This window comes from Streptomyces sp. NPDC036984, from assembly GCF_055607665.1.
Genome location: NZ_JBVJRL010000013.1, coordinates 1 through 42001, shown reverse-complemented (window position 1 = coordinate 42001; position 42001 = coordinate 1). Strand labels below are relative to the sequence as shown.

27 protein-coding genes and 3 pseudogenes are annotated in these 42001 nt (G+C 72.7%); 16 read left to right on the top strand and 14 right to left on the bottom strand.

The features are described from left to right. The 3 genes from ACZ7DL_RS23210 to ACZ7DL_RS23200 all read left to right on the top strand — a co-directional run. On the top strand, positions 1-353 hold a 353-nt coding region (locus ACZ7DL_RS23210; protein WP_470776586.1), incomplete at its 5' end, for an amidohydrolase family protein. Next, positions 350-1591, top strand: coding sequence for a cytochrome P450 family protein (locus ACZ7DL_RS23205; RefSeq protein WP_470776584.1), 1242 nt, complete (start codon positions 350-352; stop codon positions 1589-1591). The genes ACZ7DL_RS23210 and ACZ7DL_RS23205, both read left to right, overlap by 4 nt. A 146-nt stretch (positions 1592-1737) precedes the next feature. Next, on the top strand, positions 1738-2718 hold the full coding sequence (locus ACZ7DL_RS23200; RefSeq protein WP_470776582.1) for a polyprenyl synthetase family protein: 981 nt from the start codon (positions 1738-1740) through the stop codon (positions 2716-2718). A 31-nt stretch (positions 2719-2749) separates the two neighbouring features. Here ACZ7DL_RS23200 and ACZ7DL_RS23195 read toward each other — a convergent pair whose 3' ends face one another. Then, a complete protein-coding gene (locus ACZ7DL_RS23195) occupies positions 2750-3541 on the bottom strand; it encodes an SDR family NAD(P)-dependent oxidoreductase (protein WP_470776580.1) in 792 nt (263 codons plus the stop codon). 98 nt (positions 3542-3639) lie between these two features. Between ACZ7DL_RS23195 and ACZ7DL_RS23190 the strand changes: the two genes are divergently transcribed. Both ACZ7DL_RS23190 and ACZ7DL_RS23185 read left to right on the top strand, forming a co-directional pair. Continuing rightward, positions 3640-4239 (top strand): TetR/AcrR family transcriptional regulator, encoded by a 600-nt coding sequence (locus ACZ7DL_RS23190; protein WP_470776578.1) that lies wholly within the window; start codon positions 3640-3642, stop codon positions 4237-4239. Positions 4240-4329: 90 nt separating this feature from the next. Then, a complete protein-coding gene (locus ACZ7DL_RS23185) occupies positions 4330-6702 on the top strand; it encodes a SpoIIE family protein phosphatase (RefSeq protein WP_470776577.1) in 2373 nt (790 codons plus the stop codon). A gap of 199 nt (positions 6703-6901) precedes the next feature. Here ACZ7DL_RS23185 and ACZ7DL_RS23180 read toward each other — a convergent pair whose 3' ends face one another. Continuing rightward, on the bottom strand, positions 6902-8968 hold the full coding sequence (locus tag ACZ7DL_RS23180; RefSeq protein WP_470776576.1) for a SpoIIE family protein phosphatase: 2067 nt from the start codon (positions 8966-8968) through the stop codon (positions 6902-6904). A 213-nt stretch (positions 8969-9181) separates the two neighbouring features. Between ACZ7DL_RS23180 and ACZ7DL_RS23175 the strand changes: the two are divergent. Beyond that, a pseudogene (locus ACZ7DL_RS23175) lies at positions 9182-10942 on the top strand (hypothetical protein); the annotation flags it as partial. A gap of 300 nt (positions 10943-11242) precedes the next feature. Here ACZ7DL_RS23175 and ACZ7DL_RS23170 read toward each other — a convergent pair. Continuing rightward, the gene (locus tag ACZ7DL_RS23170) at positions 11243-11848 is read right to left on the bottom strand and encodes a TetR/AcrR family transcriptional regulator (RefSeq protein ID WP_470776908.1); all 606 of its coding nucleotides are present in this window, start codon (positions 11846-11848) and stop codon (positions 11243-11245) included. A gap of 53 nt (positions 11849-11901) precedes the next feature. Here ACZ7DL_RS23170 and ACZ7DL_RS23165 point away from each other — a divergent pair, with 53 nt between their 5' ends. Together ACZ7DL_RS23165 and ACZ7DL_RS23160 are read left to right on the top strand one after the other, a co-directional pair. Further along, positions 11902-12828, top strand: coding sequence for a DUF2867 domain-containing protein (locus tag ACZ7DL_RS23165; RefSeq protein ID WP_470776574.1), 927 nt, complete (start codon positions 11902-11904; stop codon positions 12826-12828). Positions 12829-13019: 191 nt separating this feature from the next. Continuing rightward, the gene (locus ACZ7DL_RS23160; RefSeq protein ID WP_470776573.1) at positions 13020-13913 is read left to right on the top strand and encodes a S1 family peptidase; all 894 of its coding nucleotides are present in this window, start codon (positions 13020-13022) and stop codon (positions 13911-13913) included. A gap of 105 nt (positions 13914-14018) precedes the next feature. Here ACZ7DL_RS23160 and ACZ7DL_RS23155 read toward each other — a convergent pair whose 3' ends face one another. Both ACZ7DL_RS23155 and ACZ7DL_RS23150 read right to left on the bottom strand, forming a co-directional pair. Then, complete coding sequence (locus ACZ7DL_RS23155; RefSeq protein WP_470776571.1) at positions 14019-14516, bottom strand: CBS domain-containing protein; 498 nt, start codon at positions 14514-14516, stop codon at positions 14019-14021. A gap of 15 nt (positions 14517-14531) precedes the next feature. Further along, positions 14532-14822: an SHOCT domain-containing protein gene (locus tag ACZ7DL_RS23150; protein ID WP_470776569.1), complete on the bottom strand. Its 291-nt coding sequence runs from the start codon at positions 14820-14822 to the stop codon at positions 14532-14534. Between the two features lie 424 nt (positions 14823-15246). On the opposite strand from ACZ7DL_RS23150, the gene ACZ7DL_RS23145 reads away from it, so the two are divergent. Next, positions 15247-15705, top strand: a complete 459-nt coding sequence (locus ACZ7DL_RS23145; protein WP_470776568.1) for a pyridoxamine 5'-phosphate oxidase family protein — start codon at positions 15247-15249, stop codon at positions 15703-15705. Between the two features lie 19 nt (positions 15706-15724). Here the strand turns inward: ACZ7DL_RS23145 and ACZ7DL_RS23140 are convergent, their stop codons facing one another. From ACZ7DL_RS23140 to ACZ7DL_RS23120, 5 genes and pseudogenes are all read right to left on the bottom strand, one after another. Continuing rightward, positions 15725-16594 (bottom strand): NAD(P)H-binding protein, encoded by an 870-nt coding sequence (locus ACZ7DL_RS23140; protein ID WP_470776566.1) that lies wholly within the window; start codon positions 16592-16594, stop codon positions 15725-15727. A 149-nt stretch (positions 16595-16743) separates the two neighbouring features. Further along, entirely contained in the window at positions 16744-17652 is a 909-nt protein-coding gene (locus ACZ7DL_RS23135; protein ID WP_470776564.1) for a universal stress protein, read from the bottom strand. Between the two features lie 25 nt (positions 17653-17677). Continuing rightward, positions 17678-17818, bottom strand: a pseudogene (locus ACZ7DL_RS23130) (universal stress protein); the annotation flags it as partial. Positions 17819-18053: 235 nt separating this feature from the next. Further along, positions 18054-20435 (bottom strand): phosphoketolase family protein, encoded by a 2382-nt coding sequence (locus ACZ7DL_RS23125; RefSeq protein WP_470776562.1) that lies wholly within the window; start codon positions 20433-20435, stop codon positions 18054-18056. A gap of 301 nt (positions 20436-20736) precedes the next feature. Beyond that, on the bottom strand, positions 20737-21180 hold the full coding sequence (locus tag ACZ7DL_RS23120; RefSeq protein ID WP_470776560.1) for a universal stress protein: 444 nt from the start codon (positions 21178-21180) through the stop codon (positions 20737-20739). A 512-nt stretch (positions 21181-21692) separates the two neighbouring features. Here ACZ7DL_RS23120 and ACZ7DL_RS23115 point away from each other — a divergent pair. After that, complete coding sequence (locus ACZ7DL_RS23115; RefSeq protein WP_470776558.1) at positions 21693-21905, top strand: hypothetical protein; 213 nt, start codon at positions 21693-21695, stop codon at positions 21903-21905. Positions 21906-22142: 237 nt separating this feature from the next. Here ACZ7DL_RS23115 and ACZ7DL_RS23110 read toward each other — a convergent pair whose 3' ends face one another. After that, positions 22143-23597: a bifunctional aminoglycoside phosphotransferase/ATP-binding protein gene (locus ACZ7DL_RS23110; RefSeq protein WP_470776907.1), complete on the bottom strand. Its 1455-nt coding sequence runs from the start codon at positions 23595-23597 to the stop codon at positions 22143-22145. A 134-nt stretch (positions 23598-23731) separates the two neighbouring features. After that, positions 23732-24004 (bottom strand): annotated as a pseudogene (locus tag ACZ7DL_RS23105) (hypothetical protein); the annotation flags it as partial. A 157-nt stretch (positions 24005-24161) separates the two neighbouring features. Between ACZ7DL_RS23105 and ACZ7DL_RS23100 the strand changes: the two are divergent. From ACZ7DL_RS23100 to ACZ7DL_RS23075, 6 genes are all read left to right on the top strand, one after another. Next, a complete protein-coding gene (locus ACZ7DL_RS23100) occupies positions 24162-25082 on the top strand; it encodes a pyridoxamine 5'-phosphate oxidase family protein (protein WP_470776556.1) in 921 nt (306 codons plus the stop codon). A gap of 280 nt (positions 25083-25362) precedes the next feature. Continuing rightward, complete coding sequence (locus ACZ7DL_RS23095; protein WP_470776554.1) at positions 25363-26328, top strand: cyclase family protein; 966 nt, start codon at positions 25363-25365, stop codon at positions 26326-26328. A 114-nt stretch (positions 26329-26442) separates the two neighbouring features. After that, positions 26443-29256, top strand: a complete 2814-nt coding sequence (locus ACZ7DL_RS23090) for a SpoIIE family protein phosphatase (RefSeq protein WP_470776552.1) — start codon at positions 26443-26445, stop codon at positions 29254-29256. Between the two features lie 121 nt (positions 29257-29377). Next, the gene (locus tag ACZ7DL_RS23085; protein ID WP_470776550.1) at positions 29378-30907 is read left to right on the top strand and encodes a sugar ABC transporter ATP-binding protein; all 1530 of its coding nucleotides are present in this window, start codon (positions 29378-29380) and stop codon (positions 30905-30907) included. Beyond that, entirely contained in the window at positions 30904-32004 is a 1101-nt protein-coding gene (locus ACZ7DL_RS23080; protein ID WP_470776548.1) for an ABC transporter permease, read from the top strand. Before ACZ7DL_RS23085 ends, ACZ7DL_RS23080 begins: the two co-directional genes overlap by 4 nt. Positions 32005-32060: 56 nt before the next feature. Next, complete coding sequence (locus ACZ7DL_RS23075) at positions 32061-33224, top strand: substrate-binding domain-containing protein (RefSeq protein WP_470776546.1); 1164 nt, start codon at positions 32061-32063, stop codon at positions 33222-33224. 114 nt (positions 33225-33338) lie between these two features. On the opposite strand, the gene ACZ7DL_RS23070 is transcribed toward ACZ7DL_RS23075, so the two are convergent. Then, positions 33339-34952 (bottom strand): amino acid adenylation domain-containing protein, encoded by a 1614-nt coding sequence (locus ACZ7DL_RS23070; protein ID WP_470776544.1) that lies wholly within the window; start codon positions 34950-34952, stop codon positions 33339-33341. Continuing rightward, on the bottom strand, positions 34952-41992 hold the full coding sequence (locus ACZ7DL_RS23065; RefSeq protein ID WP_470776542.1) for a beta-ketoacyl synthase N-terminal-like domain-containing protein: 7041 nt from the start codon (positions 41990-41992) through the stop codon (positions 34952-34954). Before ACZ7DL_RS23065 ends, ACZ7DL_RS23070 begins: the two co-directional genes overlap by 1 nt. Positions 41993-42001 lie beyond the last annotated feature (9 nt).

The window sequence follows — 42001 nt, the reverse complement described above, 5'->3', positions numbered from 1 at the left end:
CCCCCGGCGGTGGTTGCGGGGCCCCACCCCCCTCCGGCCGGCCCGGGCCGGCCACCCCGGCCGGGCGGCCGGACGCCAAGCCGCCGGCGGCCCTGGAGCCGGCGGCCGACCCGGCCGCGGCGCTCCGGCGCATGTACGTCGACACGAGCCCGTTCAGTCCGGCGCACCTGAGCCTGAACGCGGAGGTGCTGGGGCCCGAACGGATGCTGTTCGGCACCGACTCACCGCCGATGGCCGCGCCGCTGGAGGACTTCGTCCACATGATCGAGAAGCTGCCGGTCGACAAGGCGGCCCAGCAGCGCATCCTCGGCGGCAACGCCGAGGCTCTCTTCGACCTCAGGAGTCGTCCGTGACCACCACGCAAGAGGCCGTCACCGCAGCCGAGCGGTGCACCCCTGAGTTCCGGCGCGATCCGCACGCGGTCTACGCCCGGCTCCGCGCAGAGGCGCCGGTCTGCCCCATGAGACCGCCGCACGGCAACGAGACCTACCTGATCACCCGCTACGAGGACGCGCGGGCCGCGCTGTCGGATCCGCGGCTGAGCAAGGACATGTACGGGGCCATGGACGCGTACCGGAGGATCTTCGGTGACTCGTCCATCGCGCTGGACGACAACATGCTCAACTCCGACGCACCCAAGCACACCCGGCTGCGCCGGCTGGTCAACTCCGCGTTCACCCCCAAGCGCGTGCAGGCGCTGCGGCCGCGGATCGAGGAGATCGTCGAGAACCTGCTCGACGACTGCCCGGCACGGGAGCGTTTCGACCTGCTGCCCGCGTTCGCGTTCCCGCTGCCGATCATCGTGATCTGCGATCTGCTCGGTGTGCCGCCCGAGGACCGGTCGCGGATGCAGCACCTGTCGACCACGGTGGCGCAGACCGGTTTCGGCGAAGAGGCCAAGCGGGCCCAGCAGAAGGCGGAGGAGGATCTGCACGCGTTCTTCACCGACCTCATCGCCGCCAAGCGCACCCGTCCGGGTGACGATCTGCTCAGCGCGCTCATCACGGCCCGGGACAACGACGGCGGGCTCACCGAGAACGAGCTGGTCTCCACGGCGTTCCTGCTGATGTTCGCCGGGCACAAGACGACCGCCTACCTCATCGGCAACGCCGTCCACCACCTGCTGTCCCATCCCGCGCAGCTGCGCGCCGTGCGGGAGGACCCGGAGCTGATCCGTGCGGCGGTCGAGGAACTGGTGCGTTACGACGGCTCCGTGGAGAGCGCGACGTTCCGCTACGCGACCGAGGACGTGGAGTACAGCGGAACGCTGATCCCCAAGGGCGCCCTGGTCCAGATCGCGCTCAGTTCCGCCAACCGCGATCCGCAGAAGTTCGACGCGCCGGACCAGCTGGACGTGTCGCGGCCGGGGAACGCGCAGGACGCCCACCTGGGGTTCGGGCACGGCAGCCACTACTGCCTGGGCGCCCCGCTGGCCCGCCTGGAGACGCAGCTCGCGCTCACCCGCCTGTTCGACCGGTTCCCCCGGATGACACTGGCCGACCCCGCCGGCGGCCCACACTGGCTGGAGATCCCCTTCCCGGCCTTCCGCGGCCTGGCGGAACTGCCCGTCGTCCTCGATCCCACCGGGTGACAACGGCTCTCAGGCCGGCGCGGAGCTCGATCGGGCCGAACGCACCGCCGAGCGTATCGGCCATGGCGGGAATTCGATCTGGCTCCTCACCGGAGGGGGTGTTCGAATCACTACGTGATCGCACTCGGTGATGGTAGGGGGCTTGCGTGAGGGCGGTGACGTACGAGGAACTGCACCGGCGGATGGCCGGCGAGATCGAGGCGGAGCGGGGCGCCACGCTCGACCTGCTCGGTCCGTCGGCGCCCGCGGTCCGCGCGGTCGTCGCCGAACTCCTGGACAACCGTACCTTCGCATACCCGCTGTCGGTCCTGCCGCTGATCGTCCACGCCGTCGAGACGGGAGCCCTGGCACCCGCGCTCCCCCTGGCCGTCGTCCATGACCTGTGGTGGACGTCGGCCTGCGCCCTGGACGACCTGGCCGACGCCCAGGGCGCCCACCAGACCGGAGTACCCGACGAGAACGCGGCGCTGCTCGCCACCGTCATCACGGGAACTCCCCTTCCGCTCCTCGTCGTTCAGTCCGAGCGCGTTCCCCAAGCGCTCCGCGGCACGCTGTCGGCCGAGATCGTGAGGTGCTGGGTCCAGGCCACCGAGGGACAGCTGAGGGACCTTCAGCGCGAGGTGACCGCCGCCACCCCCGCGGCGGTGGCCGCGGTCTACCGGGGCAAGTCCGGCGCCCCGTTCGGCATGATCACCGCCATGGCCGCCGAACTGGCGGGCGCGCGCCGTCCGCGCGTGGAGCTGTGGCGCGAGTTCGGCGACGTCTTCGGGGTGCTGTGGCAGCTCTTCAACGACCAGGAGGACATCCTCTCCAGCCGCGAAGAGGACCTGCGCAACGGCACCGTGACCTACCTGCTCGCCTGCGCCCTGGAGGCGGCTCCCGACTCGGCGGAACGGGTCCTGGCCCTGCACGCTGCCGCGAGGAACTCCGCGCGCGCCCGTGCGGACCTCACCGGGACACTGCTCGCGCCCAGGGTGCTGTGCCGCTACGAGAAGGACATCGACGGGTTCCGCCACCGGGCCCACCGCGTCCTCGACGAACTCGGCGGCCACGAGACGTACCTGCCCGTTCTGCGGGACCTGGTCAACCGCTCGTCCCGCATGCTTCTTCGAGAGCCCCGCGTCTGACGCCCCTGAGCACGCGCGCCCGATCGGGGGGTCAGCGGCTCGCCCGCTGCGCCGCCACGATCGCGCTCATGGTCTTCTCGGCGCCCGCGCGCCGCTGCACCCGTTCGGCGAACCCCGGGAACTGTGCCGCGATCCTGGTCAGGAACCGCAGTTCGAGCGGGGCGACGTTGATCTCGGCGGCGTTGCGTTCGATCGCCCGCGTCACGCCTCTGACGACCTGCCGCGGTGCGACCGTACGGACGCCGGCGGGTGTGGGTGTACCGGTGTCGGCGAACATCCCCACGTCCCGTACGAATCCGGGCTGGACGATGGAGACGCCGACGCCGGTGCCGTGCAGATCCTGACGGAAGGCCAGGGAGAAGCCGCGGAGCCCGAACTTCGTCGCGTTGTACAGCGACGACGACTTGGTGGCGGCCATGCCCGACAGGGAGCCGACGAAGCAGATGTGGCCGCCTCCGCGGGCCACCATCCCGGGGGCGAGCAGCCGCGCGAGCATCGCGGGCGCGCGCAGGTTCACCGCGAGCGCCCGGTCGATCTGGGCCGGCGTGTAGTCGAGCAGGTCGCCGCTGGACGGCAGGGCCGCGTTGGCGACGAGGATGTCCGTACCGGCGGCTTCGGCGGCGAGCCGCCGGACGTCCTCGTCGTCGGCGAGATCGGCGAGGACCGTCCGCGCGCCGTAGCGGTCGGCGAGCGGTGCCAGCGCCTCCCTGCGCCGGCCGGTGAGGATCAGGTGCGCGCCGCGTGCCGCCATCTCCTCGGCGATCGCACCGCCGATGCCGCCCGTGACTCCGGTGAGCAGAACAGTTGCCCCTGTGATGTGCACGGCCGCCCTCCCTATTGTTCGTTCGAACGAACAATAGGGAGGGCGGCACCTCCTGTCCACCGGCGGAGGCGGAGACCACGGATGGAACAATGCATGGCATGCCGAACGCCGCCCCCTCCGCCTCGACGCGCCAGCGCATCATCGCCGCCGTCCTCCGGATCATCGGCGAGGACGGGGTCGCTGCCGTCACCAACCGGCGGATCGCCCGGGAGGCGGGGGTGTCTCTCGGCTCGGTGACGTACCACTTCGAGACCCAGCACGACCTGTTGCGCGAGAGTCTGCTGCACTTCGTGCGCGAGGAGGCCCGGCACTTCACCGAGCTGGCCGACCAGTGCCAGACCGAGGGCATCGACGTGGAGGACGCCGCGTCGCTGGCCGGTCAGGTCGCGTGCGGCACGGCCCTGGACAGTGCCCATCTCGCCCCCTTCGAGCTGTACCTCCACGCCGGGCGCGACGAGCGGCTGCGGGAGGCGGCGGCGGAGGCGTTCCGGGCCTACGACCGGCTCGCCGCCCGGATCCTCACCGCCCTCGGCGTCCCGGACGCGGAGCGCCTGGCGGCCACCACGGTCGCCGTGGTGATGGGTCTCCAGCTGCGGCGGCTGGCCACCGGAAGCCCCGCGGACGACCTGGTCGACGCCCTCCTGCTGCTCGCCCGCGGGGCTGCCTCCCAGCCGGCCGAGCAGGACCTGCCGGCCTGAGGCGGAACGTCGGACACCCGTGATCTCGCGTGCGGTTGTCGTCCGTCGTACGGCACGGGATGCTGAGGGGGCACGAAGGGAAGCGGTGTCATGGATCGTTTTCCGAAGGCGGCCAACGTCGATTTCCACAGTCCCTTGGACCTCTCCAAGGCCGCCGCCGCGGTGCTCGACGACGAAGGCCGCGTTTCCGGGTGGGGATTCTCGGCCCAGCGCCTCCTCGGGCATGCACCCGAGGATGTGCTCGGCCGGCCGGCCGAGCGGCTCCTCGCGGCGACCCCGGGGCAGCGGCCGGCCGCCCTGTGCAGGGCCCAGACGCCGCGCAGCACCGTCCTGGACCTGCGCTGTCGAGACGGACGTACCCTGCGCGCGGCCGTGACGTTCAGCCCGCTGGCGCACCGGGGCGCCGCCGCGACCGTCGTGGTCGCGGCCGACCTGGAGGAGCTACGGGGCTGGGAGGCGCAGCTGGCGATGCTGGACGGACTGGCGACCGAGTCTCCCGTGGGGCTGACGATCTTCGATACCGACGGGCGCGTCGTCTGGGGGAACGTCTCCACCGATCGGGAGCTCGCGGGGATCGCCCCGTACATCGGCCGGCCGGCCGCGGATCTCTTTCCCGAGGGCGAATTCATCTCCCGCCACCATCCCCCGGACGAAGAGCAGGTGATGGAGCACGTACTGACGACGGGGGAACCGATCATCGGCATGCACTATCGCGGGCGCGCCCCCGCCGACCCGGTGCGTGAGCACGTCTGGTCCTGCTCGTACCACCGGCTGCTGGACGCCCGAGGCGAACCGCTGGGGCTGTTCGAGGAGTCCTTGGACATCACCGACCGCTACCGCGCGCAGGAACGCCTGTCGCTGCTGGTGCGGGCGGGAAAGCGCATCGGCGCCTCGCTGGACGTGCGTCGTACGGCCGCGGAGCTCGCCGACGTGGCGGTGCCGCAGCTGGCCGACGAGGTGCTGGTGGACCTGCCGCCGGCGGTCATCGACGGCCGGCAGCCGCCGACGGGCTCGGCGCCGGGGCACAGTCTGCTGCGGATGCACGGCCGCACCCCGGAGGAGTTCCGGACCAGTCCCGTCTCCTATCCGCCGTCGTCGCCGCAGGCGCTGAGCCTGGCCACCAGCCGCCCCGTCGTCGACGCCTCCCCGCCCGGGGCGGCGGGCGAGGCGGAATCGGCCGTCTCGCACTCCTGCCTCTTCGTCCCGCTGCTCACCCGCGACGCGGTCCTGGGCCTCGCCACCTTCCGGCGCAGCAGCAACCCCGATCCCTTCGGCGCCGAGGAGCAGACGCTCGCCGTGGAACTGGCCGAGCGGGCCGCCGTCGGCATCGACAACGCCCGCCGCTACACCAGTCAGCATGCGGCGGCCCTGGTCCTCCAGCGCAGCCTGCTGCCCCAGCACCTGCCCGAGCAGAGCGCGGTCGACGTGGCGTACCGCTACCTGCCTGCCGACAGTCGTGTGGGCGTGGGCGGCGACTGGTTCGACGTGATCCCGCTGTCCGGTGCCAGAGTGGGCCTGACCGTCGGTGACGTGGTGGGCCACGGCGTGCACGCGGCCGCGACCATGGGCCGGTTGCGCGCCACCGTACGGACGCTGGCCCTGCTGGACCTGGATCCGGCCGAGCTGCTCACCCGGCTGGACGACCTGGTCGCGCAGGACTCGGAGTCCCGGACGGACGGCGGGCTGAGCGACGAGGTGCTCGGGGTGACCTGCCTGTACGCGATCTACGACCCGGTCAGCGGCCGGTGCGTGTGGGCGAGCGCGGGGCATCCCCCGCCGCTCGTGGCCGACGCGAACGGCTCGGTGGCCCTGTCCGCGCTGGCGCCGGGGCCGCCCCTGGGGCTCGGTGGCCTGCCCTACGAGAATGTCGAGCTGAGCCTGTCCAACGGCAGCGTGGTGGCGTTCTTCACCGACGGTGTGGTGGAGGACCGGCGTACCGACATCGACAGCGGTATCGACCGGCTGGCCCACGTGCTCACCTGGCAGCGATGCCCGGTGGAGGAGCTGTGCGACCGGGCGCTGTCGACCCTGCCACCCGGTCCGCAGGCGGACGATGCCACGCTGCTGCTGGTCCGCACCCGGCGGCTCGACGCCGACCACGTGGCGGACCTGGAGCTGTCGCCCGACCCGGCGATGGTGGCTCGCGCCCGCACGCTCACCGAGCGCCAGCTGGCGGCCTGGGACCTGTCCGAACTGGCGTTCACCGCCGCACTCGTGGTGAGCGAGCTGGTCACCAACGGCATCCGGTACGCCACCGGGCCCGTCATGCTGAGGCTGATCCGGGACCGCTCCCTGCTGTGCGAGGTCTCCGACAACGCGCACACCGCACCTCACCTGCGGCGAGCGCGCCGGGACGACGAGGGAGGCCGCGGCCTGTTCCTCGTCGCCCAGGTGTCCCAGCGCTGGGGCACGCGGTACACCGCGTCCGGAAAGACCATCTGGGCCGAACTGGCCATCCCGTAGGCGCTGTTTCGGACGTCACCCGCCCTTGCGACGGCGGCCCGGTCCCAGCCCCTTGTGGTCCAGGAGTCGGCCTTCCGGGTCGACGCCGGCGGCTTCCCACCGGTCGTGGGCCGGTGCGTGAAGACCAGCAGCCGGCAGCGGCCGATAGGACGAGTGCCACAGCGGCGAGGCGTCGGTGGTTCGCGTTGGACTCCTTTGTTCAGGGCTGGGCTCGGGCGATGAGCAGTGCGACGTCGTCATCGCCGCCCGGGGACCGCAGAGTGGCCAGGACGCGGTCGCAGGTGTCCTCCAGTTCGTGGCCTCGTGTCGCGGTGAGGGCGTCGAGGAGGCTGTTCAGGCGGGCGTCGATGGGTTCGCTTCGGGTTTCGACCAAGCCGTCGGTGTAGAGGGCCAGTTCGTCGCCGGGGCGGAAGGCGATGGTGGTGGCCTCGAACGGCACCCCGCCGACGCCCAGCGGTGCGCCGGGAGGAAGGTCGAGCAGTTGGGCCGCGTGTCCGGCCCGCATCAGGGCCGGGGGCAGGTGACCGGCGAGACAGATCTCGCACTGGCCCCGGTGAGGGTCGTAGACGCAGTAGATGCAGGTGGTGATGGTCTGCTCGACACCTTCTGTCAGGTGATCGAGGTGGTGCAGGGCCTCGGCGGGGGCGAGGTCGAGTTCGGCGAAGGCGCGGGCGGCGCTGCGGAGTTGTCCCATGGTGGCGGCGGCGTTGAGGCCGCTGCCCATGACGTCCCCGACGACCAAGGCGGTTTTGTCCCCCTGGAGCGGTATGGCGTCGTACCAGTCGCCGCCGATCTCGCTCGTGGCACCGGCGGGCTGGTAGCGGCACGCGACCTTCAGACCCGGCAGGTGTGAGGGGAGTTCGGGAAGCAGGCTGCGCTGGAGGGTGAGGGCCGCACGGCGCTGTGCCTGGTACCCGCGGGCGTTGTCGATGCAGACCGCGGCGCGGGCGGCCAGCTCGGCGGCGAGGAACACGTCGTCGTCATCGAAGGGCGTGGGGTTCCGGGTGCGGGTGAGGTCGAGGGCGCCCAGGACTTCGCCGCGGGCCATGAGCGGCACGGCGAGGTAGGAGTGCACGCCCGCGAGTTCGAGGAGGGATGCGGCCGTGCCATGGCGGGCGATGCGCTCCAGATCCCGGCGAGTGGTGTGGGGTACCACGACCGGTCGGCGGGTGCGCACACACTGGGTGATCAGGCGGTCGGAGTCGTAGGTGGCGAGTTCCCCCGGCGGGTCGGCCGCGCGGGCCGCCTCGGTGGAGTGGGCCGCGGTGACGGCGAGGGCGCGGAAGCGGGCCGGGCCCTCGTCCGGCGCGGTCCGACCGTCGAGGGCGCTGTCGAGTACGTCCACGGCGGCCACGTCGGCCAGGACCGGTACGACGACGTCGGCCAGCTCGCGCGCCGTCGTCTCCAGGTCGAGGGTGGTGCCCACACAGGCGGAGGCCTCGGCGATGAGCGCCAGCCGTTGCCGGGCCCGGGTCGCCTCCGCGGCTGCTCGATGACGCTCGGTGACGTCGATGACGGAGTAGGCGAGGCCCAGCACCCTGCCGGCGGAATCCTCCAGCCGGTAGTACGAGACGGACCAGGCATGCTCGTGGTCCGGGTCGTTGGGGGGACGACAGATGATGTCCCGGTCCACGACCGACTCCCCCGTCTCCAGGACACGGCGCAGACGTGCCTCGGGGTCCGTGTCCAGGTAGGTGAGAATCTCGCCGACCGGGCGGCCGAGACGCTCGGCGGCGGACTGACCGGTGATGCGTTCCAGAGCGGGATTGACGGCCAGGTAGCGCAGGTCCGGGTCCAGAATGGCCAGCCCGACCGGGGACTGGGACACCAGACGCATGGCCAGGGCGGCATCGCGCTCGACCCGCTCCACAGTGGCCTGGTCCGCGGCGAGGCCCAGGGCGTAGACGTCACCTAGGTCGTCCAGCAGCCGCATGTTGCGGAACTCCACCAGGCGGGTGCTGCCGTCCTTGTGCCGGATCGGGAAGGCCCCGGCCCAGTCGGTGCCGGACTCCAAGACCTCGGCGAACAGCTTGATCACCTTTTCCTGGTGCTCCTCGTGGACCGTCAGCCGAGCCGCGTACTGGCCCAGCGCCTCCGCTGCGCTGTAGCCGAACAGCTCCTCGGCCTTCGGGCTCCAGAAGACCACCTGGCCTTCCGCGTTCACCACCACCGCAGCGACGCTGAGGAGATCAAGCAGGCCACTGGGCGGCGCGGCAGGGCCCGGCTCTGACCGGCCGTCGCCCGTTCGGGGGGATTCCGTGCCCATGCCTCATTTTCCCTCCCGCTCGGCGCCTCGGCTCGCGCCATACGGCGGGCGTTCCGCCTTCATCCATGGTCGGGCCCGGACCGAGGCAGCGCACGCCTGGACCGACGTGTCGGCGGCCACCACAGGCCGCCATTCCCCGGTGCGCCCCGGCCCCTGACCCCATCGCCCGGCCCTGACCAGCATCGATGGATATGCCCTTGACATAATCCGCGCATGTCGAGCCGAGACACGATCCAGTACGTCTCCGATGCGGGTCTGCTCATGATCCCGGGTGATCCGGCGCAGGACTTCGCCACGGGGTTCGCCGTCTTCGACGACTCCGTCCCCGCCCTGCGCGCGTTCGTGCTCGGGCGGCTGCGGAAAGAGGGCGTCCGGCCGGCGCCGCGCAAGGCCAGGTGCGATGCGGTCATCCCGGTACGCGTGAGTCTCGTCCCCCGGCCCGACAACGACCACGACACGCGTGCCGTCTCGGTCGCCGCCCCGCCCGGCCGGGAGGGGTCCGTTCTCGACCGGCACATGGGCTATCTCCACAGCAGCGCGCTGCACGTCACGAGCGAGAGCATCCGCAGGCTCACCGAGGAGACCGGGACGCCCGTCGGCTGTCACGGCTGGATAGAGCTCTACGACCTGGAGAGCGACAGCCGTTTCCACGACGACGAGGACGGCGAGGGCGGCGAGGGCGGCGAGGACGAGACCGACGCGGGCTGGGAGCCCAGCCGCGACGAACTGGTGTCGTGGGCGGAGCAGAAGGTTTTCGGGTACGCGATCGGTTCCGTACGGGTACTGCTGCCCGAGCGTCAGGCCGTGGGCGCGCTCGTGGACGCCTGTCTGGCCGATCGTCAGCAGGCGGCGGAACCGTCCACGGAGGCGGAGCCGTCCACGGAGGCGAGGACCACGGAGGCGGAACCGTCCACGGGGGCGGAGCCGACCCGGACCGGTGTCGAGCAGGCCCTGCGGCGCGCGCTCGCCGAGCGGCTCGCCGTCCGGCTGCGAGCCGGCCTGGCTCATCGCGCCGCCGGCGGGACCTGGGGCCGGGAGACCGAGCGTGACCGCGCACGGCAGCGACGGGACGCCGAGGCGCGGCCGCTCCTGCGGGCCTGGGAGACATACCGGAACTCGACCCCCGGTTTCCGCCACCTGCGTGCCGTCACCCGGGCCGTCCACCAGCACACCCGGATCCTCGTCCTGGACGAGTCCGGCGTGGAGGTCGGGCAGTACCACCAGCCGAACGGTCCGCTCACCCTCGTCGACGAGCGGGTGCGCGCCGAGGCGCTCGACGCGCTGCGCGCGCACGGGGTGGACGTGGACGCACCCGAGCACCTGGCCGCCCTCGGCGGCTTCCCGGACGCGACGGTCGTCGTGGGCCGGGGCGCCTGGTCGATCCGGCTCTCGAAGCCGGGGGTACCGCGGAACCGGCTCGCGGCAGCCGGCTGGTTCGACCCGGACTCGGGCACGCTCACCGTGTACGCCGCGCCGCTCGCCGAGCCGTTGACGGTGCTGCTCCGCCGACACGGGGTGCGGCCGCTGCTCGTGACCTGGGGTGCGCCGCGCGAGGAGGTGGAGCGGCACAACCTGCGCGCCGCGGTCGCGCCGGCCGCGATCAGCCCGGTCGGCCGGTCCAGCCGGGTGACGACGGCCGCGCAGCGGCTGGTCCCGGAGCCCCACCGCCGCTGGCTCGGCGCCCAGCCCGACGGCGGCAGGGCGCCTGCCGCGCGGGCCGGGAGCCTGCTGCCGCCGCTCATCGACGACGCGGCGGAGAACCCGTACTACCGGCGCGCCCTGGAATCGCTCTTCGGGGCCCCCGTTAACCTGGCGGAGCGCGGGCCGTACCGCCTCTGCGGGCGCTCCGCGCAGTCGGCACGCCCGGGGCTCTTCTACTGCCACGGCTGCTGCGCCCTCGCAGGCAACGGGGTGCTCCGGGACACCGGCGAGGACGGCGCGTGGACGGACGCGATGGTGTACGCCCTGCGCAGGAAACCGCCATGGCGGTCGGTCGGCGTGCGGGGGGCTGCGGCGAGCGGTGAGGTGTCAGCTGCAGAGCGCGGCGGCGACACGCAGCACATCGATGGCGCGCCGCCTGGTGACCGCAGCGGGGTCCGCATGCCGGGGACGCCATTCAGGCACCGACTCGCCGTCAACGGGGCCAAGTTGAGCGGTCGGCATGGCAACGGCGGCTTGGGGAAGGCGCGTCCGCCACGCGTCGTATCGGGCGTCGGCCAGGTGCGCGTCGACCACCGGCGGACCAGGCACCGCGTGACGCGCCCCCCTCCGGCCCTACGACTCCGGAGCGGCCGCCGTCAGCGTGGCGAGTACCGCGTCCAGATAGCGCCTGCCGTCCTCGCCGGCCGGCAGCGTCTCCGGTACGGCGTGCGTGAGTTGGGTGTGCCCGAGGTAGCCGGTGTACGCCAGCAGTGCACGGCGGCGTGCCTCGTCCGCGGGGAAGCCCAGTTCCGCGAAGAGCTGCGCCAGGTAGTCGACTCGACGCTCCGTCACCCGGCGCAGTACGGCGGCGACCCGCGGGTGGCCGGCCGAGGCCGGCAGGGAGACCTCCAGCGGGTCGTGGGCGGCGAGCGCGGACGCCTCGGAGAAGAGCCTGCGCAGCCGCATCGCCGGATCCGGCTCGGACGCCAGCCCGGCGATGATCGCCTCGGTGGACTTCTGCTCCCAGCGGTCGAGCGCGGCCTCGATCAGCGCCTCACGGTTGGCGAAATGCCAGTAGAAGCTGCCCTTGGTGGTGCCGAGACGAGCGGCGAGCGGCTCGACGGCGACCGCCGTCAGACCGCCTTCACCGATGGCCGACAAGGCCGCGTCCGCCCAGTCCTGCGCCGTCAGCCGCTTCCGGCCGCCCCGGCGAGCCACCTCGTCATGCCGTTGCCCCATGTCCATACGCTACCGTATGGTCCGTAACATACGGCAGCGTATGGAGGCGCGCTATGCGCAGGTTCCGCACGATCCGCAACGTCCACGAGCGCACCATCGAGGCCCCCGCCCGAGCCGTCGGGGCCCTGCTCGACCGCCTGTCCTCACCCCACGACCCGATCTGGCCCACGCCGGCCTGGCCTCCGATGCGCTTCGACCGGCCCCTGGGCGTCGGCGCGGACGGCGGCCACGGCTTCGTCCGCTACCGCGTCACCGCGTACGAGCCCGGCCGCCGCGTCCGCTTCGCCTTCAACCCGCCCATGAGCGGCCACCATGAGTTCGTCGTCGAACCGCTGGGGGAAGAGCGCTGCCGCCTGCGGCACACCCTGGAGCTGGAGCGCCGCGGCCCGATGGCGCTGGGCTGGGCTCTGGCGGTGCGCTGGATGCACGACACGGTGCTCGAAGAGGTCTTCGACAACGCCGAACGGGCCACCACGGGGACGCTGACCAGCCCGGTCCGCTGGTCGCCCTGGGTCCGGCTGCTCCACCGGCTGACATGGGAGAGGGCCGCCGCCGGCGACCTCCCGACGGGCGCGCGCCTGGCCCGTGCCGCCTTCGAGCGGTCCGACTACACCGACGCCTGGCGGATGACGTTGCGTCCCGGGATGCCCCGGGACCCCGAGTCCTGGCAGGGTGTCCTGCGCGGCGCTTCCTTCCCGGTGGTGGGCCGCGAGGGCGGCGAGGTACTGCTCGGCGAGGATGCCGGCCACCTGGACTTCCGCGCCTCGATCATGGTCGACGGCGGTCAGGTCACGCTCGGCACGGTCGTACGGATCCACAACGGGCGCGGCCGGCTGTACTGGGCCGTGGTCAAGCGCGTCCACCCCTTCATGGCCCGCACCATGCTCCGCCGCACCCACCGGCGACTCGCCCTGACCGCTCCCGGCGCCGCCGAGCGGGCACAACCGGCACCCGTTCCCGCCGCACCACAAAGGGGTTGAGACCGACGCATCGGCGAGCGGGGCGCCCCCTGTGTGCACCGCCGAGCGCCTTCCGGAACCTCCCTGGGCAAGATCCCGTCTGACAGGGCGGCATGCCACCACCGACGGAGCAAGTCGCGCGTCGCTCGGCCCGGTTGAGCGCCTCGGGCGTCTCCGTCGGGGTGGCCCATCGGAGATTGGAGACACCCCCCATGCGTCTTTCCACCGCCCACAGAACCACGAGCCGGCGGATCGCCTCCGTCGCGATCGCCGCCGGCGCGGCGTTCGGACTCGTCGGTACGTCCACCGGCATGGCCGACGCGGCGACACCGACGCACCCCGGCCGCCCGGACGCTCCCATCATCGGCGGCACCGAGAAGCCCGTCGGCTCCTACCCGTTCATGGCGGCGCTGCTGGCCAAGGGCCAGGGCAAGCCGCAGGACCGGCAGTTCTGCGGCGGCAGCCTGCTGGACCCGTACGTCGTCATGACGGCCGCGCACTGCGTCGTCGGTGCGCAGCCCAAGCAGCTGGAAACGGTCGTCGGCCGCACCGTGCTGTCCAAGAAGAACCAGGGCCACCTGCGCAACGTCACCGACATCGTCGTCCACCCCCGCTACGCCAGGGGCCAGGAGGCGTACGACATCGCGTTCCTGATGCTGGACAAGCCCGTCACCGGTACGGCGCCGGTCAACCTGCCGACCGCGGGCACGGACGCGCTCATCCGCCCGGGCGCCAAGGCCACGGTCATCGGCTGGGGCAACACCGACACCGAAGTGCCGAACTACCCGGACCGGCTGCGAGCGGTGGACGTCCCGATCGTGTCGCACATCGAGTGCAAGGCGTCGTACCCGAGCTACGACAAGAAGGTCAACGTCTGCGCGGGCGTCGAGGGCAAGGACTCCTGCCAGGGTGACAGCGGCGGACCGATGTTCCGGAAGCTGCCGGGTCGCCGCGGGGTCTACCAGATCGGCATCGTGTCGTACGGCGACGGCTGCGCGGCCCAGGGGGCTCCGGGCGTGTACACGTACACCGGCTCGGCGAAGCTGTGGGACACGCTGGGCGAGTCCGTCAAGGGCAAGAAGGTGAAGCGACTGCTCGGCCGTTGATCCGCTGAAGGGTGCCCTGTTCTCCCCGGTTCTCGGGCGAACAGGGCACCCCCAGCACCTTGCACTCGCCGGGCGCCGGCCGGATGCCGCCGCCGAGCGAAGCCGCTATGGAATAGGAATGCCGGGTTCCGTCTCCCTCCGGCGAGGTGGCAGCGCGGGCAGCGAGGCACATCGCTGTGGGGCCTCCTGCGCCGGCCTTGCCCGCCGGTGCAGGCCGGCGGCAGCGGCCACGTAGTCCTGCGCCGTGACCAGGCCGGTCAGTCGTCCCTGCGCGTCGGTGACCGGTAGCGCGTCCACGCGTTCCTCCGTCATCACGGCCGCCGCGCGGAGCGTGGACTCCTCGGGATGGACCGTGACCGTGCGGCGCCCGTGCACGAGGTCACGCACACTGCGGCGGGACAGGGTCACCGCGGGGTCCGCGCAGGCGACGGCGATTTCGGCTCGCTCCAGCACACCGGCGCAGCGCCCGTCCTGGCGGACCACCGGCAGATGACGCTGCCCGGACCGCTCGATCACCTCCCAGGCCATCAGCAGCGTCTCGTCCTCGCCGATGGAGTACGGCGCCTCGTTCATCAGGGCACCGACGGAGAGTCTTTCGTCCACCGTGCCTCCTTCCGCTCAGCGCCGGCCGAGTCCGGGACCGTCACCGACGTTCTCTCCTAGGGCGGACAAGCGGTGGCGGTACTCGTCCTCGTCCATCTCACCCCGGGCAAAGCGTTCGGCGAGAAGCTGCTGGGGAGCGGGCCCGAGCGGCCGGGCTTCGGCACGATCGCCGCTCCCTCCCGGCGGCCTCGCCAAGGCGCGGTACAGAAGGACGCCCAGGGCGACGATCAGGGCCCAAAAGAGGATCATGCCGAGGGACATGGCGAACCAGCCCCAGCCGCCGACGTCGTGGTCGTACCAGATCATCACGGTGACTCATCTCCTCCAGAGGCTTCCGCTCCTTACGGTGGCGCGGGTTGCGGAGCGCGTCATGAGCCGATGAGGCCAACGCGAAGGGCCGATGGGCCCTCATGGCAGGCTGCGCCGACGGCCGGGCGAGAGTGACAACGCACCGTGCACGGCGACGCTCCGGCGTCCGGGTCGCCGGGGCGTGTCCGCGTGGCGCCCCTCGCCGTCAGGCGGGGGCCGGCCGGGTGGTCGACGAGGTGCGAGGACGTCCGGCCCCTCGATCAGGCCCGATCGGCACTGGAGAGCAGGTTCGCCATGGAGGACCGTGAGGTCGGGAGTGGCACCGGTCCTCCGTGGTGTCGCCCCGCCCGCATCGCAGTCCGGCGTCCACGAACCGATCGGACCCGGTGGGCGGGCCGTTACTCATCCGAAGAAGCAGGCCATGACCCGTCACCACGACCCGGCGCGCCGGCACACCGACCTCGACCCCGCCGAGGCACTGCGGTTGCTGGGCAGCGTGTCGCTGGGAAGGATCGTCTTCACCCGGCAGGCCCTGCCCACGGTCCGCCCGGTCAACCACATCCTGGACCGCGGGGACATCGTCATCCGCACCCACGAGGGCGCGGCCCTGACCTCTCATGCCGGGCAGGCCGGTGGCACGGACGTGGTCGTCGCCTACGAGGCCGACGCCATCGACCCTGACACCCATCTCGGCTGGAGCGTGGTCGTCACAGGTTATGCGCGCCTCGTGACCGACCCGGCCGAGCTGGCCCGCATCCGGGAGTTGCTGCACCCCTGGGCACCCGTGGAGGGCATGGACCAGGCGGTGCGCATCCGCCCCGAGCTGGTCGCAGGCGTCCGCCTGACGGGATCGGGCGACACCGCGACGACACCCGGCTGAACCGACGGCCGCCCTGCGGTCACAGCCGGGGGCGGAGCACGTCGTAGGCCCAGGCCGCCAGCGTGGTGGGCGTGGTGGTGTGCGGGGTACGCGGCTGTTCCGGGACGAAGCCGTCGCGCAGCCCCGTCGACATCCCGATGACCGCTTCGACCAGGCCGTCGGTCATTCCGGATGCGCGCAGGAGGTTCCGCATCGCGTCGTCGCCGACCCGCTCGACGCGCAGCGGGTGGCCGGTGGCGGCGGACACGATGTCGGCGGCCTGCGGCCAGGTGAGGTCGGCCGGACCGTGCACGGCCTGCACACAGCGTCCGGACCAGCCGGTCGACAGCAGCCGTGTCACGGCGACCTCCGCGATGTCGCGCGGCGCGACCCAGGGAAGGGGCTGGTCCAAGGGCAGGATCACGGGAATGACGCCGGTCCGTACGGCATCGAGCTGGAGCTCCAGGTTGCTGAAGAAGTAGCCGCAGCGCAGGTGCGTGACCGTGGCGCCGAGGGCGTCGAGGGCGATTTCGGTGCCGGCGAGGCCGTCGATCTCGCCGGCCCCGTGCCGCTTCTCGGCACCGACGCTGCTCTGGAAGACCGTCCGCTCGATGCCGTTCGACGTGACGGCGCGTACGACGCTCGCCGTGGCCACCTCGTAGTCGCCGAGCGGATCGTCACCCGTCGTCGGGGGATCCACCCAGAACAGGGCGTCGACCCCGGTGGTCGCGGCGACGACCGCGTCCGCGTCGCGCTGGTCCACTGCCACCGCATCGACCTCGCGGCGGACGTCGGGATGGAGCCGGCCGGGATCGCGCACCAGTACCCGCGGACGGATTCCGGCGCGCAGGAGCATGGCGACGACGTGGCGCCCGACGTTCCCGGTGGGCGTGGTGACGGCGATACGCATGGCCAGGTGTCCTTTCGGAGGTTTCCCGCACGACGCTAGGACCCAATCCGGACGCCTCATGTCCTCTTTTGACGCATGTCCCTCTGCCGCATGTCCCCTTTGACGCACCGCGGACGTCCGCGGTGCGGTGGACACCGCCTGTGCGTGGCTCAGACGGGCTCAGGCACGACCGCCACCGGGCAGGCCGCGTGGTGAAGCACGCCATGGGCGACACGGCCCAGGGAGAGCCCGAGAGGGCCGTGGCGGCGCCGGGCGCCGACGACGAGCAGGTCGGCCTCACGGGACACCGCCAGCAGGGCGTCGCGTGCGTAGCCCTCGACCGTACGCCGTTGCGCCGACAGGCCGGTCGGGGCGTCCCGCAACGCCTCCTCCACCATCTCCGCCGCCTGTTGCTCCTGCACGTGGGCGGGTTCGCCGGCCAGCAGGGGATGCGCACGGGGCTGGTGCAGGGGCCGTCGCCAGGCCCGTACGGCCTCCAGCGGGACCCCTCGCAGCACTGCCTCCTCGATCGCGAACCGTCCAGCGGCCGACCCCGCCGGCTCGTCACCGACTCCGAGGACGACACGACCGCGCACCCCGGAGCGCGCCTGGTTGTCGTGGCTTCCGCGCAGCACGATCACCGGACAGTGGGCGTGTCCTGCCACGGCGGGACCGAGCGAGCCGAGGAGTGCCTCGGTCACGCCGCTACGGCCTCGGCAGCCCAGCACCATCGCCAGGGCGCTGCGGCTTTCCCGCACCAGACCGTACTCCGGTTCCTCGGGCAGCACCTCGGTGGTGATCCTCACGCCCGCCTGCCGTCGGCGGGCACGCCGCTCCGCGGTCGCGATGATGTCCTCGGCCATCACCTCCTCGGACGGCTCGCCGAGGCCAGGGGGCACGGAAGCGCCCTCGTAGCGCTCCCAGAGCGAGGCGTGCACCAGCCGGAGCGACGCCCCGCGCAGGGCCGCCTCGTCGGCGGCCCAGTCCACGGCCCGCAGGCTCGGCTCGGAGCCGTCGACACCGACGACCAGCGGGAGACCCGGGGACTCCCCGCGGGCGGGTGCGTCCGATGCACTCATGGCTTCATCTTCTCGGGGTGGCTGCTCAGCCGTGTGGGACGACCGCGACGGGGGCGGCGATGTGGTGCAGGGCGGAGTGCGTGACATGGCCGATGCGGGCACCGAACGAACGGGGGCGGATGCGCCGGCCGACGACCACCAGGGAGGCGTCACGGGCACCGTCGACGAACGGGACGAGGTTTCCGGCACCAGTGTGGCGCCGCACCGTCGGCGGGCTCAGGGGCCACACGGCCCCCGATGGGGCCGCCCGGCCCCATCGGGGGCCGACGGACCCTCCGCGAGGCGAACCCGGACGCCTCGCCGGGGACCGGCCGGCCCCTGGCCCGCCCATGCTTGTCGCGGTCGTGTGCGCTGCTCCGTGGACCGGCCGTGTCACTCGGCTGTGGACCGGCCCGTGTCACTCAGCTGTGCCAGCTCCACTCGGCGACTTCGGGCAGGTCGGTGCCGTGTTCGCGGATCCAGGCCTGGTGGCGGATGCGGGCGTCGGCCATCGCCTGGCGTACGGCGGCGGCGCGCACCGCGAGGCCGGGCACGCGGTCGATGACGTCCATGACGAGCCGGTACCGGTCGAGGTCGTTGCGTACGACCATGTCGAACGGGGTGGTCGTGGTGCCCGACTCCTTGTACCCCCGCACATGCAGGTTGCCGTGTCCGGTGCGGCGGTAGGCGAGACGGTGGATGAGCCACGGGTAGCCGTGGTAGGCGAAGATCACCGGCTTGTCGGTGGTGAACAGGCCGTCGTACTCGAAGTCGGTCATGCCGTGCGGGTGTTCCTCGCGCGGCAGCAACCGCGTCATGTCGACCACGTTGACCATCCGCACCGCCAGGCTGGGCAGGTTCCGGCGCAGCAACTGCGCGGCGGCCAGCACCTCCTGGGTCGGCACATCGCCGGCGCAGGCGAGCACCACGTCGGGTTCCGCCCCGTTCTCGGTGCCGGCCCACTCCCAGATCCCGGCTCCGCGCGCGCAGTGCTCGCGCGCCTGGTCCAGCGAGAGCCAGTCGAAGCAGGGCTGTTTGCCCGCGACGATCACGTTGACGTAGTCCCGGCTGCGCAGGACGTGATCAGCGACGGAGAGAAGGGTGTTGGCGTCCGGCGGGAGGTAGACCCGCACCACCTCCGGACTCTTGTTGAGGACGTGGTCGACGAAGCCCGGATCCTGGTGGGAGAAGCCGTTGTGGTCCTGGCGCCACACGTGCGAGGTCAGCAGGTAGGTGAGAGAGGCGACGGGGGCACGCCACGCCAGCCGGCGCGAGGTCTTCAGCCACTTGATGTGCTGGTTGACCATCGAGTCGACGATGTGCACGAACGCCTCGTAGCAGGAGAACAGCCCGTGCCGGCCGGTCAGCAGGTAGCCCTCCAGCCAGCCCTGGCAGAGGTGTTCGGAGAGGATCTCCATCACGCGACCGTGCCGGTCCAGGTGTTCGTCGACCGGAAGCAGCCCCGCCTGCCAGGCCTTGCCGCTGGCGTCGAAGACGGCCTGGAGCCGGTTGGAGGCGGTCTCGTCCGGTCCGACGAGCCGGAAGTCCCGGCGCGCCTCGGTGTTCCGCATGATCTGGGCGAGGAGGTCACCGAGGACCCGGGTGGGTTCGTGCAGGGTGGTGCCCGGCTTGTCGACGGGTACGGCGATGCCGTCGAGGGCGGGGACGGGCAGTGCCCGCAGGAGCAGGCCGCCGTTGGCATGGGGGGTCGAGCCGAGCCGGGCGGTCCCCTCGGGGACGCAGGCCAGGACGTCGGCGACGGGCCGTCCGTCGGGGTCGAACAGTTCCTCGGGCCGGTACGAGCGCAGCCACTGTTCCAACTGCCGCAGGTGCACCGGATTCTCACGAACGGCGGCGAGTGGCACCTGGTGCGCGCGCCAGGTGCCCTCGACCGGTACACCGTCGACCTCGGCGGGCCCCGTCCAGCCCTTCGGCGTGCGCAGCACGATGACCGGCCAGCGCACCCGCTCGGCCACCCCCTCCTGGCGCGCTGTGCGCTGCGCCAGCGTGATGCGCTCCAGTGCGTCGTCGAAGGCCGCGGCCAGGGCCCGATGCACCGCGACAGGGTCGTCACCGGCGACGTGCAGCGGTTCGTGCCCGTATCCCCGCAGCAGCTCGTCCAGCTCGGACTCGGGAAGCCGGGAGAGCACGGTCGGGTTGGCGATCTTGTAGCCGTTGAGGTGCAGGATCGGCAACACGGCACCGTCGTGCACCGGGTCGAGGAACTTGTTCGAGTGCCAGGAGGCGGCCAGCGGTCCGGTCTCCGCCTCGCCGTCGCCGATCACACACGCGACCAGCAGGTCCGGGTTGTCGAACGCGGCGCCGTAGGCGTGTGCCAGGGAGTAGCCGAGTTCCCCGCCCTCGTGGATCGAGCCCGGAGTCTCGGGGGCGACGTGACTGGGCACGCCGCCGGGGAAGGAGAACTGCCCGAACAGCCGGGCCATGCCCGTCGCGTCCCGTGGCACATCGGGGTAGGTCTCGCTGTAACTGCCTTCCAGCCAGGAGCCCGCGAGGACGGCCGGACCCCCGTGGCCCGGGCCCCACACGCACATCGCGTCGAGTCCGCGCGCCTTGATCACGCGGTTCAGGTGGGTGTACACGAGGGTGAGTCCCGGCGAGGTCCCCCAGTGACCGAGCAGCCGCGGCTTGATGTGCTCCGGCCGCAGCGGCTCGGTCAGGAGCGGGTTGGCCATGAGGTAGATCTGTCCCGCGGCCAGGTAGTTGGCGGCGCGCCAGTGCGCGTCCAGCGTGCGGAGTTCGTCGTCGGTGAGCGCGGTGGGGTCCTGGTGGACGGCACGGGACATGAGCACCTCGGTTCTGTTGTCCTTCGTCAGCCGTTCTGCGTGCGTGGTCGGAGAAGCCCGGCACGACAGCCATCGGGCACACTGCGTCGTCGCGTCGCCGGCCCCTCCAGTGCACCGCGCCCGGCCCCTCGGCGCTGGGGCCGAACAGCCCCTGCGGAGGGGCCCTGAGGTCCTTTTCTCGGGACGGGCCGTCTGCCTGCTCGTGCCGTACGAGGCGGACGAGCAGCAGAGGCACGCGGCTTTGCAGGCCCGGCACCAGTGCCGTACCTCAGACCACTGCTTCGGGGTCACGGGTCCCGGGTCACGGGTTCCGGGAGCGCACGATCACGACAGGGCAGCTCGCATGCTGTGACACGTGCTGGCTGACGGAGCCGAGCAGGGCGCGCGCGAACCCGCCCCTGCCCCGGCTGCCGACGACCAGGACCTCGGCTCCTTCGGCGGCCCGCAGCAGAACATCCGGAGGGTTGCCGTGCACCACCCGGGTCCGGACCGAGCCGGCATCGTCCGCGCCGAGCACCTCGGTCAGCTCCTGGTTCAGCTTCTGCCGGGTCTCGTCCTCGTCGACGTCCATGTCCACGGCGGGCGCCGACCAGCCGTACAGGCCCGGCAGCTCCCACACCGCGACCACGTCCACGGTGCCGCCGACCAGGCCTGCGTAGCGCACGGCCCAGCGCAGGGCCTCGTACGAGGACTGCGACCCGTCGACGCCGACCACCACCCGGCGCTCGGAGGCATCCCTGTCCATGCGTCCCACCTCTCCTCGGTGTCTGTGCCCACGGGCCGGTCCACCGCTGTTCTCCACGCTGCGGGACCCGGCGCCACACCGCCACAGATGAGCATCCGGCGGCATGACGGACGACAGGGGCGACGGTGCCGTCAGCGCCCGTGGCGCGTCACCCAGCCGGGCCCCACGCGCTCACACACGCGGTTCCACCGGGCCATGCGGCGACGGCGCCGCGGGCGTCGAGCCACACGGTCGCGGTGGCCTCCGGTGAGGCCATGCCCGCACCGGCGCGACGCCCGTACGGCTGCCTTCCCGGTCGCCCCGGCCCACGCGCTCTCACCGTCCCGCCTCGCGGGCCCGCCCGGTATGGGCCGCACGGTCCTGATGAGCGCCGTTCGGCCCCGCTGGGCGGGGTACCCGGGGACCGATGCTGGTGTCGGTCACCGACGGCGGTCTCGACAGCGGGCGGGCTCGACCGCCCGGAGCCGGTCCGACCTTGTCAAGAGCAGCGACGAACCCTGATCGGAGGGCCGATGAGGCAACCCACCCGAGCCGATCCGCAGGCCGAGCGCTTCCGCCGCGGTGCCCCGTCGCCGTCGGCCGGTACGGCGCGCCGGCGGTCCGCGCACCCGACCCCCGGCTCCGTCCGTCTGCGTGCGCGCAGCGCGAACGGCGACCGCCTGCTGCTGCCCGACGGCACATGGCGGCAGGTCGAAACCATCCGGGTCCGAAGCCTGTTCGGCTGAGCGCGCGCATGGTCGCGCTGCCGGCCGAGCGGACGGGGCCCGTATCGACGAGGAGGACTGCCCGCGACCGATCACGCTGCGACGGGGTTCCTGGTCACTCGCGGTGCGGTACGACTTTTCAGGGCGCCTGTCCGGGTGCCGTGCGGGAACACCTCGTGGGCGTCCTCCATGCGGTCCGGAGAGAGGGTGTGGGTGACCAGCGGGGCGTAGTGCCCCTGGGCGACACGGTCACCCGCATCAGTCCGGCTCCATGTACGGGCGGCGGAAGACCGGGGCCTGACCGGAGCCCCACGGGCGTACGGCCGCCAGCGCGTGAGCGACGGCGGACTCCAACGCGCCGCTGGTGTCGACCGGGACGGCTTCGGGCCACGGTGGTTCCCTGGCGGCCATGGCGGCGGCGATCTCCGGGCCGGCGTCGGATGCGCCGGGGGCGCGCCCGCTCAGCCGGGCCGCCGACACGTCGCCCGGCGCATGGCAGTGCAGCGCGACCAGGTCGGCGCTGGTGCGATCGGCCGCACGCACAGCGGCTTCCCGCTGTGCGGCATCGGACCAGGTGGCGTCGAGGACGACCGATTCGCCGGAGGAGAGCAGCAGGGCCGCGCGGTCGAGCAGGGCGGCGTACGTCCTGGTCGTCCACTCGGGTGTGTACAGCCCCTCGCCGTAGCAGGCCGCGGCGGACTGCTCCGCCGGGATGCCTGCCAGCTCCTTACGGATGCGGTCGCTGCTGAGCAGGGTGACCCCCAGCCGGTCGGCCAGCGCTCCGGAGAGCGTGGACTTCCCGCTGCCCGGCAGTCCCCCGACGAGGACGAGGCCGACGGCGGAGGTCCGCAGGTGGCGCAGCGCCATGGAAGCAAGCCGTCGTGCCGCCGCCTCCGCGCCGGGCGCTCCCTGGCGGGCCTGGATCACCGAGACCTTGGCTCGAACGAAGGCGCGGTAGGCGACGTAGTGGTGCCACAGGGAAGGCGGCGCGGGATCCCCGGAGTACTCGCCGTACCGGGCGAGGAAGTACGCCGCCGCCTCCGGGGCGCCGAGCTGTTCCAGGTCCATGGCGAGGAAGGCGGCGTCGTCCAGGCCGTCGACATAGCGGAGATGGTCGTCGAACTCCAGGCAGTCCAGGACCCGCGGACCGTCGTCGAGACAGAAGACGTCCTCGGCGAGCAGGTCGCCGTGGCCGTCGACCACCCGTCCCTGCTCGATACGGGCGTCGAACAGCCGCTCGCGACCGGCCAGGTAGCGGCGCACCAGTTGCTCGATCTCCGTCAGGCTGTCGGGTACGACGCCCTCCGCGGCCAGCGCGTGAAGCTGCTCGAAGCTCGCTTCCCAACGTGCCGACAACGCATCCCGCGTGCCCTGTTCGTCCACGTCGCGGCCACGGGGTGCGGCCGCATGCCACGCGGACAGGTGCCGGGAGACGGTTCGCAGGACGTCGTCCACGGCGGCCCCCGCCCGGACCAGGTGCGAGAGGCGGCGCTCCTCCGGCATGCGGCGCATCACCACGACCGGTTCGGGTGTCTTTGCATCGGGGCTGCGGAATTCGCCCAGGCCCAGGTAGACGTCGGGGGCGAACCGGCGGTTGAGGGTAGTCTCGCGCTCGCACGCGGCCCGGCGCGCAGCGACCGTGGTGTAGTCCAGGAATCCGAGATCGACCGGTTTCTTCACCTTGTAGACCCGGTCACCGACCAGGAACAGCATCGCGGTGTGGGTCTCGCACACCCCGGCGCGCGGCACGGGCTCGCCGGGGTGCCCGGCGTCCCGGCGCAGAGCGGACGTGTCGGCGCGCGGCTCGCGGAGGGGGGGCTCGGTCATGAGGAACGACGGGGACGGGGCCGCGCCCGTGCGGCCTCGTCGGCGGCCCGACGTGCGGCGGCCCGGCTCTCGGGCGAGCCGTCGAGGCCCACGGTGACGGCTGGTTGCATCGCGGCGGCCTCCGTCTCGTACGAAGCTGGAGGGACGGACGGTGCGCGCGGCGGACTGTGCGGTGGGTCCGGACGTCGCCTGCCCGACCGGGCGCCGGGCGCTGTGAGTCTCCCCCTTCGAGGATCCCCCGGTCCTCGCCGCGGCGCATGTGGACGCCGCACGCACACCGCGGGGGCGGACATCGGTTCCTCGGCCCGGGACCCATCGGCTTTGTCCCGCTCCCAGGCTGTGGTCGCCTCCCGGGCGCACTCTCGCGGACACAGGGCCGCCGCCCCGTGCGGCGGTGCGGCCCGCGTGGCAGGTTGGATACAGCACCATTCTGCGGAGAGGGCGGCGATCATGCGAGCTCACCTCGGCGACCAACTCGTCATCGAAAGCCCGGCGACCGGCGCCGCCAAGCGCGACGGCGAGATCGTCGGACTTCACCACGAGGACGGCACACCCCCCTACGACGTGCGCTGGTCGGACACGGACGAGGTGACGCTCGTCTTCCCCGGGCCCGACGCCCATATCCACCACCTTGAACACGAGGAGCCCACGGCCGCGCCCCAGACGGTGCCGGACCCGCACGAGGTGGCCGCCGTCCCCACGGCGCCCCGGTCGACCGCGGCAGACGATCCCGGCGACATCGGCCGACGCGTGGCCGCCGAACGCCGAAAGCGCGGGCTGAGCCGGGAGGAAACGGCCGGCCGGGCCCGGATGTCGCCCGATTACCTGGCCTACCTGGAGGAAAGGCCCGCCGACCCGACCATGGCGACTCTCATCCGGCTGGCGGACGCCCTGGGCACCACGGTCGCCGCACTGCGTGGCGGCGGCGTCGATCTCCCGCCCGGTCAGGGGCATGCGTTGCTGCACCCCCGGCTACGGGACCTCAGCCCGGACGAGTGCCGCGCCCTTCTCTCCACGCACGGCGTGGGCCGCGTCGCGGTGTCGTCGTCCGACGGCCGCCCGGCGGTCGTCCCGGTCAACTACGAGGTCGTCGAGGACGCCATCGTCTTCCGGACCGCGCCCGACTCCGTGCCGGCGGCGGCAGCGGACTCGGAGGTCGCCTTCGAGGTCGACCAGGTGGACGAGGCCCTGAGCCAGGGCTGGAGCGTGCTCGCCGTCGGTCCGGCGCACGTGGTGACGGACCCGGAGGCCGTTCGCAGGCTCACCCAGCGCGCACACACGATGCCGTGGGCGGGCGGCGAGCGCGAGATGTGGGTGTCGATCCGGCCCACGAGCCTGACGGGCCGACGGATCACTCCGGCCGGCCAGTAGCCGGCCGCGGTGCGCTCGCTCGCGAGCCTGCGTCATCGGCCGCCCGGGATGCCGCCCGGGCGGCCGATGAGGGAGTGGACGGGCCATGCCCCCGCTGCCGAGCAACTGCGTGCTGTCAGTGGCAAGCGTGACCAGATGGGGGTGGCCCTACGACGGCCCGGCCCCACTTCTCCGAAGGAGCGCCGGAGACCGCCCCGGCCCTTCCGCTGACCTCGCGAAGCCGAAGCCGGCCACCGGCGCCGCGCTCCTCCGCGTCCCGCCCGGAGAAGGGTGAGTACAGATGACGAAGTCCGCCGACGCCCCCGATCCCGGATCGGCCGTGACCGGCAACGGGCCCGCCGTCTCCCGCCGGGAGTTCGACGCGCTCTTCGAGGCGGTCCGCACATGGGGCCGCTGGACCCCGGCAGACCGCGGCGCCTGGAACCGGGTGACCGCCGGCCATGTGCGGCGGGCCGCGGCCGCGGTGCGATCCGGGCTGGTCGTCCCGTTGGCGCTGCCCTGGAACACCCGGCCAGGCCCCGACAACCGCAAGCCCGCTCTGCACCACATGACCGACCTCGGTGACGTGGAGAGCCCGGAACCCTCCACCCACAAGGACTTCATCGCCGCCGACTACCACGGCAAGGGCGTCACGCACCTCGACGCCCTGTGCCACATCGCCTACCGGGGACAGCTCTACGACGGCCGGACGGCCGGAGACGTCGTCGGCGCCGCAGGCGCCCGCTTCGGAGCGGTGTCGGCGCTCGGGCCCCTCGTCACGAGGGGTGTGCTCCTGGACCTCCCCGCCGTCCTCGGGGCCCGCTGGCTGGAGCCGGGCCACGCGGTGCACGCCGAGGACATCACCGCCGCGGAGAGGGCGCTCGATGTGACGATCGGCGAGGGCGACGCGGTGCTCCTGCGGTCCGGGCACGTCCGTCGCCGCACGGAGCTCGGCGCCTGGGACCCCGACACGGCGAGCGCGGGCTTCCATGTGGACGCCCTACCGCTGCTGGCCGAGCGTGGCGTCGTACTGCTCGGCGGTGACGGCGACAGCGACGTACGGCCCTCGCCCGTCGAGGGCGTGCACTCGCCGGTCCATGCGCTGGCCATGGCCGCGATGGGGGTCCCGCTGCTGGACAACCTCGATCTGGAAGCCCTCTCCAACGCCACCGCAGAGGCCGGACGGTATGAGTTCCTGCTGGTGGTCGCGCCGCTGAACGTACCGGGCGGTACAGGGTCGCCGGTCAACCCGGTGGCCGTCCTGTGACGGCCGGCCCGCGGGAGACCGGATACGTCCATCGTGACCCTTGCCCCTAATATCCGTATTCTCATCTATGTCAGATTGTTTCCGGAAAGCGGACTATCGCGAGCGAGGCGAAGCGTGGTTCGGTTCGGCGGGGCACCGACGCCTACGGGGCGTGCGACAGACGGCACAGAGCCCGTCCGTCCGCGTGAGCGTTTTCTGGAGGGTGGGCCGGTCGAGGCGGGGGTGCGCGCGCCCATCTCCAGTTCGTGGCAGCGCTGCCGGTCCCTGGGGCTCTCGCCGGACCGGTCCGACCTCCCCTTCCGGGAGGATGCCGACACGGAGGCGCGGATCATCCGCGCGGCCGTACCGGTACTCGACCGGCTCCAGCACAGGTTCGCCGGCAGTCGGATGAACATCTGTGTCGCCGATGCCAACGGAACGGTCCTCCTGCGCCGTTTCGGAGAGGCGTCCCTCGCCAGAAGCCTCCCGGCGATCCAGCGCGTGCCGGGATTCGTGTTCGCCGAGCAGTTCGCGGGGACGAACGGCATCGGCCTCGCGCTGGCGGAGCGGCAGCTCATCAGGGTCTACGGTGCCGAGCACTTCGCCGAGCGCGCCCAGGGAAGCGCCTGCCGCGCGCTCCCGGTCCGCGACCCGCTCAGCGGCCGTATCGAGGGCGTCCTGTGCTTCGGCTATCCCCGCGACTTCGACCACCCCGCGCTGGCCACCGTGATCCGCGAGGCGGCGCGAGCCATCGAACGGCGGCTGCTCGGGCAGAGTTCCGCACGGGAGCGCGCTCTGCTGCAGGCGTACCTGGAGACCGAGGCCGAAGCCGCCTTCGGCCGTCACCACACCATGGGACTGGACGAACTGGCCCTCGCGCAACGCCCCCGCGACCGTGCGATCCTCCTGGAGAAGGCCACCGAGTTGATCTCCTGTGCGCAGCGGGCCGCCGTCCACGTCCCCCTGTCCGACGGCCGGTACGTCACGCTGCTGAGCCGCTTGATGACGAGCTCCACCGGAGTGGAGGGTCTGGCCATCGAGGCCGTCCTGCCCGGCCCCGTACCGCGCGATCCCCTCCTCGACCCGCGGCGGCTCGACGCGTTGCCGGGCTTTGCCGCCGAGCCTGCCGCCTCCCATGACGGCCCGCCGTCGGGGGCCGCTCACGTCGCCCCACGAGGCCAAGGCGACAGGGGTGTCGCACACGTCGGAGCGGAAAGCGATCAGCAGGCCTCCGCGCCCGCGTCGAGAGGGCTGCTGCTCGTGGGGGAGCCGGAGGTGGCACGGCACGCCCTCGCCGCACGACGCCGCCTGGAGCTGCTGTCCGAGGCCAGCACGCGCATAGGCACCACCCTGGACGTGCGCCGCACCGCCCAGGAACTGGCGGAGACCGCGGTGCCACAACTCGCCGACTACGTCACGATCGACCTGCCCGACGCCGTACTGCGCGGCGAGGAGTCCGCCGTCCCGCACGGCGACCTGCGCCGGACGGTGGTCCACGGCATCCGCCACGACTGCCCGTTCCATCCGGTCGGCAAGCAGGTCGGCTACGGCCCCACCACGCCACAGTTGCGCTGTCTGACCGGCGGGGAGGCGGTACTGGAACCGGACCTGAAGGTCGCCGCGGGCTGGCTCGCCCACGACCCCGAGCACACCGAGGAGCTGCTGGCCCACGTCCACTCCCTCATCGCGGTCCCGCTGGTGGCCCGCGGTGTCGTCCTGGGTGTGGCCGCCTTCTACCGCGGGCGGGATCCCGCCGCCTTCGATGACGACGACCGTTCGCTGGCCCAGGAACTCGCCTCCCGTGCCGCCCTGTCCATCGACAACGCCCGGCGCTACACACGCGAACGCACCATGGTCCTGGCCCTCCAGCGCAGCCTGCTCCCGCACGGGCTGCCCGACCAGGACGCCGTCGAGGTCGCCCACCGCTATCTGCCCGCCGAATCCGACGTGGGCGGGGACTGGTACGACGTCATCCCCCTCTCCGGTACCCGTATCGGGCTCATGGTCGGGGACGTCGTCGGCCACGGCATACTCTCCGCCGCCACCATGGGTCGCCTGCGCACCGCCGCACGCAGCTTCGCCGAACTCGACTTCCCCCCGGACGAAGTCCTCACCCACCTCGACAACCTGGTGGGACGCCTGGACCGGGAGGACTCGGCCGCCGACGAAGCGGACATCATCGGCGCGACCTGCCTGTACGCCATCTACGACCCGACCACACAGCGGTGCACCATGGCCCGCGCCGGGCATCCTCCCCCCGCGCTGGTCCGCCCCGACGGCACGGTGTCCTTCCCGGAGCTGCCCGCCGGGCCACCGCTGGGCCTGGGGGGCCTGCCCTTCGAAGCGGTCGAGACCGACCTCCCCGAGGGCAGCCAGCTGGTCCTCTACACCGACGGACTCATCGAGGACCGGCACCGCGACGTCGACAAGGTCCTCGACCAGTTGCGCGAGGTCCTGGGCCACCCGGAGCGCACGCCCGAGGAGACCTGCCAGGTGGTCCTGAACAGCGTGGCGCCCGCCCACCCCCACGACGACATCGCCCTGCTCGTCGCCCGCACCCATGCCCTGGACCCGGACCGGATCGCCGTCTGGGACCTGGAGCCCGACCCGGCCCGCGTCTGCGAAGTCCGCGCCGGTGCCATGCGTCAGCTGGCCGACTGGGGACTCGACGAAGCCGCGTTCGCCGCGGAGCTGATGCTCAGCGAGCTGGTCACCAACGCCATCCGGCACGGTTCCGGGCCCGTCCGCGTACGGCTGCTCCACGACCGCAGCCTGATCTGCGAGGTCTCCGACAGCAGCAACACCGCCCCGCATCTGCGCCGGGCGGCCAGCACCGACGAGGGCGGCCGGGGCCTGTTCCTCGTCGCACAGCTGGCACAGAGCTGGGGTACGCGCTACCTGCCCCAGGGCAAGGTCATCTGGGCCGAATGCGGCCTCGACGGTGTCTGAGACCGTCGGCGCCACTGACCCGTTGGTGTCACAGACGGCATGAAATGCCGAAAATGCCATTGATCGTCCCGTTAGGATCTGGGGCGACAGTCGGGCAGAACCGCCAGGCCGACCTTCGGAGATGTCCGTGCACGACGCTCCCGACACCGCTGCGGAACCCCTGCTCCGCATCCGCGGGCTCACCAAGCGGTTCGGCGGGACCCTCGCGCTGGACGAAGTCGACCTCGACGTCCACACGGGCAGCGTCCTCGCCCTCCTCGGCCCCAACGGAGCCGGAAAGTCCACCCTCATCAAGGTGCTCGCCGGCGTCCACCACGCCGACGCGGAACAGGTCACGGTGGACGGGCACCCGCTCGGGAGTCAGGCCGCCTCCCGCGCCATGTCCTTCATCCACCAGGACCTCGGGCTCGTGGACTGGATGACGGTCGCCGAGAACATCGCCCTGAGCATCGGCTATCACCGCCGCGCCGGGCTGATCTCCTGGCGGCGCACCCGGGAGCACTGCACCGAGGCCCTGCGGACGGTCGCCGCGCACCTCGACCCGGCCACACCGGTCGCCCGCCTCTCCCCCGCCGAGCGCTCACTGGTCGCCATCGCCCGCGCCCTGGCCGCCCAGGCGAAACTCATCGTCCTCGACGAGCCGACCGCCCGCCTGCCCGCCGCGGACTGCGCCCGGCTCTTCCGCGCCCTGCACGCCCTGCGCGACCAGGGGCACGGCCTGCTCTACGTCAGCCACCGCCTGGACGAGGTGTACGAGGTCGCCGACGCCTTCGCCGTCCTGCGCGACGGCCGCCTCGTCAGCCACGGCACCCTGGCGGGCCACAGCCCCTCCCGTCTGGTGCGTGACATCGTCGGCGGGGAACCGGTCCGGCACCGCCCCGCCACGGCACCCGCCGACGGTCCGGCCGTCCTGACCCTGGACGGCGTACGGACCGCCGGCGCGGGACCGGTCGGCCTGGAACTCCGGGCCGGGGAGGTCCTCGGCCTGGTGGGCCTCTCGGGCGCCGGGCACATGGACCTGGGCCGAGCCCTCGCCGGCGCCCGGCCCCTCCTCGGCGGCCGGGTACTCCTCGGCGGCCGGCCCTACCGGCCCCGGACGGTCGCCGACGCCGTCCGCCTGGGTGTCGGCTTCGTGCCCGGCGACAGACAGCGGGAGGGCTGCGCGGCCGAGCTGACCGTACGGGAGAACCTTCTGGCCAACCCGCGCGCCGGGGGCGGGCCGGCGCTGCGGTGGATCGCCCCCCGCCGCGAACGCGCCGAGGCCGCCGGCCTGCTCGAACGGTTCTCGGTGCGTCCCCGCGACACCGAGGCGCCCGTCGGCACGCTGTCCGGCGGCAATCAGCAGAAGGTCATGATCGGCCGGTGGCTCCGGGTGGGCCTGCGTCTGTTGATCCTCGAGGAGCCGACCGCGAGCGTGGACATCGGGGCCAAGGCCGCCGTCTACCGGCTGCTCGACGAGGCACTGGCCGCCGGCCTCGCGGCCCTGCTGGTCTCCACGGACTTCGAGGAGGTCGCGGGCCTGTGCCGGCGCGCCCTGGTGTTCGTCCGCGGCTCCGTGACCGCCGAGCTGAGCGGTCCGGGCCTCACGGTCGCCGGGCTCACCCGGGCGGCCTCGGCCATGCCCCCGGCCGGAACCGCGGCGGCCTCATGACCGCCCCGCCGCCTCCGGCCCCGTCCCCGCCCCCGTCCCGGCGGCACCGCCGGGGACCTGCCGGACACCTAGTCAGCGCCTACGGCCTGCCGGCCCTCACCGCTCTGCTCTTCCTGGTCTTCTCCCTCCTGCTGCCGCATACGTTTCCCACGCCGGACACGGTCCGGTCGCTGCTGTCCAACCAGTCGATCCCCGCCGTCCTCGCCCTCGCCGCCACGGTCCCCATCGTGACCGGCGCATTCGACCTCTCTCTCGGCTACGGCCTCGGCCTGGCGCACGTCATGGTGATGCAGCTGATCGTCAACGAGCGTTGGCCCTGGCCATGGGCCTGCCTCATGGTCGTCGCCGGAGGGGTGGTGGTGGGTGTCCTCAACGGTGTCGTCGTCGAGTTCGGCCGGATCGACTCCTTCATCGCCACCCTCGGGACCGGCAGCATGATGTACGCCGTCACCGGCTGGGTCACCGGCGGCGGCCGGATCGTCCCCGGCCCCCAAGGTCTCCCCGCCGCCTTCACCGACCTCTACGACTCCAGGGTGCTCGGCCTTCCGCTGCCCGCCTTCTACGTACTCGCCCTCGCGGTCGCGCTCTGGCTGACGCTGGAGCGGCTGCCGCTCGGCCGGTACCTCTACGTCATCGGCTCGAACCCACGCGCCGCCGACCTCGTCGGCATCCCGACCCGCAGGTACACCATCTACGGGTTCACCGCGTCGGGCCTGATCGTCGCCTGCGCCGGTGTGCTGCTCGCGGCCCAGCAGCAGATCGGCAACCCCAGCGTCGGCCTCGAATATCTGCTGCCCGCCTTCGTCGGTGCCCTCCTCGGCTCCACCGCGATCACACCCGGCCGCCCCAACGCCCTGGGCACGCTCGTCGCCGTCGCCGTGCTCGCCGTCGGCCTCACCGGCATCGGCCAGATGGGCGCCGACTTCTGGACGATTCCCCTGTTCCACGGCGGCACCCTCCTCCTCGCCGTCGGTCTGGCCGGCTACTCCGCCCGCCGCCTGCGCAGCGGGGCCGACGCACCCGGTGAGGCGGCCGCCCCACCCCCGAAGCCGCCGTCCTCGAAGCCGGACGGTGGCACGACGGGCACCACCCCATGACGCGCTTCACGGGCCGCCTGCGGCCGCGGCCCCCCGTCCCTCGGCGAGGAGCTGCCGTGCACCGCAACCGCGTGGGCGTCCTCGGGATGGTCAGGGCGCGATCGGCCGTGCCGGCCCTGCTCCTGGCGGCGACCGCCCTCGCGGGCTGCGAACGCGGCTCGCCGCAGGGCCCCGGGGTCTCCCCCACGGGCCCGAGCGGCTGCCCCGCGGCGCAGGCGAAGGCCGAGGCCGCCGTGACCCGGGCGGAGAAGACCGACGTCCCCTGGAAAGGGCCGACCAGTGGCCCCCGGGCCGTGCCCGGCAGGACGATCGCCTACGTCGCGCAGACCATGATCAACCCCGGTGTCGCGGGCGTCGCACAAGGCGTACGGGAGGCCGCGCGGGTCATCGGCTGGAACGTCCGGGTGATCGACGGCGAGGGCACCCCCGCCGGCATCCAGGCGGCGCTGAGCGAGGCCGTGGCCCTCCGCCCGTCGGGCATCGTCATCGGCGGTTTCGACCCCGACTCGACCTCGCAGCAGGTCGCGCGGGCCACCGCGGCGCACATCCCGCTCATCGGCTGGCACGCGGTCGCCTCCCCCGGCCCCAGCGTGCGGCCGAGGCTCTTCACCAACATCACCACCCACGTGGACGACGTCGCCGCGACCAGCGCGCAGTGGGTCATCGCACGCTCCCGCGGAAACGCCGGGGTCGTCGTCTTCACCGACGCCTCGATCCCCTTCGCCCGGCACAAGTCCGAGCTGATCAGGAAGGGGTTGGCCGCCTGTGCGGGCGTGCGACTGCTGGCGTACGAGAACATTCCGATCCCGGACGCGAGCAGCCGCACCCCGAGGGAGGTCTCCTTCCTTCTCTCCCGCTTCGGGAACCGGTGGACCCACTCCGTCGCCATCAACGACCTGTACTTCGCCGACGCCGCCCCCGCCTTCCGCGCGGCCGGGGAGAAGGGCTCCGGCCCGCCCTTCAACATCGGCGCCGGCGACGGCGACCCGTCCGCCTTCCAGCGCATCAACAGCAGGCAGTACCAGGCGGCCACCGTCCCCGAACCGCTGTCCCTCCAGGGCTGGCAGATCCTCGACGAGTTCAACCGCGCCTTCTCCGGCCGTCCGGCCAGCGGCTATGTCGCGCCGGTCCACATCTCCACGGCGGACAACAGCGAAGGAGCCACGGCCTGGGACCCCTCGGGCTACCGGGAGGCGTACCGGAGGATCTGGGGCAGGTGACGGAGGCGTCGCGCCCGTGCACGGCGCACGGCCGTCTCCTTCCGGGCACCGCGAAGAGGCGCCTGACCTCGGCTTCCGCCCGTCAGGCGCCTCTCGTCCGGCCCGCACAGGCCGCTATGCGGCGGGCCAGGGCAGGGCCTTGCGCTCCAGTTTGCCGCTGGCGGTCAGCGGCAGTTCGGCGATGGGGACGACCGCGTTGGGGAGCATGTAGTCCGGCACCTGGTCCTGGAGGAAACGGCGCAGGTCCTTCAGTGAGGGGGCCTCTGTGACCGGGATGACGTACGCGACCACCTTCGGGAAGTCGGTGTCCTGGTCCTGGACGGCGGCGACCGCGTCCTTGACCCCGGCGTGGGCGAGCAGCGCGCTCTCGATCTCGCCCAGCTCCACACGGTGACCGCGGACCTTCACCTGGTGGTCGCTGCGGCCCACATACTGGATGTCACCGCCGGGCAGCGGGATGGCGAGGTCACCGCTGCGGTAGAGCGTCGCGCCGGGCTCGTCGGAGTACGGGTCCGCAAGGAACCGCTTGCGGTTGAGCTCCGGCCGGCGGAGATAGCCGCGGCCGACGCCGGGACCGCCGACGTAGATCTCACCGACCGTGCCCTCGGGAACGGGGTTCATCTGCTCGTCGAGGATGTGCACTTGCAGGTCGGGGATCGCGCAGCCGACGACACTGGCGGTGTTCTCCGTGTCGGCGCGGTCGATCTCCCGGTAGGTGGTGTGCACCGTGGTCTCGGTGATGCCGTACATGTTGACCAGCCGCGGGCTGCGGTCGCCGTGCCGGTCGAACCAGGCGGCGAGGCTCGGTATGTTGAGCGCCTCGCCGGCGAACACGACGAAGCGCAGGGCGAGTTCGGCGCCACTGAGCTCCTGGGCCTGCGCGAACTGCTTGAACGCGGTGGGCGTCTGGGTCAGCATCGTGACCCGCTCGTTCACCACCAGGGCGTGGAAGTCCTCGTAGGAACGCGCCACCAGGTGCGGTACGACGACCAGCCGGCCGCCGTACGCGAGGGCGCCCCACATCTCCCACACCGACAGGTCGAAGGCCGCGGAGTGGAACAGCGGCCATACGTCGGTCGTGGCGAAGCCGAACCAGTGCTCCGTGCGGGTGAACAGCCGCGTCACGTTGTAGTGGTCGATCAGCACGCCCTTCGGCTTACCGGTGGACCCCGAGGTGTAGATGACGTAGGCCAGGTTCGCGCTGGTCGCCGTGGTGGGCGGGTTCTCGTCGCTCGCCGCCGCGAGCTCGTCGGCCAGGTCGTCGAGGACGAGCACGCTGCGGCCCTCCTCGGCCGGGAACTTGTCCCGGACGGAGTCGGCGGTCAGCAGCAGCGGCACCCGCGAGTCGGACAGCATCAGGGCGAGCCGCTGCACCGGGTACCGGGGGTCCAGCGGGAGGTAGGCGGCGCCGCTCTTGAGGATGCCGAGGATGCCCACGACGAGCTCCACCGAGCGCTCCAGCGCGATACCGATCAGCACCTCCGGTCCGGCACCCCGGGCGCGCAGCAGGTGGGCCACGCGGTTGGCACGCCGGTTGAGCTCGTCGTAGGTGAGATGCCACCCCTCGAACGTCAGCGCGATCGCGTCCGGGTTCTCCCGGACCCGAGCCTCGAACATGCTGTGCACACAGGGAAGTCCGGGGATCCCGGGGCGCATCCCACCCTCATCCGCTATCGGCAGCACCGCGTTCTCTCCTTGTTCCACGTCGATGGCACGGTCGGCGGCCATCACCGTTCCTTGTTCTTTCCGTTGACGCCGGCGCTGTCGGCACCGGCGGTCACCGTCTTGGGGGCGGCCGGTCCGGCGAGCAGCCGGCGGCGCAGACCCGCCATGCTCGATCCGGTCGGCCGGGTGGTACCCGTCACCGCCGCAGGCTCCGTTTTCGCCGGCTCCGTCGCCGCAGGCTTCCCGGGCTCGGCGACCTGAGAGACCGGGCGAGCGGTGACCGGACCGCCGAGGCGGTAGGTCTCCCGGGAGAAGGGGTAACCGGGGAGGCTGACCCGCCGCGGCGGAACGTCGTGCAGCCCGTCCCAGGGCAGGTCGTAGCCCTGGCAGTACAGGTCGGCCAGCGCCTGGAGGGTCTCGAGAGGGTCCCGGCGGCGGCTGATCAGCTCTTCGCCGTACTGCCGGATGGCGTAGGTCCCCTCGAAGCCGCGGGGCACCTCGCCCCTCAGGACGACGGGCGACCGCTCACCCGCGGCCGCGCCGCGCAGCAACTCCAGCGCCTCCGCCCGGTCGGCCGCGATCACGGCCACCCGGTGGTCGAAGTGCCGTCGACCCGCCATGAGTGTGTGGGCGACCGAGCCGAGCTCCACGTCCTCGTCGCCGAGCACCCGGAGCAGGTCGTCGATCCGCGCGCGCAGGGCGTCCTCGGTCCGCGCCGACACCAGCAGCAGGTGGTACGGCGCCGGTGCGGCCGGTACGGCTTCGGTCCGGTACTCGGACACCACGAGGTGCGCGTTGGTGCCGCTCAGCCCGAAGGCGCTGACCGCGCCGGTGAGCGGCCGCCCGTCCGCGGAGTCCCAGGGACGGGTGGCACGGTTGACGTAGAACGGGCTGCCGGTCCACTCGATGAACTCGTTCTGCTCCTGGACGTGCAGGCTCGCCGGGATGGTCCGGTGCCGCAGCGCCAGCACCAGGCTGATCAGGCTGACCACGCCGGAGGCGGCGAAGGAGTGGCCGAGGTTGGACTTCGTCGACGTGAGCGCGCAGTACCCCGTGCGGTCGGTGCGGCCGCTGAAGGCGTCGTTGAGCGCGTTCACCTCGATCGGGTCGCCGAGCCGCGTCCCGGTGCCGTGTGCGACCACGTGCGTCACCTCGTCGGCCTCGATGCCGAACCGGTCGTGGACCTGCCGGACCAGCTTGGCCTGGGCGACTCCGCTGGGTGCGGCGATGCCGTTGGTCCGTCCGTCGTAGTTGATCCCGCTGCCCCGGACGACCGCGTGGATCGGGTCGCCGTCGGCGACGGCCTGCGACAGCCGCTTGAGGACGACCACGGCCACCGCCTCGGCGGGAACCATGCCACCCGCACGCCGGTCGAAGGCGAAGCAGCGTCCGTCCGCGGAGAGCAGCCCCGCGCCGGCCATGCCGGCGATGGTGTCCGGGTGCAGGAGCAGGGTGACACCGGCCGCGACGGCCGTGTCGCATTCGCCGCTGCGCAGGCTCTGACACGCCTGGTGGGTGGCCACCAGACCGGACGAACAGGCGGTGTTGATGGCCATGTTGGGCCCGTCCAGGTCGAGGAAGTAGGCGAGCCGTGCGGCGAGCACCCCCTCGTGCTGGGCCGTGATGGTCGTGTCCGCCCCGGTGCTGAGGTGGTAGTCACCGCCCTCGACGCCGACGAACATGCCGACGCGGCCCGCCTGGAGCCGGGTGTCCGACTGGCCGGCGTCCTCCAGGGCCCGCCACGCCTCCTGGAGCAGCAGCCGCTGACGGGGGTCCATCATCTCCGCCTCACGGGGCGAGATGCCGAAGAACAGCGGGTCGAACTCGTACACCCCGGGCGCCCAACCGCCCTGCCAAGGGCCGGTGAACCGGTCGGGGTCCGGCGCGGTGACGACGTCCCGGCCCTCGCTGAGGATGCTCCACAGCTCACCGGTGTCGCGGGCGCCGGGGAACCGGCCGCTCATGCCGATCACGGCGATCGGCTCGTCGGCCGGCCGGGTCCCGGTCGCGGTGCCGGCCGGGGCGACGGCCGACGAGGCCGCGGACGTGGCCCGCAGCGAGCTGCGCCGCACGCGCGGAGCGGACTCGGCGGCGACCGGGGGTTGCGCGTCCGGCTCGCCGTAGAACCCGCGGATCAGCGCGCCGTGCTCGGCGAGGTAGTACCGCGTCAGGTGTGCGGGCGTCGGGTGGCCGAAGAACATCGCGGGCGTGATCTCGACACCGAAGTGCGCGGTGAGCTGCTTGGCGAACTGCGGCAGCCGGATCGAGTCGAAGCCGAAGTCCGCGAAGTTCGCGTCGGCGTCCAGCCGGTCCGGCGTGATCTTGAGCAGCCGCCCGATGATCTCCTTGATGTCACGGGTGACGCTCTGTTCCGGCGTCATCCCGCGCAGGCCGGGCCGCCGGCCCGGCGCCGGCGCGGCGGGCCGCGGTGCGGCGTCGGCGGCCAGGGCGAGACCGCTGAGGGTCAGGACCGGTGTCCCGTCGGCGGTGCAGAGCTCGACGTCCAGCTGGGACGCCCGGCCGCGGACCACGGCCCAGGCCGCCGTCCCCGCGCCGTGCACGCGCAGTTCCCGCAGCGTCTCCGGGCGCCCGGGGGCGCCCAGGAGGGCGGCGGCGCGGACCGCCGTGTCCAGTGCGGTGCCGCCCTCGGCGTCCGCGGCCAGTTCGACCAGCACCGTGTCGGTCCCGATGTGGAGGGCGCGGGCGCCTGCGTACTCGGGTCCGGACGGCTCGGTGCGCGGGCACCGTGCCCGCAGCGCGTCCAGGTCGACGGCGGTTTCCGGGGCGTCGGCAGCCTCCGTGGCGGGGATCAGCAGGCCGGTGCCGTACAGCACCGGGTCCTCGCCGGTGCCGAACGCCTCGAACCGGAACTCGCCGGCGGTGGCGTTCAACGCCAGGTTCAGCTCGACCGGGCCGTCCAGGCGAGGCGTGGGCTCGGGCCAGCGCACCTCCCGCACGGCCACGGCGGGGGAGCCGTCGGCCAGCTCCAGCGCGGCCCGGGCCAGCTCCAGCAGGGCCATGGCGGGGAACCGGCGCGCGCCGCCCTCGGCGGCCCGGGCCAGGAACGGCTCACGGCCGGTGAAGGTCGAGGTGAAGCGCACCTCCGTCAGGTCGGAGGTGTTGCGGTGCAGCAGCGGATGCAGCGGGCGTGCCACCGGCGCCGGGCTCTCGTTGATCCAGCACCGCTCGCGCGCGAACGGGTACGCCGGCAGGGCGATCCGGCGCGGGGGGCCGCTCGGGTAGATCCGGGACCAGTCGACCGTGTGGCCCTTGGTCCAGGCCTCCAGCACGCGGTCGTGGGCGCCCTGGTCCAGCCAGGTGTCCACCGGCAGGGTGCCGGGCTCGCGACCGGCCCGGCCGCGGTACCACTGCCCGGTACGGCCTTCGACGAACGCCCGCAGCCGGTCGCGGACCGCAAGGACGGAGTCGGCCCGGAAGGCCAGCCGCTCGGTCATCGCCTCCCGGCCGGTCTGCAGGGTGTACACCAGCTCGGTGAGGTCCGCCTCGGCGGTGTCCAGGAAGGAGGCCAGCCGGCCGGCGGCCTCCCGGAGCCGGTCCTCGTCCTTGGCCGACAGCACGACCAGGCCGGGCACGTCGTACCGGCGCACCGGCGTCGCGACGTACTCCTCCACGATCACGTGCGCGTTGGCGCCGCCGGCGCCGAAGGACGAGATGCCGGCCCGCCGCGGCGTTGCGTCCGTCCGCCACGGGCCCACCTCGCGCTGCACCCGGAACGGTGTGCCCGCGAAGTCGATGTGGGGGTTCAGCGCGTCCGTGTGCAGGGTCGGGACGAGTTCGCCGTGCCGCAGCTGGAGCAGGACCTTGGTGAGTCCGGCGATGCCCGCCGCGCTCTCGGCGTGCCCGATGTTGGACTTCACCGAGCCGATCGCGACCGGGTACGCCCGGCCGGCGCGCTCGCCGAGGGCGCCGGCCAGTCCGGCGATCTCGATCGGGTCGCCGAGGGAGGTGCCCGTGCCGTGGGCCTCCACGCAGCTCACGGTGGCCGGGTCGACGCCGGCCCGGTCGAGCGCCTCGGCGATCACGGCGCGCTGGGCCGCCGGGTCGGGGACGGTGTACCCGTTGGTGCGGCCGCCGTGGTTGACGGCGCTGCCCTTGATCACGCCGTGGATCCGGTCGCCGTCGGCGATCGCCCGCGACAGCGGCTTGAGCAGCACCGCGCCGACGCCCTCGGCGGGGACGAAGCCGTCGCCCCCGGCCCCGAACGCGGCACAGCGGCCGGCCTCGGACAGGAAACCGCCCTGACCGAGCATGAGGAACTTGTTGGGGTGCACCGAGACGTTGACACCGCCCGCGAGCGCGAGGTCCGACTCCCCGCGCCGGATGCTCTCGCAGGCCAGGTGGATCGCGGTCAGCGAGGCCGAGCACATGGTGTCGACAGCCAGGCTCGGGCCGGTGAAGTCACCGAAGTACGAAACCCGGTTGGCGATGGACGCGGCACTGCCGGCCATCGCGACCGGTTCGCCGGCGAGCTGCTCCTGGGCGCCGTAGAGCTGGTACTCGGAGTACATGACGCCGACGAAGACCCCGACCCTGCCCTGCGCGTTGAGGGCGTCGCGGGTGTAGCCGGCGTCCTGGAGCGTCGCGTAGGAGCACTCCAGGAAGAGCCGCTCCTGCGGATCCATCAGCTCCGCGTCCACGGGTGAGATACCGAAGAACAGCGGGTCGAAGCGGTCGACGTCGGCCAGGAAGCCGCCGCGCCAGTCGCGGCCGGCCGTGGTCGCCCAGCGGTCGGCGGGCACCTCGGTGACGCTGTCGCGGCCCGCGCGCAGGTTCGCCCAGAACGCGTCGAGGGTGTCCGCCCCGGGGTAACGGCCTGCCAGGCCGACGATCGCCACGTCCTCCTCTCGGCGGCGTGCGGTCGTCTCGGCCTCCGCGCGCCGGACGGGCGCCGGCGGGAGCTGCGCCGCGGTGTCCCGCGGGGCCGGGACGGTGTCGCGGCCTGCGCCGCTCAGGATCTCCGGGTGGGTCCGCTCGAAGTGTTCGGCGAGCGAGGCGAGCGTCCGGTGCTCGAACAGCAGGGTGCTGCCGACCTCGCCGAAGACCTGCCGAAGCCGTGCCGTGAGCTGGACGACCACGATGGAGTCGATACCGAAGGATTCGAAGGGGGCGTGCGCGGCGAGGTCGGCGGTCTCCACCTTCAGCGCCTCGGCGAAGAGGCTGCGCAGCAGCTCGACGCCGCGCTCGCGCAGGGCGGCGGACTTCTGGACCGGGGGTTGCTCGGCCGCGGTCCGTTGCGTGACCGGCTCCGCCGCCCGCGGGCGGGGCTCCGACAGCAGGGAGACGACTCCGTCGCTCTCGGCCATGATGACGTGGTGGGGCAGGTCGCGGCCCGCGCCGAGCGGGAACGCCACCGTCCGGAAGCCGACGTCACCCAGTGCGCGGCGCCAGGTGGCGGGCGCGAGCACGGGGCCGCCGGGGATGCGCAGTTCCGCGTCCTCGGAGAGCCACCAGCCTTCGAGCAGCCCGAAGGTCAGGTGCACCCACACCTCGTTCCTGGTCAGCTCGTTGACGAGCAGCAGCCCGTTCGGGCGCAGCAGCGCCTTGGCGTGGGCCAGGGTGCGGTGCATCCGCCGGGTCGCGTGCAGCACGTTGGTGGCGACGACCAGGTCGTAGGCGCCGAGTTCGACGTCCTGGTCGGCCGGGGAGCGCTCGATGTCGAGCAGCCCGTAGCCGAGGAAGGGGTTGTCGGGGCCGTAGGTGTCCTCGGCGTGCTGGAGGAACGCGGGCGACAGATCGGTGTAGCGGTACTCCGCGACCGCGTCCCGGTACGGCCGCAGCCGCCGGAACACCATCGCGCTGGTACCACCGGTGCCTGCGCCCACCTCCAGGATGCGCACCCGGGCCGCCGGGTCCGCGGCCAGACGCCGCTCGACATAGGCGACCACGGCGTCCGCCAGCACGCCGTTGAAGAAGTCCGCCAGGCGGTTGCCCTGGTAGAGGCCCTGCACCAGGTCCATGGAGGAGTCCGGGAACAGGATCTCGGTGGCCAGCCGGCGGCCGGTCAGCACGTCCGGCAGCGCCTTCAGCACGGTGTCGATCAACACCACCTGGGTCCGGAAATCCGGCCCCGCCAGAACGGTCGCCTTCGTACGCTCCCACTCCGGCCACGCGGACGCCCGCGTCGTCCGCAGCGGGGTGCAGGACACGCCGTCGTAGCGGACCTGGCCATGCGTGTCCAGCAGGCGCAGGGTCTCGTCGAGCCAGCGCCCGAGGTGGCCGTGGGCCAGGGCGGAGACGCCTTCGACCGGTCCGCTGAACCAGCCGGTCGCGTGCAGCCGGTCCCAGATGAGGTCGGCGATCAGGGCGTCGATCCCGCCGCCCGCCAACGCCTGGGTCTCCTGGGACAGTTCGGTCAGGGTGTGGGCGGTGAGCAGGGAGCGCTCGTCGGCCTCGACGCCGCGGTCGCGCAGGCGTTCCACGTAGGCGGCCAGACGCACCCGGTCCCAGCCGTACTCCTCCAGCGGGGCCTGCGGGTCGATCGCCGCACCCTCGACGCCCAGCACGTCCGACACCAGGCCGCGCACCTGCGCCGCATCCGGTCCGGCGGCACCGGCCGACGGCAGGTCCGTGGGTACGGCCGCGGAGGCGAACCGCTCTTCGAGGTCGGCCTGGACGGTGGCGGCCAGAGCCGGCAGCGGGTGCAGGTCGCCGACCGGGACCGGGACGATCGTGATGCCCGCGATGTCGACGCTGCCGGTGGTGTTGAGGAAGCCGGCGTGGACCCGCGGCCCCGCCACGACCGCCTCCACCGCGGCCATCGCCTCCGGCGCCTCGATCGACACCAACCCCAACCGCCGCATCCGCTCCCGCTGCTCCGGAGTGGACACCGCCCCCACACTGCCCCAATAACCCCAGTGCACCACCCGCACCCGGCCCGGCAACTCCCCCGCCAGCCGCGCCGCGAACGCATCCTGGAACGTACAGCCCGCCGCATAGTTGCTCTGCCCCGCCGCCCGCAGGAACGCGTTCAACGACGAGAAGAACAACACCAGTTCAAGCGCCGGACCACCGAACGCCTCCACCAGGTGAACACTCCCGGCCACCTTCACATCCAACGCCGCCCGGAACTCCCCCTCCGACATCGACGCCAG

Coding starts and splice junctions, on each gene's coding strand:
- ACZ7DL_RS23070 (WP_470776544.1), bottom strand. CDS start 34,952: ATGGCCGCCGACCGTGCCATCGACGTGGAACAAGGAGAGAACGCGGTG.
- ACZ7DL_RS23135 (WP_470776564.1), bottom strand. CDS start 17,652: ATGAGTGCATCGGACGCACCCGCCCGCGGGGAGTCCCCGGGTCTCCCG.
- ACZ7DL_RS23160 (WP_470776573.1), top strand. CDS start 13,020: ATGCGTCTTTCCACCGCCCACAGAACCACGAGCCGGCGGATCGCCTCC.
- ACZ7DL_RS23190 (WP_470776578.1), top strand. CDS start 3,640: ATGCCGAACGCCGCCCCCTCCGCCTCGACGCGCCAGCGCATCATCGCC.
- ACZ7DL_RS23100 (WP_470776556.1), top strand. CDS start 24,162: ATGCGAGCTCACCTCGGCGACCAACTCGTCATCGAAAGCCCGGCGACC.
- ACZ7DL_RS23145 (WP_470776568.1), top strand. CDS start 15,247: ATGACCCGTCACCACGACCCGGCGCGCCGGCACACCGACCTCGACCCC.
- ACZ7DL_RS23120 (WP_470776560.1), bottom strand. CDS start 21,180: ATGGACAGGGATGCCTCCGAGCGCCGGGTGGTGGTCGGCGTCGACGGG.
- ACZ7DL_RS23165 (WP_470776574.1), top strand. CDS start 11,902: ATGCGCAGGTTCCGCACGATCCGCAACGTCCACGAGCGCACCATCGAG.
- ACZ7DL_RS23125 (WP_470776562.1), bottom strand. CDS start 20,435: ATGTCCCGTGCCGTCCACCAGGACCCCACCGCGCTCACCGACGACGAA.
- ACZ7DL_RS23170 (WP_470776908.1), bottom strand. CDS start 11,848: ATGGGGCAACGGCATGACGAGGTGGCTCGCCGGGGCGGCCGGAAGCGG.
- ACZ7DL_RS23110 (WP_470776907.1), bottom strand. CDS start 23,597: ATGCTGTTCCTGGTCGGTGACCGGGTCTACAAGGTGAAGAAACCGGTC.
- ACZ7DL_RS23085 (WP_470776550.1), top strand. CDS start 29,378: ATGTCCGTGCACGACGCTCCCGACACCGCTGCGGAACCCCTGCTCCGC.
- ACZ7DL_RS23095 (WP_470776554.1), top strand. CDS start 25,363: ATGACGAAGTCCGCCGACGCCCCCGATCCCGGATCGGCCGTGACCGGC.
- ACZ7DL_RS23115 (WP_470776558.1), top strand. CDS start 21,693: ATGAGGCAACCCACCCGAGCCGATCCGCAGGCCGAGCGCTTCCGCCGC.
- ACZ7DL_RS23080 (WP_470776548.1), top strand. CDS start 30,904: ATGACCGCCCCGCCGCCTCCGGCCCCGTCCCCGCCCCCGTCCCGGCGG.
- ACZ7DL_RS23150 (WP_470776569.1), bottom strand. CDS start 14,822: ATGATCTGGTACGACCACGACGTCGGCGGCTGGGGCTGGTTCGCCATG.
- ACZ7DL_RS23185 (WP_470776577.1), top strand. CDS start 4,330: ATGGATCGTTTTCCGAAGGCGGCCAACGTCGATTTCCACAGTCCCTTG.
- ACZ7DL_RS23180 (WP_470776576.1), bottom strand. CDS start 8,968: ATGGGCACGGAATCCCCCCGAACGGGCGACGGCCGGTCAGAGCCGGGC.
- ACZ7DL_RS23140 (WP_470776566.1), bottom strand. CDS start 16,594: ATGCGTATCGCCGTCACCACGCCCACCGGGAACGTCGGGCGCCACGTC.
- ACZ7DL_RS23065 (WP_470776542.1), bottom strand. CDS start 41,992: ATGTCGGAGGGGGAGTTCCGGGCGGCGTTGGATGTGAAGGTGGCCGGG.